63 protein-coding genes, 1 tRNA gene and 1 pseudogene (1 of these 65 only partly in view) are annotated in these 53,946 nt (G+C 62.5%); 26 read left to right on the top strand and 39 right to left on the bottom strand.

The features are described from left to right. On the top strand, positions 1 to 773 hold the 3' portion of the coding sequence (locus NKG99_RS21210; protein WP_352870575.1) for a cytochrome P450. The gene continues 478 nt to the left of window position 1, outside the view; only the last 773 of its 1,251 coding nucleotides appear in the window; the start codon falls outside the window, past its left edge; the stop codon is at positions 771 to 773. Positions 774 to 929: 156 nt separating this feature from the next. Here NKG99_RS21210 and NKG99_RS21205 read toward each other — a convergent pair whose 3' ends face one another. The 6 genes and pseudogenes from NKG99_RS21205 to NKG99_RS21180 all read right to left on the bottom strand — a co-directional run bounded on the left by NKG99_RS21205 (position 930) and on the right by NKG99_RS21180 (position 4,681). After that, positions 930 to 1,280, bottom strand: a complete 351-nt coding sequence (locus NKG99_RS21205) for a cupin domain-containing protein (RefSeq protein WP_352870574.1) — start codon at positions 1,278 to 1,280, stop codon at positions 930 to 932. Between the two features lie 2 nt (positions 1,281 to 1,282). Further along, a complete protein-coding gene (locus NKG99_RS21200) occupies positions 1,283 to 2,563 on the bottom strand; it encodes an O-acetylhomoserine aminocarboxypropyltransferase (RefSeq protein ID WP_024504598.1) in 1,281 nt (426 codons plus the stop codon). A gap of 146 nt (positions 2,564 to 2,709) precedes the next feature. Then, entirely contained in the window at positions 2,710 to 3,231 is a 522-nt protein-coding gene (locus NKG99_RS21195; protein WP_352870573.1) for a CoA-binding protein, read from the bottom strand. Between the two features lie 52 nt (positions 3,232 to 3,283). Continuing rightward, positions 3,284 to 3,445, bottom strand: a pseudogene (locus NKG99_RS21190) (AAA family ATPase); the annotation flags it as partial. Next, positions 3,445 to 3,867, bottom strand: coding sequence for a VOC family protein (locus NKG99_RS21185; RefSeq protein ID WP_352870572.1), 423 nt, complete (start codon positions 3,865 to 3,867; stop codon positions 3,445 to 3,447). The pseudogene NKG99_RS21190 and the gene NKG99_RS21185, both read right to left, overlap by 1 nt. 10 nt (positions 3,868 to 3,877) lie before the next feature. Beyond that, positions 3,878 to 4,681 carry an enoyl-CoA hydratase gene (locus NKG99_RS21180; protein WP_352870604.1) on the bottom strand — a complete coding sequence of 268 codons (804 nt, stop codon included), beginning with the start codon at positions 4,679 to 4,681 and terminating at the stop codon, positions 3,878 to 3,880. Positions 4,682 to 4,850: 169 nt separating this feature from the next. Here NKG99_RS21180 and NKG99_RS21175 point away from each other — a divergent pair, with 169 nt between their 5' ends. The 5 genes from NKG99_RS21175 to rpsI all read left to right on the top strand — a co-directional run bounded on the left by NKG99_RS21175 (position 4,851) and on the right by rpsI (position 7,161). Beyond that, the gene (locus NKG99_RS21175) at positions 4,851 to 5,300 is read left to right on the top strand and encodes a PaaI family thioesterase (protein WP_352870571.1); all 450 of its coding nucleotides are present in this window, start codon (positions 4,851 to 4,853) and stop codon (positions 5,298 to 5,300) included. 50 nt (positions 5,301 to 5,350) lie between these two features. Continuing rightward, positions 5,351 to 5,536 carry a type II toxin-antitoxin system HicA family toxin gene (locus NKG99_RS21170; RefSeq protein ID WP_352870603.1) on the top strand — a complete coding sequence of 62 codons (186 nt, stop codon included), beginning with the start codon at positions 5,351 to 5,353 and terminating at the stop codon, positions 5,534 to 5,536. A gap of 20 nt (positions 5,537 to 5,556) precedes the next feature. Then, on the top strand, positions 5,557 to 5,955 hold the full coding sequence (locus tag NKG99_RS21165; RefSeq protein ID WP_352870570.1) for a type II toxin-antitoxin system HicB family antitoxin: 399 nt from the start codon (positions 5,557 to 5,559) through the stop codon (positions 5,953 to 5,955). 257 nt (positions 5,956 to 6,212) lie between these two features. Then, a complete protein-coding gene (gene rplM, locus NKG99_RS21160; protein ID WP_023759853.1) occupies positions 6,213 to 6,677 on the top strand; it encodes a 50S ribosomal protein L13 in 465 nt (154 codons plus the stop codon). Position 6,678: 1 nt separating this feature from the next. After that, positions 6,679 to 7,161, top strand: a complete 483-nt coding sequence (gene rpsI, locus NKG99_RS21155) for a 30S ribosomal protein S9 (RefSeq protein WP_352870569.1) — start codon at positions 6,679 to 6,681, stop codon at positions 7,159 to 7,161. Positions 7,162 to 7,383: 222 nt separating this feature from the next. On the opposite strand, the gene NKG99_RS21150 is transcribed toward rpsI, so the two are convergent. Further along, positions 7,384 to 8,283, bottom strand: a complete 900-nt coding sequence (locus NKG99_RS21150) for a LysR family transcriptional regulator (RefSeq protein ID WP_352870568.1) — start codon at positions 8,281 to 8,283, stop codon at positions 7,384 to 7,386. A gap of 91 nt (positions 8,284 to 8,374) precedes the next feature. On the opposite strand from NKG99_RS21150, the gene NKG99_RS21145 reads away from it, so the two are divergent. Further along, positions 8,375 to 9,247, top strand: coding sequence for an aldo/keto reductase family oxidoreductase (locus tag NKG99_RS21145; protein WP_352870567.1), 873 nt, complete (start codon positions 8,375 to 8,377; stop codon positions 9,245 to 9,247). Between the two features lie 68 nt (positions 9,248 to 9,315). Here NKG99_RS21145 and NKG99_RS21140 read toward each other — a convergent pair whose 3' ends face one another. After that, entirely contained in the window at positions 9,316 to 10,374 is a 1,059-nt protein-coding gene (locus NKG99_RS21140; RefSeq protein WP_352870566.1) for a glycerophosphodiester phosphodiesterase family protein, read from the bottom strand. Positions 10,375 to 10,618: 244 nt separating this feature from the next. Between NKG99_RS21140 and speB the strand changes: the two genes are divergently transcribed. Genes speB through NKG99_RS21125 form a run of 3 tightly spaced genes read left to right on the top strand, consistent with a single transcriptional unit; the run spans position 10,619 to position 12,735 of the window. Further along, positions 10,619 to 11,629, top strand: a complete 1,011-nt coding sequence (gene speB, locus NKG99_RS21135; RefSeq protein ID WP_352870565.1) for an agmatinase — start codon at positions 10,619 to 10,621, stop codon at positions 11,627 to 11,629. Between the two features lie 30 nt (positions 11,630 to 11,659). Beyond that, positions 11,660 to 12,586 (top strand): N-acetyl-gamma-glutamyl-phosphate reductase, encoded by a 927-nt coding sequence (gene argC, locus NKG99_RS21130; protein WP_352870564.1) that lies wholly within the window; start codon positions 11,660 to 11,662, stop codon positions 12,584 to 12,586. Further along, entirely contained in the window at positions 12,586 to 12,735 is a 150-nt protein-coding gene (locus NKG99_RS21125; RefSeq protein ID WP_352870563.1) for a hypothetical protein, read from the top strand. Before argC ends, NKG99_RS21125 begins: the two co-directional genes overlap by 1 nt. A gap of 26 nt (positions 12,736 to 12,761) precedes the next feature. Here NKG99_RS21125 and NKG99_RS21120 read toward each other — a convergent pair whose 3' ends face one another. Further along, entirely contained in the window at positions 12,762 to 13,853 is a 1,092-nt protein-coding gene (locus tag NKG99_RS21120) for a COX15/CtaA family protein (RefSeq protein WP_352870562.1), read from the bottom strand. Between the two features lie 196 nt (positions 13,854 to 14,049). Here NKG99_RS21120 and NKG99_RS21115 point away from each other — a divergent pair, with 196 nt between their 5' ends. Further along, a complete protein-coding gene (locus tag NKG99_RS21115; RefSeq protein ID WP_023759866.1) occupies positions 14,050 to 14,265 on the top strand; it encodes a DUF2842 domain-containing protein in 216 nt (71 codons plus the stop codon). 16 nt (positions 14,266 to 14,281) lie between these two features. Here NKG99_RS21115 and NKG99_RS21110 read toward each other — a convergent pair whose 3' ends face one another. Beyond that, complete coding sequence (locus NKG99_RS21110) at positions 14,282 to 15,340, bottom strand: polysaccharide deacetylase family protein (RefSeq protein WP_352870561.1); 1,059 nt, start codon at positions 15,338 to 15,340, stop codon at positions 14,282 to 14,284. Positions 15,341 to 15,430: 90 nt separating this feature from the next. Here NKG99_RS21110 and NKG99_RS21105 point away from each other — a divergent pair, with 90 nt between their 5' ends. Then, positions 15,431 to 16,654, top strand: coding sequence for a GNAT family N-acetyltransferase (locus NKG99_RS21105; RefSeq protein ID WP_352870560.1), 1,224 nt, complete (start codon positions 15,431 to 15,433; stop codon positions 16,652 to 16,654). A 3-nt stretch (positions 16,655 to 16,657) separates the two neighbouring features. Here the strand turns inward: NKG99_RS21105 and NKG99_RS21100 are convergent, their stop codons facing one another. Next, the gene (locus tag NKG99_RS21100; RefSeq protein ID WP_352870559.1) at positions 16,658 to 17,371 is read right to left on the bottom strand and encodes a GntR family transcriptional regulator; all 714 of its coding nucleotides are present in this window, start codon (positions 17,369 to 17,371) and stop codon (positions 16,658 to 16,660) included. A gap of 262 nt (positions 17,372 to 17,633) precedes the next feature. On the opposite strand from NKG99_RS21100, the gene NKG99_RS21095 reads away from it, so the two are divergent. From NKG99_RS21095 to NKG99_RS21070, 6 genes are all read left to right on the top strand, one after another. Beyond that, complete coding sequence (locus NKG99_RS21095) at positions 17,634 to 18,722, top strand: ABC transporter ATP-binding protein (protein WP_352870558.1); 1,089 nt, start codon at positions 17,634 to 17,636, stop codon at positions 18,720 to 18,722. A gap of 33 nt (positions 18,723 to 18,755) precedes the next feature. After that, on the top strand, positions 18,756 to 20,045 hold the full coding sequence (locus tag NKG99_RS21090) for an ABC transporter substrate-binding protein (protein WP_352870557.1): 1,290 nt from the start codon (positions 18,756 to 18,758) through the stop codon (positions 20,043 to 20,045). A gap of 86 nt (positions 20,046 to 20,131) precedes the next feature. After that, a complete protein-coding gene (locus NKG99_RS21085) occupies positions 20,132 to 21,043 on the top strand; it encodes an ABC transporter permease (RefSeq protein ID WP_352870556.1) in 912 nt (303 codons plus the stop codon). A 1-nt stretch (position 21,044) separates the two neighbouring features. Beyond that, complete coding sequence (locus NKG99_RS21080) at positions 21,045 to 21,863, top strand: ABC transporter permease (RefSeq protein ID WP_352870555.1); 819 nt, start codon at positions 21,045 to 21,047, stop codon at positions 21,861 to 21,863. A gap of 1 nt (position 21,864) precedes the next feature. Beyond that, positions 21,865 to 22,611, top strand: a complete 747-nt coding sequence (locus tag NKG99_RS21075; protein WP_352870602.1) for an aspartate/glutamate racemase family protein — start codon at positions 21,865 to 21,867, stop codon at positions 22,609 to 22,611. A 4-nt stretch (positions 22,612 to 22,615) separates the two neighbouring features. Further along, a complete protein-coding gene (locus tag NKG99_RS21070) occupies positions 22,616 to 23,452 on the top strand; it encodes a GNAT family N-acetyltransferase (protein WP_352870554.1) in 837 nt (278 codons plus the stop codon). 50 nt (positions 23,453 to 23,502) lie between these two features. Here the strand turns inward: NKG99_RS21070 and NKG99_RS21065 are convergent, their stop codons facing one another. Continuing rightward, positions 23,503 to 25,779, bottom strand: coding sequence for a GumC family protein (locus NKG99_RS21065; RefSeq protein WP_352870553.1), 2,277 nt, complete (start codon positions 25,777 to 25,779; stop codon positions 23,503 to 23,505). A 257-nt stretch (positions 25,780 to 26,036) separates the two neighbouring features. On the opposite strand from NKG99_RS21065, the gene NKG99_RS21060 reads away from it, so the two are divergent. The 5 genes from NKG99_RS21060 (at position 26,037) to NKG99_RS21040 (ending at position 30,768) form a co-directional block, all read left to right on the top strand. Beyond that, positions 26,037 to 26,600, top strand: coding sequence for a polysaccharide biosynthesis/export family protein (locus tag NKG99_RS21060; protein WP_352870552.1), 564 nt, complete (start codon positions 26,037 to 26,039; stop codon positions 26,598 to 26,600). 8 nt (positions 26,601 to 26,608) lie between these two features. Continuing rightward, the gene (locus NKG99_RS21055; protein ID WP_352870551.1) at positions 26,609 to 27,739 is read left to right on the top strand and encodes a glycosyltransferase family 4 protein; all 1,131 of its coding nucleotides are present in this window, start codon (positions 26,609 to 26,611) and stop codon (positions 27,737 to 27,739) included. Positions 27,740 to 27,834: 95 nt separating this feature from the next. Further along, positions 27,835 to 29,370, top strand: a complete 1,536-nt coding sequence (locus NKG99_RS21050; protein WP_352870550.1) for an undecaprenyl-phosphate glucose phosphotransferase — start codon at positions 27,835 to 27,837, stop codon at positions 29,368 to 29,370. Then, entirely contained in the window at positions 29,367 to 30,635 is a 1,269-nt protein-coding gene (locus NKG99_RS21045; RefSeq protein WP_352870549.1) for an O-antigen ligase family protein, read from the top strand. Before NKG99_RS21050 ends, NKG99_RS21045 begins: the two co-directional genes overlap by 4 nt. A 56-nt stretch (positions 30,636 to 30,691) precedes the next feature. Continuing rightward, positions 30,692 to 30,768, top strand: a tRNA-Pro gene (locus tag NKG99_RS21040). 143 nt (positions 30,769 to 30,911) lie between these two features. Here NKG99_RS21040 and NKG99_RS21035 read toward each other — a convergent pair. The 12 genes from NKG99_RS21035 to NKG99_RS20980 all read right to left on the bottom strand — a co-directional run bounded on the left by NKG99_RS21035 (position 30,912) and on the right by NKG99_RS20980 (position 39,563). Next, the gene (locus NKG99_RS21035) at positions 30,912 to 32,081 is read right to left on the bottom strand and encodes a DGQHR domain-containing protein (RefSeq protein ID WP_352870548.1); all 1,170 of its coding nucleotides are present in this window, start codon (positions 32,079 to 32,081) and stop codon (positions 30,912 to 30,914) included. Next, positions 32,074 to 32,607, bottom strand: coding sequence for a hypothetical protein (locus NKG99_RS21030; protein ID WP_352870547.1), 534 nt, complete (start codon positions 32,605 to 32,607; stop codon positions 32,074 to 32,076). The genes NKG99_RS21035 and NKG99_RS21030 overlap by 8 nt, the downstream gene beginning before the upstream one ends. Continuing rightward, the gene (locus NKG99_RS21025; RefSeq protein ID WP_352870546.1) at positions 32,604 to 33,563 is read right to left on the bottom strand and encodes a DNA adenine methylase; all 960 of its coding nucleotides are present in this window, start codon (positions 33,561 to 33,563) and stop codon (positions 32,604 to 32,606) included. The genes NKG99_RS21030 and NKG99_RS21025 overlap by 4 nt, the downstream gene beginning before the upstream one ends. Before the next feature lie 112 nt (positions 33,564 to 33,675). Continuing rightward, complete coding sequence (locus NKG99_RS21020) at positions 33,676 to 34,137, bottom strand: YbaK/EbsC family protein (RefSeq protein WP_352870545.1); 462 nt, start codon at positions 34,135 to 34,137, stop codon at positions 33,676 to 33,678. Between the two features lie 164 nt (positions 34,138 to 34,301). Then, on the bottom strand, positions 34,302 to 34,583 hold the full coding sequence (locus NKG99_RS21015) for a helix-turn-helix domain-containing protein (protein ID WP_352870544.1): 282 nt from the start codon (positions 34,581 to 34,583) through the stop codon (positions 34,302 to 34,304). 237 nt (positions 34,584 to 34,820) lie between these two features. After that, entirely contained in the window at positions 34,821 to 35,120 is a 300-nt protein-coding gene (locus NKG99_RS21010) for a hypothetical protein (RefSeq protein WP_352870543.1), read from the bottom strand. Between the two features lie 92 nt (positions 35,121 to 35,212). Next, positions 35,213 to 35,752, bottom strand: a complete 540-nt coding sequence (locus NKG99_RS21005; protein ID WP_352870542.1) for a MerR family transcriptional regulator — start codon at positions 35,750 to 35,752, stop codon at positions 35,213 to 35,215. 124 nt (positions 35,753 to 35,876) lie between these two features. Further along, complete coding sequence (locus NKG99_RS21000) at positions 35,877 to 36,200, bottom strand: integration host factor subunit alpha (RefSeq protein ID WP_023759885.1); 324 nt, start codon at positions 36,198 to 36,200, stop codon at positions 35,877 to 35,879. A gap of 103 nt (positions 36,201 to 36,303) precedes the next feature. Then, on the bottom strand, positions 36,304 to 37,275 hold the full coding sequence (locus tag NKG99_RS20995) for a beta-ketoacyl-ACP synthase III (RefSeq protein WP_352870541.1): 972 nt from the start codon (positions 37,273 to 37,275) through the stop codon (positions 36,304 to 36,306). Positions 37,276 to 37,284: 9 nt separating this feature from the next. Continuing rightward, the gene (gene plsX, locus NKG99_RS20990) at positions 37,285 to 38,355 is read right to left on the bottom strand and encodes a phosphate acyltransferase PlsX (protein WP_352870540.1); all 1,071 of its coding nucleotides are present in this window, start codon (positions 38,353 to 38,355) and stop codon (positions 37,285 to 37,287) included. Between the two features lie 114 nt (positions 38,356 to 38,469). After that, the gene (locus NKG99_RS20985; protein ID WP_352870539.1) at positions 38,470 to 39,018 is read right to left on the bottom strand and encodes a YceD family protein; all 549 of its coding nucleotides are present in this window, start codon (positions 39,016 to 39,018) and stop codon (positions 38,470 to 38,472) included. After that, positions 39,015 to 39,563, bottom strand: a complete 549-nt coding sequence (locus NKG99_RS20980) for a ubiquinol-cytochrome C chaperone family protein (protein ID WP_352870538.1) — start codon at positions 39,561 to 39,563, stop codon at positions 39,015 to 39,017. Before NKG99_RS20980 ends, NKG99_RS20985 begins: the two co-directional genes overlap by 4 nt. 114 nt (positions 39,564 to 39,677) lie before the next feature. Here NKG99_RS20980 and NKG99_RS20975 point away from each other — a divergent pair, with 114 nt between their 5' ends. Next, the gene (locus NKG99_RS20975) at positions 39,678 to 40,193 is read left to right on the top strand and encodes an outer membrane protein assembly factor BamE (RefSeq protein ID WP_352870537.1); all 516 of its coding nucleotides are present in this window, start codon (positions 39,678 to 39,680) and stop codon (positions 40,191 to 40,193) included. Positions 40,194 to 40,292: 99 nt separating this feature from the next. Here NKG99_RS20975 and NKG99_RS20970 read toward each other — a convergent pair whose 3' ends face one another. Continuing rightward, positions 40,293 to 42,434, bottom strand: a complete 2,142-nt coding sequence (locus NKG99_RS20970) for a sodium-translocating pyrophosphatase (RefSeq protein ID WP_352870536.1) — start codon at positions 42,432 to 42,434, stop codon at positions 40,293 to 40,295. Between the two features lie 361 nt (positions 42,435 to 42,795). Here NKG99_RS20970 and NKG99_RS20965 point away from each other — a divergent pair, with 361 nt between their 5' ends. Beyond that, complete coding sequence (locus NKG99_RS20965) at positions 42,796 to 42,999, top strand: type II toxin-antitoxin system HicB family antitoxin (RefSeq protein ID WP_352870535.1); 204 nt, start codon at positions 42,796 to 42,798, stop codon at positions 42,997 to 42,999. Next, positions 42,996 to 43,202 (top strand): type II toxin-antitoxin system HicA family toxin, encoded by a 207-nt coding sequence (locus NKG99_RS20960; RefSeq protein WP_352870534.1) that lies wholly within the window; start codon positions 42,996 to 42,998, stop codon positions 43,200 to 43,202. The genes NKG99_RS20965 and NKG99_RS20960 overlap by 4 nt, the downstream gene beginning before the upstream one ends. 6 nt (positions 43,203 to 43,208) lie before the next feature. Here the strand turns inward: NKG99_RS20960 and NKG99_RS20955 are convergent, their stop codons facing one another. The 14 genes from NKG99_RS20955 to NKG99_RS20890 all read right to left on the bottom strand — a co-directional run bounded on the left by NKG99_RS20955 (position 43,209) and on the right by NKG99_RS20890 (position 53,811). Further along, a complete protein-coding gene (locus NKG99_RS20955; protein WP_352870533.1) occupies positions 43,209 to 43,958 on the bottom strand; it encodes an ABC transporter permease in 750 nt (249 codons plus the stop codon). Next, positions 43,955 to 44,893 carry an ABC transporter ATP-binding protein gene (locus NKG99_RS20950; protein WP_352870532.1) on the bottom strand — a complete coding sequence of 313 codons (939 nt, stop codon included), beginning with the start codon at positions 44,891 to 44,893 and terminating at the stop codon, positions 43,955 to 43,957. The genes NKG99_RS20955 and NKG99_RS20950 overlap by 4 nt, the downstream gene beginning before the upstream one ends. Continuing rightward, entirely contained in the window at positions 44,890 to 46,053 is a 1,164-nt protein-coding gene (locus NKG99_RS20945; protein WP_352870531.1) for an ABC transporter permease, read from the bottom strand. Before NKG99_RS20945 ends, NKG99_RS20950 begins: the two co-directional genes overlap by 4 nt. A gap of 316 nt (positions 46,054 to 46,369) precedes the next feature. Continuing rightward, positions 46,370 to 47,281 (bottom strand): glycine betaine ABC transporter substrate-binding protein OsmF, encoded by a 912-nt coding sequence (osmF, locus tag NKG99_RS20940; protein ID WP_352870530.1) that lies wholly within the window; start codon positions 47,279 to 47,281, stop codon positions 46,370 to 46,372. 161 nt (positions 47,282 to 47,442) lie between these two features. Continuing rightward, the gene (locus NKG99_RS20935; protein WP_352870529.1) at positions 47,443 to 48,669 is read right to left on the bottom strand and encodes an MFS transporter; all 1,227 of its coding nucleotides are present in this window, start codon (positions 48,667 to 48,669) and stop codon (positions 47,443 to 47,445) included. Further along, positions 48,666 to 49,166 carry a transcription antitermination factor NusB gene (gene nusB / locus NKG99_RS20930; RefSeq protein WP_023798402.1) on the bottom strand — a complete coding sequence of 167 codons (501 nt, stop codon included), beginning with the start codon at positions 49,164 to 49,166 and terminating at the stop codon, positions 48,666 to 48,668. The genes NKG99_RS20935 and nusB overlap by 4 nt, the downstream gene beginning before the upstream one ends. Beyond that, positions 49,163 to 49,657 (bottom strand): 6,7-dimethyl-8-ribityllumazine synthase, encoded by a 495-nt coding sequence (gene ribH / locus NKG99_RS20925; RefSeq protein WP_352870528.1) that lies wholly within the window; start codon positions 49,655 to 49,657, stop codon positions 49,163 to 49,165. Before ribH ends, nusB begins: the two co-directional genes overlap by 4 nt. Before the next feature lie 81 nt (positions 49,658 to 49,738). Further along, entirely contained in the window at positions 49,739 to 49,894 is a 156-nt protein-coding gene (locus NKG99_RS20920; RefSeq protein ID WP_502913705.1) for a hypothetical protein, read from the bottom strand. An 11-nt stretch (positions 49,895 to 49,905) separates the two neighbouring features. After that, positions 49,906 to 50,394 carry a GNAT family N-acetyltransferase gene (locus tag NKG99_RS20915; RefSeq protein ID WP_352870527.1) on the bottom strand — a complete coding sequence of 163 codons (489 nt, stop codon included), beginning with the start codon at positions 50,392 to 50,394 and terminating at the stop codon, positions 49,906 to 49,908. A gap of 24 nt (positions 50,395 to 50,418) precedes the next feature. Further along, complete coding sequence (locus NKG99_RS20910; protein WP_352870526.1) at positions 50,419 to 50,712, bottom strand: type II toxin-antitoxin system TacA family antitoxin; 294 nt, start codon at positions 50,710 to 50,712, stop codon at positions 50,419 to 50,421. A gap of 81 nt (positions 50,713 to 50,793) precedes the next feature. Next, a complete protein-coding gene (locus tag NKG99_RS20905; RefSeq protein WP_352870525.1) occupies positions 50,794 to 51,411 on the bottom strand; it encodes a riboflavin synthase in 618 nt (205 codons plus the stop codon). Next, positions 51,411 to 52,526 (bottom strand): bifunctional diaminohydroxyphosphoribosylaminopyrimidine deaminase/5-amino-6-(5-phosphoribosylamino)uracil reductase RibD, encoded by a 1,116-nt coding sequence (gene ribD, locus NKG99_RS20900; RefSeq protein ID WP_352870524.1) that lies wholly within the window; start codon positions 52,524 to 52,526, stop codon positions 51,411 to 51,413. The genes NKG99_RS20905 and ribD overlap by 1 nt, the downstream gene beginning before the upstream one ends. Before the next feature lie 2 nt (positions 52,527 to 52,528). After that, the gene (gene nrdR, locus NKG99_RS20895; protein ID WP_256750776.1) at positions 52,529 to 53,008 is read right to left on the bottom strand and encodes a transcriptional regulator NrdR; all 480 of its coding nucleotides are present in this window, start codon (positions 53,006 to 53,008) and stop codon (positions 52,529 to 52,531) included. Positions 53,009 to 53,172: 164 nt separating this feature from the next. Then, entirely contained in the window at positions 53,173 to 53,811 is a 639-nt protein-coding gene (locus NKG99_RS20890) for a hypothetical protein (RefSeq protein ID WP_352870523.1), read from the bottom strand. Positions 53,812 to 53,946: the final 135 nt, after the last annotated feature.

Here is a 53,946-nt window from a genome sequence, read left to right as displayed (position 1 = left end):
TGCCGATCACCATCATTGCCGAAATGCTCGGCGTGCCGGTCGAGATGGGGCCGCAACTGCTCGACTGGTCGCATAAGATGGTTGCCATGTACATGCATGGCCGCACGCGCGAAACCGAGGAGACGGCCAACCGCGCCGCGGGCGAATTTGCCGATTTCCTGCGCGGTTACGTCACCGAGCGGCGCAAGAACCCCGGCGACGACCTGCTGTCCCTGCTGATCTCGGCGCAGGAGGACGGCCAAAAGCTGTCGGAGGACGAGATGGTGTCCTCGGCGATCCTGCTGCTCAATGCCGGCCATGAAGCGACGGTGCATCAGACCGGCAACGCGGTTCGCTCGATCCTGGCGCAAGGCGGCGATCCGCGCCGCTTCTTCAGTTCACCCGAAGCGACCGCGGCAACGGTCGAGGAATGCCTGCGTTTCGATGCGCCGCTGCATATGTTCACGCGCTACGCCTATCAGGAGATCGAAGTCTCGCCCGGCATCGTCGTGCAGCCGAGCCAGACGATCGGGCTGCTGCTCGGCATGGCCAACCATGACCCGCGCATCTTTGCCGAACCGCAGACCTTCCGGCCCGATCGTGTGGACCAGAAGAACGTATCCTTCGGCGCCGGCATCCATTTTTGCATCGGTGCGCCGCTCGCCCGGCTCGAATTGCAGGTATCCTTGAAAACCCTGTTCGAACGGCACCCAAAGCTCCATCTTGCCGAAAGCCCAAGCTTCCGCGACACTTACCACTTCCATGGATTGGAAACGCTCGCGGTCGGTTTCTGACGGGTTCTGGGGCTGCCTCAGCTACCCTGCTCCGGCGCATCGATTCCTGCCTCGATGAATTGAATTGCTGGGTAGCGATTGGCACCGGCAGATGATGGCGGAATACGGGTTTTCGGGCAGCAACATCGATCGCGTCGGCTGATCCAGCTTCGATGACTACAGCTTGATCACATACTCCTTGCGAGTCGTTTCAAGCACTTCCCAGCTGCCCCTGAAGCCGGGCCTCAGGACAAAACAGTCGCCGGTCTTGACGGTGCGCGCCTGCCCACCATCCTCCGCGATCACCGAAACGCCGGACAGTATGTGGCAGAACTCCCACTCGTCATAGACGATGCGCCACTTGCCGGGGGTCGATTCCCAGATGCCGGCATAGAGGCCGCCCTCCCGCTCCTCGACGTTCCAGGTGCGGAATTTCGGATCGCCCGAGATCAGGCGATCCGGCGCCGGTGCGCCCTGTTCAGCGTCGACAGCGTCGACGCCGATGGCGAGAAACTTCAACTCGGTCATGATCAGACCTTGGCAAGCGCCTGTTCGAGGTCGGCGACGATGTCGTTGACGTCCTCGATGCCGATCGACAGCCGTACCGTGTCCGGTCCTGCGCCGGCCTTGACCTTCTGTTCGTCGGAAAGCTGGCGGTGCGTGGTCGATGCCGGGTGGATGACCAGCGACTTGGTGTCGCCGACATTGGCGAGGTGCGAGAACAGTTCGAGCGCCTCGACGAATTTGACGCCGGCGTCATAGCCTCCCTTGAGAGCGAAGGTGAACACGGCGCCCGCGCCAAGCGGCGAATATTTCTTCTGCAGCGCGTTGTTCTTGTCGCTGGGCAGGCCTGGGTAATTAACCGAGGCAACCTTGGGGTGGTTGGACAGCCACGCAGCGACCGTCACGGCGTTGTCGCAGTGGCGCTGCATGCGCAGCGGCAAGGTCTCCAGGCCGGTCAGGATGAGGAAGGCGTTGAACGGCGAGATCGCCGGGCCGAGATCGCGCAGGCCGAGCACGCGCGCGGCAATGGCGAAAGCGAAATTGCCGAAGGTTTCGTGCAGAACGAGGCCGCCATATTCGGGGCGCGGTTCCGACAGCATCGGGTACTTGCCCGACTTCGACCAGTCGAAGGTGCCGCCATCGACGATGGCACCGCCGATCGAATTGCCGTGGCCGCCGATGAATTTGGTCAGCGAGTGGACGACGATGTCGGCGCCATGCTCGATCGGCCGGATCAGGTAGGGCGAGGCCAGCGTGTTGTCGACGATGAGCGGCAGGCCGTGCTTGCGCGCGATGTCGCCGATCTTCTCGATATCGACAAAGGTGCCGCCCGGATTGGCCAGGCTCTCGATGAAGATCGCCTTGGTCCGGTCGTCGATCTGGCTTTCGAAGGTCGAGATGTCGTTGGTGTCGGCCCAGCGCACCTCCCAGCCATAATTCTTGAAGGCATGGCCGAACTGGTTGATCGAACCGCCATAGAGCTTGTTGGCGGCGACGAAATTGTCACCCGGCTGCATCAGATTGTGGAACACGATCACCTGCGCCGCATGGCCGGAGGCGACCGCAAGAGCCGCAGTGCCGCCTTCGAGTGCCGCCATACGCTCTTCCAGCACCGCCTGCGTCGGATTCATGATGCGGGTGTAGATGTTGCCGAAGGCTTTTAGTCCGAACAGCGAGGCGGCATGGTCGGCATCGTCGAAGACGAAGGAGGTCGTCTGGTAGATCGGCGTGGCACGCGCGCCGGTCGCCGGGTCGGGCTTGGCGCCGGCGTGGACGGCGAGCGTATTGAAACCTGGCGTGCGGGTCACTGAAAACCTCCCTTTTTGAAACTCTTGAAATCGCCGGGCATTCTTGGCGAAGCCCGGGCGCGAATGCAAAGAAGAAAATGCCCTTCGGCAAGCGATCTACGGCCGAACGACGAGAAAATGCACCGGCCCGCGGAATAATTTTGCTTCTATTTCTGCCGCACGCCAAAACTCTGGAATCCGGAGCGCATCAGCGGCTTCTTCGACGACAGCACGCCGGAGTTGACGCCGGTCCAGCCGATCTCGCCGGACAGTTTGCCGTATTCGATCTTGGGGCAGCGGTTCATCACAACCTTGATGCCCGCAGCCTCGGCGCGCACGGCCGCCTCGTCATGGCGGACGCCAAGCTGCATCCAGATCACTTTCGGCAAGGGGTCGAGCCGCAACACCTCGTCGACGATGCCGGGCACCGCCGCTGGCGCGCGAAAGATGTCGACCATGTCGATCGGCTCCGGAATGTCGGCCAACCTAGCATAGGTCATCCGGCCGAGGATTTCCTTGCCGGCCTGGCCGGGATTGATCGGGAACACCTGATATCCCTTGGCCAGCAGATATTTCAGCACGAAATAGCTTGGCCGCACATCATTGGCGGATGCGCCGACCATGGCGATGGTCTTCACCGAGTTGAGGATGCCGGCGATGTAGGTGTTGTCGTAGCTATCGTGGTTCATGGCTCGTCCTCATACAACGCCTCGGCGAGAAAGCCATCCGGGTCGCATCATCGATAATGGTGATCGGCGTGGTGAATTCGAGTTCGAAGTCGTGGCCGCGAAACAGCGGCAGGTTCCAGGGGTATTTTTCCCAATCCTCGACCCGTGCGGGGTCGAGCAGGATGCGCTTGAGATAAGGTGCCTTGAGCCGCGTCAGCTGCTTGCGATGGGCCATCAGCCAGGCAGCGAAATCGTGCCGTCTTCCGCGATCGGAAAGGCCGGATTGTGCGCCACTTCCCAGACATGCCCGTCGGCATCGGCGAAATAGCCGTACCAGCCACCCCAGAAGGCGCGCCCAGCCGGCTTGACGATGCGGCCGCCGGCTTTCTCGGCCTTGGCAAGCACCTCGTCGACTTCAGCGTCGGAGCGGGTGTTGTAGGCGAGGTAAACAGCGGACGGCCCCTTGGCGAAGGCGATGCCGGAATCCTCTTCGGCGCTTTCGCGCGGGAACAGGCCGAGAATGACGCCGCCCATCTGGAAAAAGGCGACACCTTCGGTAATGCCGGCGTGACGGGTCAGCCCCATCGCTTCGTAGAAGCGCACCGCGCGGTCGAGATCGTCGGTGGCGATGGTGATGATGGAGATTCGCGGTTCCATGGTGATGCTCCTATTCGTCCGCCCACTCCGGCTTGCGCTTGCCGATGAAGGCGCCGATTCCTTCCTCCGCGTCGCGCGCAAGCATGTTCTCGACCATGACGCGGCCGGTATAGGCATAGGCATCCGCCAGCCCCATTTCGGCCTGCGCGTAAAAAGCCTCCTTGCCGGTTTTGACCACCAAAGATGATTTGGAAGCAATGGTTTGCGCATATTTGGTGACAATCTGATTCAGATATTCGCGCGGCACGACGCGGTTGACCAGACCGAACTCCTTGGCGGTCGCCGCATCGATCGTCTCGCCGGTCAACAGCATCTCCATCGCATGCTTGCGCGAAACGTTGCGCGACAGCGCCACCATCGGCGTCGAGCAGAACAGGCCGATGTTGACGCCCGGCGTGCAGAAGGTCGCCTCATGCGATGCGATCGCCAGATCGCAGCTGGCGACCAGTTGCAGCCCGGCGGCGGTGGCTAGGCCATCGACTTCGGCAATCACCGGCAGGGGATGACGCACGATCGCCTGCATGAGCGCGGCACAAGCCGCGAACGTCTCTTCGAAGAAGGCCTTGCCGCGATCGGCATCGGCGCGTCGCGCGGTCATTTCCTTGAGGTCATGGCCGGCGCAGAAAACCTTGCCGGCCGCCGACAAAACGATGACGCGAACGGCCTTGTCGGCCCTGGCGCGCTCGAACTCCGCCGTCAGCGCCGCCATCACCGCCAGCGACAGCGCATTGGCGGGCGGATTGGCGAGGGTCAGGCGCAGCACGCCCTTGTCCAGTTTTGCGGCAACCGGACCGTCGACGGCAGCAGGCTTGATGGCAAGTGATTTCGGCCATGGATGAGGTCTCCGCGATTCCGCTCGGGGCAGGCACAGTATCTAATACCGGATCGGGTTTCGTCCAACACCGATCGCTTGCGCCAAGGGAGGAAGGTTGCCAGAAATGCCGTGCGCGCTGATACAGGCATGCACAAAACGAGAGGCCGACATGCCCGCCCATTCCAATCTTAAGCCGGTACTGACCGCACAAAAAGTCAACGCGCTGATGGAGACCGTCTATCCGCAGCTCAACGAGCAGTTCAGATATTACGAGACGATCGACGTGTTCCCGGGCGGCTGTATTGTCCGGCTCAATGCCGGCGAGCGGCATCTGCGTCCCGGCGGCACGGTGTCCGGCCCCTCGCTGTTCACGCTGGCCGACATCGGTGGGTATGTCTGCGTGCTGTCGCATGCCGGACCGGATGCGCTCTCGGTCACCACCAATCTCAACATCAATTTCGTCCGCAAGGCCGAGGCCGGGCCGATCGATGGCCACTGCCGCATCCTGAAGCTGGGAAAGAGCCTGATGGTGTTCGACATCGACATCGTCGCCGGCCCGGACGGACACACGATCGCGCACGCCATGGGCACCTATTCGATCCCGCCGAAGCGATCCTGAAGATTGAATTTTCCTTCGATGTGTATATATATGCGCATAGGTGACTTTTGCTGGAACGTGACAGCCGTAAGATCGTAAAGCGTCTCAGGGAGGAGGGGTTCGAGCTGATTTCCGTGCGCGGCTCGCACCACAAATTCCGGAAGGGCGGGATCGTGTTGATTGTTCCGCATCCCGAGAAAGATCTGCCAACCGGCACTGCTCGCGCGATCGCCAAGCAAGCTGGTTGGATCAAATAGGCTGACGCCCGGAGACCGCAATGAAGAACTATTTCGCCTTGGTCGACAAAGACCCCGATAGCGCTTTCGGCATCCGCTTTCCCGACATTCCCGGCTGCTTTTCGGCTGCGGACGCGGCGGAAGACATCTTGCCCAATGCCGTTGAAGCCTTGCAATTGTGGGCGGAGGATATGCCCGTTCCCGAACCGTCCAGCCACGAAGCGATTGTCGCCCGCCCCGATATACGCAACGCGCTTGCCGAAGGCGGTTACTTGGTCTCGGTGCCGCTCATCGACAATGACAGCGCGGTCGTCCGGGCGAACGTCACTTTCGAGCGCGGTGTTTTGCGGGCGATCGACGCCGCCGCCCGTGAGCGCGGCATTACACGATCAGCCTTCCTTTCCAGCGCCGCTCGGAGGGAAATCGAGGCAAAGCACTGAGACTGCCCCAGACAAGCGGTCGCAGATCGGTGTGGTAAAATAATACCTTTTTCCCAAGCCTTTGTTTTTGCTGCGCTTTGCCTGGTATTCTCCTTTTCACGTGCCTTGACGCCACAACCACCCTCGCCTATAAGCCCTCACGAAGCAGCGGCCCGCAAAGGCCGCCGTTTTGTTATTGGCGGCGGGCAAGCGCTTTTCGCCAATCCAAGCAACAAGAAACGCCTTCCCCGTGAAGGTCAGAACCGAGAGCAGAAAACATGACAACCTTTTCGCAGAAGCCTGCGGATGTGGTGAAGAAGTGGATCCTGATCGACGCCGAAGGTCTCGTCGTCGGTCGTCTCGCCACTGTCATCGCCAATCATCTTCGCGGCAAGCACAAGCCGACCTTCACCCCGCATGTCGACGACGGCGACAACGTCATCGTCATCAATGCCGACAAGGTGGTGTTCACCGGCAAGAAGTTCACCGACAAGGTCTATTACTGGCACACCGGCCACCCCGGCGGCATCAAGGAGCGCACCGCGCGCCAGCTGCTCGAGGGCCGTTTCCCCGAGCGTGTCGTCGAGAAGGCCGTTGAGCGCATGGTGCCGCGTGGCCCGCTCGGCCGTCGCCAGATGAAGAACCTGCGCGTCTATGCAGGTGCCGAGCATCCGCATGTCGCCCAGCAGCCCCAGGTTCTCGACGTGGCCAAGCTGAATTCCAAGAACAAGAAGGTCGCATAAGATGGCTGAGCTTTCCTCGCTCGCAGAATTGGGCACCGCCACCGGCAACACCAATACGCAGCCGGCCGCCCCCGTCCACGTCCAGAAGCTCGACAAGTCGGGCCGCGCCTATGCCACCGGCAAGCGCAAGAACGCCATCGCGCGTGTCTGGGTGAAGCCCGGCTCGGGCAAGATCATCGTCAACGACAAGGAATTCGCGACCTATTTCGCGCGCCCGGTCCTGCAGATGATCCTCAACCAGCCGATCATCGCCTCGAACCGTTCGGGCCAGTACGACATCGTCGCCACTGTCGTCGGCGGCGGCCTCTCCGGCCAGGCCGGCGCCGTGCGCCACGGCATCTCCAAGGCGCTGACCTACTACGAGCCGACGCTGCGCGCCGTGCTCAAGAAGGGTGGCTTCCTGACCCGCGACAGCCGCGTCGTCGAGCGCAAGAAGTACGGCAAGGCGAAAGCCCGTCGCAGCTTCCAGTTCTCGAAGCGCTAAGCCACCGCCGCTTCAGACAATCGAAAGGCCGCCTCCGGGCGGCCTTTTGCCGTTGGGGCTCGGCAGTCACCCCACCCGCGCCTTCGGCGCGACCTCGCCATCAAGGGGAGGTAGAAGAGCGCGGCGCTATAGCTCCCCTCGATGGGACCTCGATGGGGAGGTCGGCGCGTAGCGCCGGGGCGGGGTGATGGCGCGGGCGCAGGTCATGCCTGGCGCCAGCTCTCAGGTTCTGCCGCCCTTGATGAAATCGATGAACGCTCGTAGCGGGGCCGGCACCAGGCGCCGACCGGGATAATACAGAAACGGTCCGGGAAAACTCGGCCACCACGGTTCGAGAATGGGCTCAAGCGCGCCGCTGTCGAAGTAAGGGCGAAGCCAGCCCTCGAAGAGGCCGATGACGCCGGTGCCGGCGATGGCCGCATCGACGGCAAGATCGGTCGCCCCGCCGATCCGCACGATCAATGGCCCCGTCGGATCGACCCGGACCACCTCACCGTCGCGCTCGAATTCCCAAGGCAGCATCGCACCGCTGGCAAAGCGGCCGCGCACGCAAGAATGGCTGAGCAGATCGCTCGGGTGTTCGGGCCGCCCATGGCGATCGAGATAGGCAGGGCTGGCGGCGGTGGCGAAATGCTGCACGCGCGGCCCGATCGGCACCGCGATCATGTCCTGCTCCAGCCGCTCGTCGTAACGGATGCCGGCGTCGCACCCGGCCGCGAGTACGTCGACAAAGTTCTCGTCGGCGATCACCTCCAGCCGGATGCCGGGATAGGCGGCGAGGAAATCCGGCACGATGTCGGGCAATATCAGCCGCGCCGCGCTCACCGGCACGTTGAGCCGCAACGAGCCCGCCGGCCTGTCGCGAAACCCGTTCACCACGTCCAGCGCCGCCTCGACCTCCGACAGCGCCGGGCCGAGCCGTTCCAGCAGGCTGAGGCCCGCCTCGGTCGGGACAACGCTGCGCGTCGTGCGGTTGAACAGCCTGACACCGAGCTGTGTCTCGAGGCGACGCACCGCCTCGCTCAAACCTGAGGCGCTGCCGCCGCTGGCCCGCGGGCGCGCGCGTAAGCCGCCGGCGCGCGCCACCGCCACGAAGGCGTTCAGATCACTGAGGTCCATCATTGTTCGCAATTCCGCACAGCCCGTGTGGATAGTAGCCGATTATCATAGGATTGAGCAGGGCCTATCTCTGCCTCCTCAAAGGAGATCAATCATGTCCAACATTCAACAGGCCGGCACCTTCACCCTTGGCAGCCACACCGTAAAGCGGCTCGGCTATGGCGCCATGCAGCTCGCCGGACCCGGCGTGTTCGGGCCGCCGAAGGACCATGACGCGGCATTGGCCGTGCTACGCGACGCCGTGGCGCAAGGGGTCGATCATATCGATACCAGCGACTTCTACGGTCCGCACGTCACCAACCTTCTGATCCGTGAGGCGCTATCACCCTACCCTGACGATCTGGTCATCGTCACCAAGATCGGCGCCCGCCGCGGCACGGATGGATCGTGGTTGCCGGCCTTCTCTCCCCAAGCGTTGTCCCAGGCGGTGCATGACAATCTAAGCAATCTCGGGCTCGAAGTGCTGGATGTGGTCAATTTGCGCATCATGTTCGACCCCCACGGTCCCGCCGAAGGATCGATCGAAGCGCCGCTCACCGTGCTGGCCGAGCTTCAACAAAAGGGGCTTGTCAGGCATATCGGACTGAGCAACGTGACGGCTGCGCAAATCGAGGAAGGACGTAGGATCGCCGAGATCGTCTGCGTGCAGAACCAGTACAATCTGGCGCATCGCGACGACGATGCCTTGATCGATGATCTTGCCCGCGACGGTATCGCCTATGTGCCGTTCTTTCCGCTCGGCGGCTTCAACCCGCTGCAGTCTTCGACGCTGTCCGATGTGGCGAAGCGCCTCGGCGCCACCCCGATGCAGGTCGCGCTCGCCTGGCTGCTGCACCGCGCGCCCAATATCCTGCTGATCCCCGGTACATCGTCTGTCGGGCATCTCAGGGAGAACCTCGCTGCTGCCGAACTGATGCTTTCGGACGACGTGCTCAGGAAATTGGATGGCATAGCGATGGCTGCTTGAGGGCGGGCGACCCACTGGGGAGCAAGGCCTTCCTGTTAGGGCTCGGCAGTCACCCGGCGCCAGCGTTCCTAATTGATACTTGCCGTATTCGCCGGCTCAACCGGCCGCGCCTTGTCGGCATAGGGAACACGAAAACCGTTGACCGCCAGCCAGTCGATGGCTGCCTTCGGTTCGTCGGTCTGGATGATGGTGGCGCCGCGATCGGCCCAAAAACCCCAGCTTTCGCGCGGCAGGCTGGCCTGCACAGCCAGTTCGTCGCCGCGGCCGCCGGCCAGGAAGCCGCCCGGCTTGTTGACGATGGCGTAGGTATCGGCCCAGATGTGCCAATTGCCCCTCGCCGCGGCCGCGCGCATGCGCGTGCTGAACAGCGGTCCGCCGGCCTCGGTCAGCGTCTCGGCGCCCGCCCGCCAGTTGATCAACTCGATCGCGCGCGGTGAGAAGGCGTGGTCGACCGTCTCGGCGAAACCGGCATCGTGCACCGCGTCATCGGCGATGATCGGCATGAACTGGAAGCCGCCGCCGATGGCGCCCATGGCGGCCTTGACCGTTGAAATCCGGGTGGAGTTCCACAGGTTCTCCTTGACGATGACCTGCTCGGCCATGCCGAGATCGCGAGCGACCGCGATCATGCCCGAGAGATCGCCAACGTCGAGCTTGTTATCCAGGTTGATGAGGATCCTGTCTCGGGTCGCCATCAGCATCTCGCGCAACGTCGAAACCGTTTCATCGGTGACGACGCCGGTGCCCTCGACCACCAGCCGGCAGGTCTTCAGTTCGGCCAGCGTGCGCTTGACCACCTCGCCCTTGCAGGTCGTGGTGCGGTCAAGCCAGCTGTCATGCATGACGACGAACTCGCCATCCTTCGAGCGCCTGATGTCGACCTCGACGATCTCCGCGCCCATGGCGATCGAGCCTTCCACGGCGGCAATCGAATTTTCCGCATAGAGCGTCTTGCCGGCCTGCATGCTGCCGGCGCGATGCGCGGCCACCATCACGTGGTCGCGCCACTGGTTGGCATGCTCGAAGCGGTCGAGTATCTGTCTGGCGCGGGTCTCGCCGGCCAAGGCCTGGCCAGCGGCGGCCGCAAGTGCCGCGGAAAACAAAAGGCTCAGCCAGAGGGTCCGCATCGAGAATCGCTCCTTGCCGGATCGAAACCCGGATAGGCGATGCCCGTGACATCTCGGTGAACGAAGCCGGCTAGCGGAACGCGTCAGATGCGTTTCGAGAGCCGGCGGAACCAAGCCATGGCCGGCATATCAATGAGGCGCCACGTGCACTCGCGCAGCACCATTCCGTCTCGCCAAGCTGTGACTGGCATCTTCCGTGCCGCTTCTGTAGTTGTTGCACCCCGATGAAAAACGAGGATCCGTAATGGCGAACAACAACATCGACAACGCCTTCACCGCCCGTTCCAAGACGGGCGCCGCATTCGAGCCGACCTATTCCGGCGCGCTGTCGTTCATGCGGCGCAAATACACGAAGGACGTGAAGGGCGCGGACGCGGTGGTGTGGGGCATTCCTTTCGACGCCGCCGTCACCAACCGGCCCGGCGCCCGTTTCGGGCCGCAGGCGATTCGCCGCGCCTCTGCGATCCTCGACAACGACCCGCAATATCCGTTTTCACGCGATCTGTTCGAGCATCTGGCGGTCGTCGACTATGGCGATTGCCTGCTCGACTTCGGTAATCACCAGAAGACGCCCGGTACGATCGAACGCGAAGCGGCGAAGATCCTCAAATCAGGGTCCTTCCTGCTGACGCTCGGCGGCGACCATTTCGTCACCTGGCCGCTGCTCAAGGCGCATGCCGCCATCCATGGCCCGCTCGCCCTGGTGCAGTTCGACGCGCATCAGGACACCTGGCCGGACGACGGCAAGCGCATCGACCATGGTTCCTTCGTCGGCCGCGCCGTCAAGGAAGGCATCATCGATCCAGATCGCTCGATCCAGATCGGGATCCGCACTCATGCGCCCGACACGTTCGGCATCAAGATCCTCTATGGCCATGAAATCGAGGAGATGCGGGCGTCCGATATCGCCTACGCCATCGTCGACCGCACCGGCGGCAAGAAGACCTATCTCACCTTCGACATCGACTGCCTCGATCCGGCCTATGCGCCGGGAACCGGCACGCCGGTTGCCGGCGGGCCGTCGTCGGCGAAGATCCTGTCGACGCTGCGCCAGCTCACCCAGATCGATATTGTCGGCGCCGATGTCGTAGAGGTTGCGCCGGCCTATGATCACGCCGATATAACGGCGATCGCCGGCTCGATGGTGGCCATGCAATATCTCGGCCTGCTGGCGGAGCGGAAGGCCCGGCTTGAAGAGTTGAACAACAACGGCAGCCACAACGGTGCCGCGGTGAATCAAGGTCAGGGCATATAGTCTTGAAATATCAGGGAATTTGATCGATCCATGAAACCGAAAATCTTCATCGACGGCGAACACGGCACCACCGGTCTGCAGATCCGGGCGCTGCTTGCCGAGCGCGGCGACCTGGAGATCATCTCCATTCCGACCGAGCGCCGCAAGGAAACAGCCGCGCGCGCCGAGTTCCTCAATGCCGCCGATGTCGCGATCCTGTGCCTGCCCGACGATGCGGCGAAGGAGAGCGTCTCGCTGATTGCCAACGACACCACCAAGGTCATCGATGCGTCGACCGCGCATCGCGTGGCGGAAGGCTGGGCGTATGGTTTCGCCGAAATGGACAAGACGCAGGCGAAGACAATTGCCTCGGCAAAGCGCGTCGCCAACCCCGGCTGCTGGCCGCAGGGACCGATCGCCACGCTGCGGCCGCTGGTCACCGCCGGCCTGCTGCCGGCGGACTTCCCGATCACCGTCAACGGCATTTCGGGCTATTCGGGCGGCGGACGGCCGATGATCGAGGACTATGTCGCCAAGGGCGAGGACGCCTCGGAATTCCTGCCCTATGGCCTCACCTTGCAGCACAAGCACGTGCCGGAACTCAGGGCCTATGCCAGGCTGTCGCATGATCCGATCATGCAGCCGGCGGTCGGCAATTTCGCGCAAGGCATGATCACGGTCGTGCCATTGCAACTCGGCGGCCTCGACCATGTGCCGACGGGTGCGGAGCTGCAAGCGGCGATCGCCGACCATTTCGCCGCCATCAAGGGCGGCGTGGTCGAGGTGGCGCCCTATGTGCACCTGGAGCGCATGCCGGAGATCGATCCGGAAATCTATAACGGCACCAACCGGATGAAGGTCTACGTCTTCGCCAACGACAAACGGGCGCAGGCCCTGCTGCTGGCGGTCTATGACAATCTCGGCAAGGGTGCCTCGGGTGCCGCCGTCCAGAACATGGACCTGATGCTCGGCCTCTGATGGATGCGCCAGCCTTTCCGGCGCGCTGGAAGGTCAGCGCGCCCGAATTCATTGCCGAGACGGCCACGGCATGCTGCTCGTTTGAACATGTCGTCTTCTCGACGTCGAATTCCGCCTGCCGCAACGCCGCGGCGGACGGTGCGGATTGAATTCTGACTGGCCGATCGGCTCGGGATCAGCTCCTGAGCGCGATTTCGTGCCGCAAGGGATAGGCGCCCTTGGTGCCGCGCCAATGCGCTGATGCAAAGCCCAACACGATGAGCGCAAACCCCTGATGGGTCAGCGCCATATGCAGCGGCACATGCATCAGCAGCGTGCCGATGCCGATCGAGGCCTGCACCAGCACCAGCAGAAACAGCAACGTCGCACGGCGGGCATGGGTTGAGCCTGGCAGCCTCCGGCGCGTGGCGATCACGTGCCACAGGGCCACGATGAACACCGTGTAGGCACCGAGCCGATGCACGAACTGCACCGTCTTCGGGCTTTCGAAGAAGTTGCGCCATGCCGGCTCGAGCAGCAAGAGATCGCCCGGGATGATCTTGCCGTCCATCAGCGGCCAGGTGTTGTAGCTCAGGCCAGCATCGAGCCCGGCGACCAGGCCGCCGAGATAAATCTGGATCAGCGCCAGAAACACGATGAAACCGGCCAGCCTCTGCGTCGACCGATCGGCGGCGGGTTCGGAATGCGGCGCCAGTCCGCGCGCCACGACCATGGTCGCGGTGAAGATCAGCGCGGCGAGTGTCAGATGGGTGGCCAGACGGTACTGGCTGACCGAGACCCGGTCGATCAGTCCCGAGGCCACCATCCACCAGCCGATGGCGCCCTGCAGGCCGATAAGCAGGAGGATGCCGGCGAGTTTCGGCCCCAGGCCACGCTCTATGCGGCGCGTTGTCCAGAAAAACAGCAGCGGCAAGGCAAAGACCAGGCCGACGCCGCGCGCCAGGATGCGGTGCGCCCACTCCCACCAGAAGATCGACTTGAACGCCTCAATGCTCATGCCCTTGTTGAGCTCGGCATATTGCGGGATCTGCTGGTAGAGCTGGAATTCCTCTTGCCACTCGGCGTCGTTGAGCGGCGGTATGACGCCATGGATCGGCTTCCATTGCGTAATCGACAGGCCGGAATCGGTCAGCCTGGTGGCGCCGCCGACCAGCACAAGCGCAAACAGCATCACCACCACCACATAGAGCCAGCCGCGCAGCAGCGCCCGATTGTGGAGGTCGCGGTCGCGGGCCACAAATGGCGCGGCAGCTGGTATGGCAGCCATGGTCTTGTCCCGGCAGGTTGGTTTGGCGGATTGGTGGACCATCGCTCTCGTGCTGGCAAGGCCATGCGGCGCGGCACGCCGTCGCGCCGCGTCTCACCGGTTGCACAGCTTCGCGCCAGGGCCTATGCGAGGCCAACACTCAGAGGTTGCCCGGTCCCTTGTCCGAGTTGCCGGCATCCTCGACAGGAGACCAATCATGCCCCTGCGCCTGAAAAAGCTGATCGGAATGTTTCTGCTGATTGCGCTGGTCATCATCTATGCGCTGGTCGCATCGATCTTCGCGGTCGCCCAGCTGTCGGAGTCGGGCCCGTGGGTGCATTTTCTGTTCTTCCTGCTCAGCGGCCTGCTCTGGGTGCTGCCGGCGATGGGCATCATCAAATGGCTGATGCTGGAGCCGCGGGCCAAGCGCTAAGCGGAACCCGTCACCGTCAGATGGTAACGAGCATCTTCCCTGCATTGGCGAGCGGCGTCGTCACGCCCGACAGCATGGTACGGATGTGGGCAAGGCTCTGGTAGCGGCCATTGACTGAAATGCGCGGCAAGGCATGCAGGAACCCGGCATGTTCGGCGCGCAGCACGCCGTGGCGCGTCGTTACGGCGGAGGCGTAGCCGGCGTCGCGGGCAAAGCCGACTTCCCGGCAGCCCACAGCACTTGCATAGCCATAGGGGTAGGCGAAATGGCCGGGCTTTTCGCCCAGTTCGGCCTGCAACATGCCGCGCACGGCGCCGGTCTCGTGCCGGGCATCGGTTTCGGAGAGCCGCTTCAGATTGCTGTGACTGATCGTATGGGCGCCGATCGTCACCAGCGGATGCGCGGCGATGCTGCGGATTTCGTCCCAGTTCATCAATGTCCGCAAGCGCGGACCGTCGGCGTCAACACCATTTGAGCTAGCCAGGTCGCGCAGCACCGCTTGCAGATCCTCCTCGCGGACTTCGGAGGTGAGATAGGCGTGCAGGCGTGCATTGGCTTGCAGTTTCTTCGCGGGTGTCGAGCAATCGATCGTCAGGGGACCGTTCGGCCCTGTCAGCGACAAGGTATTCCGCGCGTTGACGATGTCCTCGACCACATCCCACCACAGGTCGGCGGTGCCGTTGATCAGCCCGGGCGCGACATAGATGGTGATCGGCGCGCCGTGCTTCTCCAGCACTGGCAGCGCCTCGGTCATGTTGTCGCGATAGGCGTCGTCGGCGGTGATGGTTGCGAACTGGCCACCCTTGCCGCCTGCCTTGATGCGCTCAACGGCTTCGTCCATGGAGACAAAGACATAGCCATGCGCCTTCATGTCGGCGATCATGGCATCGAGGAAACCGGGCGCGATATTGAGATGCCGGTTGACGCTGTGCGGCTTTTCCGGCGTCGCGGTGACGCGGTGCAGCATCAGGATGGCGCCAATGCCGCCGATGAACGGCTTGGCCAGCGGTGCAAGACCGGTATAGCGGGCGACGTTCAGCGCCAGTTTCCGGATTGCCTCCCCGCCGTCGATCATTCATTCACCTTTTGCGCCTAGGCTGATCCAAGCACGGAATGCGCCTGCGCGAACCCCAAATCGCGATCAATACGCCCTAAGGATTGAGGTATGGTTGACGCTTCAGCGTCATTTGACGGCAATCGGCTTGCGGCGACCGAGGCGTCGTCGCGCGCCTTGCCACGGGAACATGCCGGCCTGTCGATTTCAGTGGTGTCCACGGACGGGCTCGCAGCCTATGCCGAGTTCTGCCGCTCGGCCCTGTTCGCACCGGCGCAGAGTGCTGCCTGGGTCTTGAACTGGGCCGCCGAGGCCGGATCGGACCTGCTCGTCACCACGCTGAGCGCCGAAGGCAGGCCGGTCTTTTCGCTGGCGCTGGAAGTCACGGCCAGCGGTCCATTCCGCGTCGCCCGCTTCATGGGAGGGCGCCACGCCAATGGCAACTTCGTCGCCGGCGATGCGGACTGGCTGGCCAGGGCGGATATCCAGGCCGTCCGATCGATGCTGGCGGCCATCGCCAGGGCACGCCCGGACATTGATCTCGTCGCACTGGAACGATTGCTGCCCGATCTCGACGGCGTCGCCAATCCCCTCGCCTCGCTTGACCATTTTGCCAGCCCCAATCTGTCGCTGGCCGTCGACCTTGCCGGCGGCTTCGATGCGCTGCTTTCTCGCGCCAGCGGCAAACGCAAGCGCAAGAAGCACCGTTCTCAGATCCGGAAGTTCGAGGCCGTCGGCAGCCATCGGCGCATCGAGGCGCGTACGGCGGACGAGGTGACCAGGCTGCTCGACGCCTTTTTCGAGATGAAGGAATTCCGCTTCCGCAAGATGGGCATCACCAACGTCTTCGGCGGCGAGCAGGTGCGCGGCTTCTTCCGCGCGCTGTTCGTGCAAGCGCTTGCCGAGGACAAACCTTCCTTCGTGCTGCACGGGCTCGAGGTTGCCGGCAAGCTGCGCGCCATCACTGGATCGAGCCGCTCGGGCAAGCGCCTGATCTGCGAGTTCGGCGCGATCGCCGAGGACGATCTCGGTCACGCCAGCCCCGGCGATTTCCTGTTCTTCGACAACATCCAGGAAGCCTGCGAGAGCGGTTTCGAGGTCTATGATTTCTCCGTCGGCGACGAGCCATACAAGCGGCTGTGGTGCGATATCGAAACCCAGCATTTCGAGGTGCTGATCCCCTTGACTATGAAGGGCCGCGTGCTGTCGCTGACGCTCAGGCAGGGCGCAGGGCTCAAGGCCTTCATCAAGAACAGCCCGACGATCTGGAAGCTGACCAAGATGCTGCGCCGCAAGGCGGTGGGACAAGCAGTGCCTGCCGAGGACGAAAGCTAGCTCTCAGAAATTGAGGGCTTCCCTCAGCGCCGGGCCGGCCCTGACGCGCAAATCCAGATCGGCCTCGATATGATCGATGTGGTGCAGCATCAGCCGGCTCGCCCGCCCGCAATCGCCGCTCTCCAGCGCGCCGACAATTTCCGTGTGTTCGCTGTGCCCACAGGCCGATATGCCAGACCGCCCGTAAAGCGCGATGACCAATGACGAGCGCGCCACCAGTTCCTCCATGAAGCGCTGCAGGATGGCATTGCCGGCGACGGCGGCGAGCAGCAAGTGGAAATCGCCCGACGCCTTGATTTCGGAACGCCGCGCGGTCGGGCCGCGCTCAGCGATGAAGCGGCCCTCCTCGTCGAGCTGCGCCTTGAATGCGGCAATGTCGGTAGCGGTGACACGGCCGCAGGCGGCGATGGCAATGCCCGGTTCGATCAGTCGGCGCGAGGCGAACAGTTGGCGCGCCTCCTCCGGCGATGGGTTGGCGACGAAGGCGCCACGATTTCGCTCGGTGCGCACCAGCCCTTCGAAGGACAGCATCTGCAGCGCCGCGCGCGCCACGGTACGGGAGACGTCGAACAGTGTGCCGACCTCACCTTCCGACAGCTTGGTGCCCGGCGCCAGCCGGCGGTCGACGATGGCGTCGCGCAACTGGTCGCGGATCGCCCGGGCACGATCCTGCGTGGCGCTGTCGGTGGCGGAATAGATCTGGTCGGCAATGTTCATGGCGGGAATTCTTTCCGTCCCCTTCTAACGCGACTCTTGACGCCTGCACGAGAGGCAAAGTGGACACGAAGGCAAAAAAGATTGCATACGATTTGGGTAGAGATCGCCGACAATCGCCCATAATTTGTGCAATGCACAAACAGCCCGCCTGATAGGCGCCGTCCAAAAATCCTGATTTTCCCGACGATTCAAGTGCTTGGCCAGTCATCTCGCGATTGGCACGCATGATGCTTTGGTTAATGCGACCAAATGGGGAAGCCTGATGTCCAAAGCCGCCGAAATCGACATTGTGTCCGTTTCGAAAGTCTATGGAACGACGACCGCCGTCGAGGGCATCAGCCTCAAGATCCCGGCCGGCACCTACTGCTGCCTGCTTGGCCCTTCCGGCTGCGGCAAAACCTCGACGCTGCGCATGATCGCCGGCCATGAGAGCATTTCCAGCGGCGATGTCCGCCTCGGCAATGTGGTGGTGACGGACTTGCCGCCGGCCAAGCGCGGCACGGCGATGATGTTCCAGTCCTATGCGCTGTTCCCGCATCTCGACCTGATCGACAATGTCGCCTTCAGCCTGAAGATGAAGGGCGTCGACAAGGAAAAGCGTCGTGCCAAGGCGCTCGACATGCTGAAGCTGATGCAGATGGAGGCCTATGCGACGCGCCGGCCCGCGCAGCTTTCCGGCGGTCAGCAGCAGCGCGTAGCACTCGCTCGCGCATTGATCACCGATCCAGAGGCGCTGTTGCTCGACGAGCCGCTTTCCGCGCTCGACCCGTTCCTGAAGATCCGCATGCGGGCCGAGCTGAAGAAGCTGCAGGCGTCACTCGGCATCACCTTCGTCCACGTCACCCACAGCCAGGAGGAGGCGATGGCGCTCGCCGACCTGATCGTGGTGATGAATGACGGCCGCATCGAACAGGCAGCGGCGCCGCGCGACGTGTTCGCGCGGCCGGCCACCGCCTTCGTCGCGCGCTTCATGGGCGACCACAATGTCATCTCCGGCCGGGTCACCGGTGAACGCGACGCCATGGTCGCCTTCGACGTTAATGGCGGCGGCTCGCTTGCCGCCAGTGGCCGGCCACAGGACGTGGGAGCGCCGATCGACATCGCCATCCGCACCGACCATGTGCGCATCGGCGAGGCGCCCTCGCCCGGCCTCGGCTTCACCGGCATCGTCTCCAACATCGAATATCGCGGCGCCACGGTGAAGCTGTCGGTCACCGGCGCCGGCATCGACGATTTCACCGTCATCATCGACGATTCCGACTTCTTCGCCAAACCCGTCGCCATTGGCGACGCCGTACCGGTCGCCTGGGATTCCGAGGATGCCATCGTCCTCGGTCGCCTGCATTCATGACGTCAACCAAGCAAAACAAGATAGGGGAATAGGATGACAAACACTACGCAAACCAAGGCGGGTATTTCGCGCCGCTCGCTGCTGAAGACGGGTGCCGCTGCCGTCGGTCTTGCCGCCGGCTCTGGTGCCATATCAGGCTTTCCGACCATTTGGGCGCAATCCAACATCACGCTGCGCCAGTTCGGCACCGGCGTGTCGAACCTCAACGCCATCGCCGACAAGTGCAAGGCCGATCTCGGCATCACGCTCGAGATGACGGCGACAGATTCCGACGCCGCTGCCCAGCGCGCCGTGACCCAGCCCGACAGTTACGACATCGCCGACATCGAATACTGGATCTGCAAGAAGGTGTTCCCGAGCGGCGTCCTGCAGCCGATGGATGTCAGCAAACTGAAGTACTATGAGGAACTGGTGCCGCTGTTCAAAACCGGCAAACTGACGCCCGACAGCGTCATCGCGCAGGGCACGGCGCCGCACACAGTCGGTTATGTCGACGCGCAGGACTCAAAGACCTTCGCCAAGGCACCGACCAACTGGTTCACCATGGTGCCCACTATCTACAACGCCGACACGCTGGGCATCCGCCCCGACCTTGTCGGCCGCGACATCACCACCTGGGCCGACATCATGGACCCGGCCTTCAAGGGCAAGACCGCGATTCTCAACATCCCCTCCATCGGCATCATGGACGCGGCGATGATCATGGAAGCCACGGGCAACATCAAATATGCCGACAAGGGCAACATGACCAAGGAGGAGATCGACAAGACGATCGACTTCCTGATCAAGGCCAAGCAGGCCGGCCAGTTCCGCGCCTTCTGGAAGTCCTTCGACGAGAGCGTCAATTTGATGGCGTCGGGCGAAGTCGTCATCCAGTCGATGTGGTCACCGGCCGTCGCCGCCGTGCGCTCCAAGGGCATCGCCTGCCGCTTCCAGCCGCTCAAGGAAGGCTACCGCTCATGGGGTGGCGGCCTCGGCCTTGCCGCCCATCTCAAGGGCGCCGAGCTCGACGCTGCCTACGAATACATCAACTGGTACACGTCGGGCTGGGTCGGCGGCTATCTCAACCGCCAAGGCTATTACTCGGCCAACATGGTCTCGGCCAAGAAGTTCATGACCGAGGACGAGTGGGGCTACTGGATCGAAGGCAAGCCGGCCAAGGGCGACATCAAGGCACCGGACGGCACGGTCATGGAGAAGGCCGGCGCGGTGCGCGACGGCGGCTCGTTCGAGGAGCGCATGGGCAAGGTCGCCTGCTGGAACTCGGTCATGGACGAGGACCGCTACATGGTGAAGCGCTGGAACGAGTTCATCGCGGCGTAAGGAACAAGCGCCCCTTCTCTACCCCTTCTCCCCTTGCGGGAGAAGGGAACGCGGCTCAGCCGCATCGCGAAAAACCGAGAGCATTAATGACAGTCGCGATCGAACGTCCCGCAATCGCCGCCGCGAAACAAGTCCGACAACGACGCTTCTTCGTCAGCGCCGTCACGCCCTACCTCCAGTCGGCGCCTCTGGCGCTGATCCTTGGTGCGTTCCTGCTCCTGCCCATCATCATGATCGTCGTCGTGTCCTTCTGGGATTACGACTTCGCCGCCATGTATCCGGATTTCCTGACCACAAACTATTCCGATGTTCTGGGCTCGTGGGTTACTTGGAAGACCTATCTCAATACCATCAAATTCGCCGCCATCGTCTGGGCGCTGACCTTGTTCATCGGCTTCTGGGTCGCCTATTTCCTCGCCTTCCACATCCGCACCACGGCCATGCAGATGGTGCTGTTCCTGGTCTGCACCGTGCCTTTCCTGACCTCCAACATCATCCGCATGATCTCGTGGATTCCCGTGCTCGGCCGCAACGGGCTGATCAACTCGACGCTGGTGCATCTGGGGCTGGTGCCGAAACCGATCGAATGGCTGCTCTATTCGGAATTCGCGGTCGTGCTCGCCATGGTGCATCTCTATACGCTGTTCATGGTGACGCCGATCTTCAACACGCTGATGCGCATCGACCGCTCGCTGGTCGAGGCCGCGCGCGACGCGGGCGCCTCCGGCTGGCAGGTGCTGTGGAACGTCATCATTCCACTGGCCAAGCCGGGCATGGCGATCGGCACCATCTTCGTCGTCACGCTCGTCATGGCCGACTTCTCCACCGTGCAGGTGATGTCGGGCGGCCAGAGCGCTTCCGTCGCGCTGATGATGAAGAACCAGATGTCGCTGCTGCAATATCCGGCCGCCGCGGCCAATGCGGTGGTGCTGCTCGTGCTGGTGCTTTTGATGGTCGCCGGCATCCTGCGCGTCGTCGACATCCGCAAGGAGCTCTGACGTGAGCCACGAAAAACGCACTGTCGGTTTCTACGTGCTGGCGGTCTTCTTCACGCTGTTCGTGCTGTTCCTCTACGGCCCGCTGTCGGCGATCCTGATCCTCTCGTTCCAGGGCGAGACCGGTGGCCTCACTTTCCCGCTCAACGGCGTGTCGCTGCACTGGTTCGCCAATCTGTTCGAGCGCCAGGCCGTCGGCGACTTCGGCGGCAGCTTCAAGCGCTCGCTGGTGCTGGGCGTCATGGTGATGATCGTCACCGTAGTGGTGTCCCTGCTGGCGGGCCTCGCCTTCCGCCAGAAATTTCGCGGCGCCACAGCGCTGTTCTACCTGGCTGTCGCCAGCCTCGTCGTGCCCTCGATCATCATTTCACTGGGCATCGGCGTGGTCTTCCAGCAGATCGGCTTTCGTCCGGCCTGGTACACGTCCGCCTTCGGCGCGCATCTGACCTGGACCTTGCCGTTCGGCGTACTGATCATGTTCGCCGTCTTCAACCGCTTCTCGCCGGCCTATGAGGAGGCCGCACGCGACCTCGGCGCCACCTCCTGGCAGACCTTCGCCCATGTCGTGCTGCCGATGATCGCGCCGAGCCTGATCGGCGTTGGCCTGTTCGGCTTCACGCTGTCCTACGACGAGTTCGCGCGTACGCTGATGACCTCAGGCACCTTCAACACGCTGCCGCTCGAGATCTACGGCATGACCACCAATGTCACGACGCCTGTCCTCTACGCGCTGGGCACGGTGACCACGGTGTTTTCGTTCCTGGTGATCCTGGCAACGTTGGGCGCCATCCTCTATGTCGGCCGCCGCCGGGCGAGCGCGTGACGTGCAGATACTGGTGGTAAACCCAAACACGACGGCGAGCATGACCGAGACCATCGCGGCCGCCGCACGCGCCGTCGCCGGCGCCTGGACGGAAGTGGTTGCCGTCACCTCGTCCATGGGACCGGTATCGATCGAAGGCTATTATGACGAGGCACTGGCCGTGCCGGGCCTGCTGATGGAGATCGCCGCCGGCGAGCGTGCCGGCGCGCAGGCGGCCATCATCGCCTGTTTCGACGACACCGGCCTTGATGCGGCACGCGCCATGGCCGGTATCCCCGTTATCGGCATCTGCGAGGCGGCGCTTTCCATCGCTGCTTTCATTGCCCAGCGCTTCACCGTGGTGACAACCACCGAACGCTCGCTTGTACCTGTCGAGGGGCTGGTGCATCGCTACGGCATGGCGGGACGCGTCCGCGTGCGCGCCGCGGACATCCCCGTGCTTGCGCTGGAGGACCCGGCATCCGGCGCGGTCGGAAAACTGCGCGACGAAATCGCCCGAGCGATCGGAGAGGATCGCGCCGAGGCCATTGTGCTCGGCTGCGCCGGTATGGCCGACCTTGCACACCGGCTGCAAGCGGAGTTCCAACTGCCGGTTATCGACGGCGTCGGTGCAGCACTCAAGCAGGCCGAGGCGCTGATCTCGCTCGGCCTGTCGACATCGAAGCGCGGCGCCTATGCAAGCCCGCTGGCCAAGCCCTATCGTGGTGTGCTGAAATCCTTCTCACCCGGAATAGCCGCCGCGGAGTGAGTGCATGAAGCCGACCATCCGGACGCTTTCGCTGCAGGAGCTGGCTGTTCTCGTCGACTGGGCGGCCGCGGAAGGCTGGAATCCTGGCCTTGAAGACGCGGCGATGTTCCAGGCCGCGGACCCTGAAGGCTTCATCGGCGCCTTTGTAGGCAACGAAATGGTCGCGGCAATCTCGGCGGTGGCCTATGGAAGCGAGTTCGGCTTCATCGGCCTCTACATCTGCCGGCCGGACATGCGCGGCAAAGGCTACGCAAAGGCGGTGTGGAACGCCGGAATGACGAGACTTGCCGGCCGCACAATCGGCCTCGACGGCGTCGCCGAGCAGCAGGCGAATTACCGGCGCAAGGGCTTCAGCCCGGCCTACGAGACCATCCGCTATAGCGGCCGCAAGGCAGGCCCATCGGGCAGAGCCAACGGACTGAGGACGGTGAAGACTGAGCTCGTGCCCGACATCATCGCCTATGACGCGCATTGCTTTCCCGCGCCCCGACGTGCCTTTCTGCAGCGCTGGCTGCGGCCGCCACATCACGGGCTGGCGGCGATCAGTTCACGCGGCATCAACGGCTATGGCGTGGCGCGCCGGTGTCGATCCGGCTTCAAGATCGGCCCGCTGTTTGCCGACGACATGGAAATCGCTCTGCGATTGCTGGACGGACTGGCTGGTGCCTGCGAGGGCGGCGACCTGAGCGTCGACGTTCCAGCCACCAAACTGGACTTCATTGCAGCGCTTGATGCGGCCGGCTTTGCGCCGACCTTCACCACCACCCGCATGTACAAGGGCCCAGCCCCGAAGCTTGGGCCGCAGCGGTTGTTCGGCGTAACGACCCTGGAACTGGGATAGAAATCAGACGGGTCTCTGAACAGGTCTCCGCCAAACGATCCAAGGCTCGCTCAGGCGGCGGCGGTGCGCCGTCCCGGCACCGGATTGCCGGGCGGTTCGTGGCCGAGCGGCGTCACCAGCGTCACGTCGGGATAGCCGCTTTCGATCAGCCTGACCGCGGCCTTTGTTACTTCGTCGTCCGGCTCCAGCATGGAGAGAAAGACCTCGGTGGCATCGCCGGTCAGACGGCTGATGCCCTGCGCGTCGGCTGGTCCGCACTCGACCACGACCAGATCATAGGCGGTTGTCAGCGACTGCATGATGATCGGCAGCCGGTCGGCGGCTCGCATGGCGCGGACCGGATCGGCGGTGCCGACGGGAATGACGTGACAGTCCGAGTAGAGATCGGCGTGGATGACGTCGCTGAACTGCGCTTCCGAAGCGAGCAGGTTGGTGATGCCGGGGAAAAGCCCACTGTCCAGCATCGGCCGTGAGGCCGCCCCCGACGCGGTGAGGTCCAGCAATAGGACGCGCAGGCCGGCGTCGGCGACCTCGCGTGCCACCAGGACCGCGGATGCGGCGGCCTCGTCGCCCTCTGGCGACACGAATATGGCGCGCGCGGCACCGCTGGCGATCAGCTTTTCGGCAGCCTTCTCGACGTCGATCTCGCCCAGCGTCGAACGCACCGGTTCGGGCTCGACAGCCGTCTGCTCGGCTGCCGCTGCCTCGGCCATTGCGACCATATCGGGCGCTTCGGCCCCATAGGGCATCGCGGCCGTGTAGGGCTCGGCCTCCGCTGCAGCCGGACGTTCCGCCATCTCCTGGCGAGCGACGGGATCCTGGCGGACTGAAGGCTCATGGCGGACAACCGGCATTGCGACCCTATCAGGCGCCTGCGCCACATGGGGCATCGCGACCTCATCGATCCGCTCGAAGCGGGAACCGGTCGCCGGACGCATCGCACGGCCGGAAAACAGCTCCTGCAGAAGCGTCACAATGACCATGATCAGCAGCGATGCGGCGAAAGCGGCGCCAACGATCGGCCCGACCTTCGGGAAATAAGCCTCGGAGGGAACCGAAGCCTTCGAGGCGATCCGCGCGTCGACCGGCAGATAATTGCGATCCTGGCGCGAAGCCGCTTCGCGGTAGTTGGTCAGATACAACTCGAGTTGCTGCCGTTTGGCGGTGGCGTCGCGCTGCAGCGCATCGAGATCGACCTGCTGTTCCCCGGCCTGCGCCGACGCGGCCTTCAATGTGTTGACGTCGGCAACAAGCTGATTCTCGCGGGCCTTTGCCGTCTCGGCCTGCATCAACAGGCCCTTCATGACCTTTTGCGCCTCGCCGCGGATCTGCGCATCGAGATCGGCCAGTTGCGATTTCAGCGCGCGGATGCGTGGATGATTGCCAAGCAATGTCGTCGACAGATCGGCGATGTTGGTGCGCAGTTCGACCTGGCGCTCGCGCAGGCGCTGGATCAGGTCCGATGACAAAACCTCCGGCACGGCGTCCAGCGAACCGCCATTCTGCAGCGCCCTGCGCACACCGTCAGCGGTCGCTTCGGCCGCGGCGCGGTTGGCGCGCACTTTCGACAGTTCGCTCGACAGTTCCGAGAGCTGCTGGGTGGCCAGCACCGAATTGTTACCACCCATCAGAAGATCGGATTGTGAGCGGTAGGCAGCGACCTTGGCCTCGGCATCCTTGACCTGCTTCGACAGGTCGGCGATCTCCGGCGCCAGAAAATCGGCGGCGGCATTGTTCGATTCGAGCTTGGCGGCCCCTTGCCCCGCTATATAGGCGGCGGCAATGGCATCTGGTATGGCGGCCGCGAGCCTTGGATCTTCCGATGAGAACTCAATGGCGATGATGCGGGTCTTTTCGACGCCATAGACGTTGAGCTTCTCGTGCATTTTCTTGAGGACGCGCTCTTCCGCCGGAATCTCCATTGGATCGCTTTTCAAGCCGACGAGGACCAAAGCGCGGCTCAACGGCGACATATAGAGCGCGTCGTCGAACTCGGGCAATTTTGCCAGGCCAAGCTTTTGCGCGACCTGCTTGAGGATTTCGTTGGAGGAAATTATCTGGACCTGGGTGGCGACGCCCTGTTCGTCGAGAATAGGCTTGTCGGTATCATTGTTGTTGCTGGCCGGCCGCGTATACACGGATTCACGCGGAGCGATTTCCACCTGCGTCTCGGCCTTGTAGTGCCGGGTTGCCAGCGAGGCAAAGGCGAAAGCCGCGCCGGTCACCAACAGCGCGACGACGAGAATGCGCAGCCAACTCCTCGCCAGGCTGCCGAAGAGCTGGCTGAGATCGACGTCGACATCTGCGGCCGCGGACTGAACGGACATGCATCCCTACTCCGATACTGGGTCAGCACGCACCGTAAACAACTATGGTAACTCAGCCGTTAAGATCGCGGTAAGTTTCCATTAGGGTTTACTGGCGGGCGATAAACAAAACCGCCAGAAATCGTAAAACTCTTGCCGATGCGCCGTCCGTCGGCCGCCCCCTTTACCGGCCATTAACCCTAACAGGATGATAACGGACCTCGATCCCTAGAGTTGCTGCGACGTTGCGGCGACCAGTCGAAGGTACCTATCCGGTCATGAAAAGCACTGCTTCCCTCTTTCGTGCGCTGCTTGCCGTATCGATGCTCGCCGGCTGTTCCAGCTACCGGCCGACGCCGGCAGCTTTCCATGAGGTGCTCGATCAGCCCTATCGTCTTGGCGCCGGCGACCGCGTCCGCGTCACCGTGTTCGAGCAGGATGGCCTGACCAACACCTACAGCGTCGACCAATCCGGCTACCTCTCCTTCCCGCTTGTCGGCGCCATACCGGCGCGCGGCCACACCGCACAGCAGATGGAAAAGCAAATCGCCGACAAATTGCGGCAAGGCTATCTGCGCGATCCAGACGTTTCGGTCGAGATCGACCGCTATCGGCCGATCTTCGTCATGGGCGAAGTGGGTGCGGCCGGCCAATATTCCTATGTTCCCGGCCTGACGGTGCAGAAGGCCATCGCCATTGCCGGTGGTTTCTCGCCGCGTGCCAATCAGGAAAGCGTCGACATCACCCGCGACATCAACGGCAAGGTGATGACCGGCCGCGTGGTCACCTCGGACCCGCTGCTGCCCGGCGATACCGTCTACGTCCGCGAACGCCTGTTCTGACGAACCACGTGGCGGACACACTCAGGATCGTCCACTGCTTTCGCTCACCCGTCGGGGGAATATTCCGGCATGTGCGCGACCTGACCGAGGCGCAGGTCGCCGCCGGGCATTCCGTCGGCATCGTTTGCGATTCGACGACGGGCGGCGCGTTCGAGGAGCGTCTGTTCGAGCAGATGAAGGACATGCTGGCGCTCGGCATCCACCGCACGCCGATGCAGCGCCATGTCGGCCCGGGCGACCTTGCCTCGGCCTGGCGCACTTACAGGATCATCAAGGAATTGCGGCCGGACGTATTGCACGGGCACGGCGCCAAGGGTGGCGCCTATGCCCGTCTGTTCGGCTCATTGTTGCGGGTATCAAGGTCTCGCGTAGCCCGCCTTTATTCGCCGCATGGCGGCTCTCTCCACTATGACGAGAACACGACCACCGGAAAGCTGTTCTTCGCGCTCGAGCGCTTCATGGCTCGCTTCACCGACTGCCTGCTGTTTGTCTCCGACTATGAACGGCAAACCTACCGCAGGAAGGTCGGCGAACCGCCCATTCCCAACACCCTGGTCTATAACGGCCTGCGCGCCACCGAATTCGAGCCGGTGATCGCCGAGACGGACGCAGCCGATCTGCTCTATATCGGCATGATGCGCGACCTGAAGGGGCCGGACATCTTCATCGATGCACTGGCGCTGGCCGGCCCCCAGTTCGGCCGCGCGCTGACCGCGGTCATGGTCGGCGACGGCGACGACCTGCCGCGTTACCACGTGCGAGTGAAACGCCTCGGGCTCGAGCGCCATGTCCGCTTCCTGCCGCCGATGCCGGCCAGGGAGGCCTTTGCACTGGCGGCGCTCGTCATCGTTCCCTCGCGCGCCGAAGCCATGCCCTATATCGTCCTGGAAACGCTAGCCGCGGGAAAGCCGATGATCGCCACCGCGGTCGGTGGCATTCCGGAGATATTCGGCACCGGTTCCCCTGCCCTGATCCGGCCCGACCCGGTCGAGCTTGCCGACAAGATGAGCCAGGCGCTGACCGACCCAGTTGCCTATAGCGACCTGATGCCCGATGGCGCCGACCTCAAGGCGCGCTTCGGCGCCGATGTGATGGCCGCCAACATCGAGAAGGCCTACTTCGCCGCGCTAGACAGATAGCCGCAAGGTCAAGCCGTTTCAAAGCCACGGGTTGTTTCAAGGGTTTCTTAGCTCTCTTTTGCTATTCACCGAAGGGAAGCTTGCGGAAAGCCCCCATGAACGAGATCGACCCAGCGCGCCGCTTTTCAGCAGAGGCGGTGCGTAAATTCGACGGCCCGGCCGATGGCGACATGCCAAGCGGCATGAACGATGTCGCCCGCCAGGTCGCCACGCAGTACAGGCGCGATACCATGTCGCCGATCATGGTCAGCGGCGTCCTGCGCATGGTCGAATTCGGCTTGCTGCTGCTGTCCGGGCTCGCCGTCTATTTCCATTATGTCGGGTTCTTCAACTATCTCGCCTGGCAGTATCCGCTGACGATCGCCGCCGCGTCGTTCCTTGCCGTGGTGCTGCTCGACGTCACCGACTGTTACCAGATCGTCGCCCTGATGCGGCCCATCGCCAATTTCGGCCGCGTGCTGCTGGCCTGGGCTGGTGCCTTCGCGCTGATGGCGTTGACCGCGTTCGCCATGAAGATGTCGCAGGACTATTCGCGCCTTCTGTTCGGCACCTGGTTCGTCATCGGTTTCGTTCTCATCTTCGGCCTCAGGCTGGTGATGTCGAAGCTGATCCGGCGCTGGGCGCGCGATGGCCGCATGGAGCGGCGCGCCGTCATCGTCGGCGGCGGCAAGGCGGCGGAAATCCTCATCCGCTCCGTCGAAAAGCAGCCGTACAACGACATCCGCATCTGCGGCATCTTCGACGATCGCGGCGACAAGCGCTCGCCGCCCATCGTCGCCGGCTATCCCAAGCTCGGCACCATTTCGGAACTGATCGAGTTCGCACGCATCGCCCGCATCGACATGCTGATCGTGTCGCTGCCGCTGACGGCCGAATCGCGTGTGTTGCAGTTACTGAAAAAACTGTGGGTGCTGCCGGTCGACATCCGGCTGTCGGCGCATTCCAACGCACTGCAGTTTCGCCCGCGCGCCTATTCCTACATCGGCTCGGTGCCGATGCTCGATATCTTCGACAAGCCGATCAACGACTGGGATTCGGTCGCCAAGCGCGCCTTCGACATCGTCTTCAGCCTCATCGGCATCGTCGTGTTCTCGCCGGTGATGCTGGCGACCGCCATCGCCATCAAGCTCGACAGCAAGGGGCCGGTGCTGTTCCATCAGAAGCGGCACGGCTTCAACAACGAGACCATCGAGGTCTACAAGTTCCGTTCGATGTATACGGACAAGGCCGACCCGACCGCCAAGCAGACGGTGACCAAGAACGACCCGCGCGTCACCCGCGTCGGCCGCTTCATCCGCAAGACCTCGATCGACGAGCTGCCGCAGTTCTTCAACTCGCTGCTGGGTTCGCTGTCGCTGGTCGGCCCGCGCCCGCATGCCATCGCCGCGCAGTCACACAACCTGCTCTACAACGAGGTGGTCGACGGCTATTTCGCACGCCACAAGGTCAAGCCCGGCGTCACCGGCTGGGCGCAGATCAATGGCTGGCGCGGCGAGATGGACACCAACGAGAAGATCCGCATGCGGACGGAGTACGACCTCTACTACATCGAGAACTGGTCGCTGCTGTTCGACTTGCGCATCCTGTTCCTGACGCCGATCCGGCTGCTCAACACGGAAAACGCCTATTGAGCGCGATCAGCCATGATTTGCCGCGCGCGGCGGTCAACGCCAAGCTGATCGCGCTGATTTCCTCATGCGCGGTCTTCCTCGGCATTCTGCTGTCCGGCTTCGTCATCAGCGAGCCGGCGCCCTATGAACTCTACATGGCCGGGCTGATCGCCATCTGGGCGCTTTTCGGCTTGAGGATTTCCCGCGCGGCCACGCCACTTCTGGTGCTGCTGGTGACGATGAACATCGGCGGCATGATCTCCATGACGCAGATGGCGGACCTCGCCAATACGCCGCTCTATCTCGCCGTATCGCTGTTTCTCGCCTTCAGCGCGGTGTTCTTCGCATCGATCACCGCTGTGCGGCCGAGCCTCTACCGATTGATCTTCATTGCCTACGTGGCTTCTGCCGTGGCGACCTCGCTGCTTGGCATTGCAGGCTATTTCCACGCCTTTCCGGGCGCGGAGATGTTCACCAAATACGACCGTGCCGCTGGCGCCTTCCAGGACCCGAACGTGTTCGGCCCGTTCCTGGTGCTGCCCGGCATCTATCTGCTCTACCTGCTCCTGACCGGGCCTGTCTCGCGCATGCCGCTGCTGGCGGTGCCGCTGCTGATCATCACCGCCGGCATCTTCTTCTCCTTCTCGCGCGGCGCCTGGGGCATGTTCGCCGTCTCGGCTGTCCTGCTCACCGGCTGCCTGTTCCTGCAGAGCGCCAGCGGCATGTTCCGGCTACGCGTGGTGGTGATGACGATCGCCGCGCTGGCGCTGCTGGTCGTCGCCATGATCGTCATCCTGCAGCTGCCCGGCGTGTCGGAGATGTTCTCCAACCGTGCCCATCTCGAGCAGAGCTACGACACCGCCCGCCTGGGACGCTTCGCCCGCTACGCTATCGGCTTCCAGATGGCGATGGAGCATCCGTTCGGCATCGGCCCGCTGGTGTTCGGCACGATATTCGGCGAAGACACCCACGACATCTGGCTGAAGATGCTGATGGACTATGGCTGGCTCGGCTTCGTGTCGTTCCTCGCGCTCGTCGCCTGGACGATAGCAGCCGGCTTCCGCATCCTGCTCCGCGACCGGCCGTGGCAGCCCTATCTGTTGTGCGCCTATGTCGCCTTCATCGGCAATGTCGGGCTCGGCACCTTCATCGACATCGACCACTGGCGCCACGTCTACCTGCTGCTCGGACTGATCTGGGGCGCGATTGCACTGGAGTATAGGCACCAGCGGCTGTTGCGGCCTGCCTCGCAGCGCTCATCCGCACCCGCAATCGCAGTGGGATAAAAGTCGCCGAATTCGGTTGACCCGAGCGGGGTTATCACGATACATCGCGACCGGTCCGGAGTGTAGCGCAGCCCGGTAGCGCACTTGACTGGGGGTCAAGGGGTCGTCGGTTCGAATCCGGCCACTCCGACCATTTCAAAGCAAAGCCTTACCCCCGAGGGCTTTATACTTTCTGCCTGCTAATTTCGAATTGGGTAGCGCCAATGGCAACGGCTCTTGTTACCAGCGTGACCGGCCGAGCGTATGGATAAGACGCGCGGCTAGGAAGGCGGACCTTTAATACAGATTCATGTGCTCGAGGAAGAATGCGCGCAGCTGGCTTTCTCCGCTCGAGCCGGGTTTAAAATTGTCGGTATTGAAATAGTCCCAATCCACAGGAACCATGTTGAAATACCGCCCAAATGCGCTCGATGGCGCAAACTGGCCAGGCGCGGTGATTTGGCGATAAATCTTTCCGAATATGGAGGCCAAGGCTCTATATCCGTTCGTCCGAGGCAATATGTTTCCAACACCCAAGGCGCCCCACGCAAGCGGCCAGCGCTCCTGTACGGCGAGGAAATATTGCTCGTAGATTTTCCCGATTGAAATATCGTTGTCGTCCAAAAAAAGGTTGCGAAATACCAACCTATCCAATTCCTTAGCACTGGGACGCTGCAGTTTCTGATTCCGCAGAAGGGCATCCCGATCAACTTTCGGGTCGTCGCTGATATAGCGAAGGAGCCCATCAACGAACGTGGCTTGGGTTATCGTTTCTGTCCCAACACGGCCTTCCGTTGCGACCCCCAAGCGTTTAATTCGATCTTTGAAGGGACTGCCGTCAGTTCGATCTAGCGCCACGGCGACGTTGTGGCATGTTTTGTACGGGCTCCTAGCCTTTGCCAAGTCAAACAAATCAATTGCAAGACTGCGATTGACCTTTGTTTGTTCCAAGTTCACCGTGGCAAAAACATAGGCTTGGTCCGCGATGTCGCTTCCGATAAAAATCGAAGCGATCACGTCGAAATTCTTCTGCTTAGAAGTCTCAAGGCCAGCGATACGATGCTGACCGTCAATAACTCGACATAAATTTGAAAAGATCGTACTCGGCTTAGTATCACCCCTCCTCGTATTGGAAAAAACGATCTCCGACGTTTTTTCGTCGTACCAAGCAAAGTCGCTTGCTACAGATATTATGATTGACGAGGGGAAAGTCGCATCCAAGAAATTTACGTACTCGTTGAGTTCCTGAACCCGCCTCTCGTTCAGCGGCCTTTGAATACCCAAGTATTTTTCGACGTCGCGCTCGGACTGCAGACGGCGCCTGACATCAAAATAGGTCATCCTTTGGATGGAAGCTTGGTCGATGCTCGCAACGTATATGTCACCAATCGGCTGTCGGACGCACACTGCCTTGAACCGCTTTTCCAACACCTTGGTATCGACATGAGCGTCCAAGCCTTCAACCATGAGTTTTACCAAATTGTTTGACAAAATCCTCAGTGTCGAGCCGCATAACGCCGGCCGCACCTGATTCAAGAGAGTTGCGGATTAGCGTAACAGAGAGCCAGATGGCAATCGAACATAGCGTAACCACCAAGGACATATACCAAAGAATATCTTTGGATATTATTGCAAAACTGAAAGGAACCGCCTGTCTTCCGATGATGCAAGCTGATATTAAACATATGGCGAATGTTGTGATAGATAGTAGGTTTCTCCATGGGAACGATCGACTGAACCCGTCATCCCTTTTGTCATACTCTCTAGTTATCAAGTAGAATAGAGGACCAATTGTTACCGCCGATATAAGCAATGCCTCTCCGGAATAGAGATACGATCCGAGTTGGACAAAAATACTTTTTCCTTCGAGCATTTTTAACATTGTGGTTAGCCATACAGGCATTAGCGCGAATACGGCGAGGAAGCCAAGCTCTGAGAATGCATCCTTTGAGTGTAGCGCGGCAAACTTAACCCACGATGGAATGCCCATCATGCTACTCCCATGGCGTCAAAAGAGGTCATCAGCAACTCGCTTGTGCTTACGCGCCCTTTGTTCGAACCCGAAATGACGCTCGCTCGGTGAATTGGCAGCGATTCCATGACCCCTTCGTACAACGATCTAATAGAAGGATGATCGGCGTTCGTGAGGGCGACATAAACACCTCGATGTATCGCGCGTTGGATGGCACTTTTCAGCCTTAGCTGATCATCCCACGAAAAGATTTTTTCATTGTACTTCACGAACCCGTTGGTGTTGTGTGCAACGGTGTAGGGCGGATCCACAAAAAGAAAATCACCATTGTCAGCTCGATCGACAGTTTCCTCGAAATCACAGCATCGAATGCTCGCACCGCTTAAGAGCGAGCTTGCTAATTCGAAATTGTCATTTTCGAATATGATCTGTGATTTTGTCCCGATTGGGACATTGAACCGCCCGGCGAGATTTTCTCTATAGAGCCCATTCCAACAAGCGCGATTCAGATACAAGAATCGCGATGCATTTAAAATCGGATCGCTCTCATTGTGATCTCGTTGAAAGTAATAGTAGTCTTTCGAGTGTTTTTGCTGGTGGCGCTGAAGCGCGGCCCATACTCCACTCCAGTCTGACTGTATGGCGCGATAGACTTCAATTAGCCGAGAATTGAGGTCTGATAAGATCGCGTTGGCTGGGCAATGGCTAAAATAAATTGCCCCCCCACCGAGGAAGGGCTCAAGGTACCGACCAGGGTAGTTTGGAATGTTAAATAGCGGGTGGTCCGCAAGCCATCGCTTACCGCCCGCCCACTTCAAAAATGGTTTTGACTTCGCCAGATCCCCCATGGCGAGACCATTATCTTGTGATCTTCGACAGTCAAGCGTTTCTACAGTTACATTCAGATGATCTGGGCGCGAGTGCAGCTTTTTTATTTCAAGCGTGCCGATCGAGAGAGCGCCTGAATATTTGACCACCGGTCAAAGGGGTCGCCGACCCCAATCCAGCCACTCGGACAAGAACAGGGAATCTCGGATCGCGACGAGATTAAATCGCGCCGCCTACCGTCGAACCTATGCAGTCTCCCTGCTACCCCTGACAGACATCCACCCACTCAGCGCCGGTAATCTCTACCAAGCGCTGCGGTACAATCCGCACGGCGGCGTTGGTGGCGCCTGCCGCCGGCACCACCTCTTCGAACTCCCGCAGCGATACATCGCAATAGACCGGCAGCGGCGCCGGGAGGCCGAACGGGCAGACGCCGCCGACCGGGTGGCTCGTCGCCTCGACAACTTCCGCGGCGTCGAGCATGCGCGGCTTGCCGCCGAACTGGTCCTTGAATTTGCGGTTGTCCAGCCTGGCGATGCCGCTGGTCACCACCAGCATGGTGCGGTCGCCGACGCGCAGGCAGATCGTTTTGGCGATCTGTGCCGGCAGGACGCCATGCGCCTCAGCCGCCAGGGTCACCGTCGCCGAGCTCGCTTCGGTGACGATGACATCGATGCCAGGTGCGTGAGCGGCGAAGAAGGCACGAACGGATTCCAGGCTCATCGTCAAAACCCATGGTTCAAAACTTGATGGACGGCATCGCGTATAAACACGCGCGACACACAAATCGGCAAGCCCCAGGCCGAGGCAGGGAGACGGCGGCACCCGACAAAAACAAACCCGCCAAGGATGCCTTGGCGGGTTGTCGGGCATGCCTGAGGGCTGATCTATGTCAGGGGTCGACCTTGCGCCGGCGTCGGCACGGCCGGGGTGATCAGGGCCTCCTGCGGAAGTCGAAGCGCGGACACAATACGACGCAGCTTCGACGGATCGGTCACCCTGCCGTTCTCGATATCCTCAATCTCGTCGACCGCCAGACCGCATGTCAGGGAAAGCTTTTCCACGCTGTAGCCGCGGGTCTCCCGCATCGCTCTGAGGGTGCTGTGGTCAGGCCCGTTCCCGTTGGCTGCCGGTTCGGAGAGGGCTTCGCTTTTTGCATTATGGGGCATTGGCAACTCCATGACTGAAAGAGTTTGATCAAATGTGGAGTGCTGCCTGAGACGATCGGGAACATGCCCGCTCGCCGGCGATTTGCCAAGAGCCAAACCGACCGTCACGGGATCGTGAACCAGGCGCCTGTGAGGCCGTCTCACGCAGATCGGCTCCATCAAGTTCTTTTGAACACCCGAGCACCTTTTTGCTCAGTGGTTTCGTCAGGGATGCATCCGAATGACCGGGCCTACGCCTCAGCGCCGGCTGAACAGCAGGCTGGCAACGAGACCGATCACCACAAGGCCGACCGCGGCCGCCGCCGGATGGTCGCGGGCCGACTTCTCGATCACCCTGCCCTGTTTGCGGATCGCCGGCATGGCATCGCGCAGACGCCCCGCAAGATCGGAATAGGTATCGAGCGCGGCATCGCGACCATCTTCGTAGTAATCGCCGCCTCGCCTGGCCACGGCCTTCTTCAGGCTGGCCAATTCCCTGGTGAGAGCCGCGACCTGCCTGTCGAGATCGATGTCCGAGAGGGTCGAAAATGATGCCATGATGTGTTTCCTTCACGTGCAGAAGGAAAGGTAACGCCTTACCGGAAGACGGGTTCCGGTTTTTGAAATATCGATGTCGCTTCGGGCAGCGGTCAGCGCACCTGGTCGAGCAGACGCTTGCATTCCAGGAGGTCGAACAGCGCCTCCTGGAGCAGCGCACGATTGTCGCGCGAGAGTTTCGACGCGTCCGGCTGCACCGGACCGTCCTCGTCGCTCTTGCCCAAGCCGAAAAAGCGGCGACTGGGTTTGACGCGCGGCTGGCCAACCAGTTCGTCGTCCATGCCGCGCGGCTGGGCCGCGGGCGTCAACGGCACTTGATCGGCCTGCTTTCGCTGCGAGATCGCCTCGACGGCGGCCATGTCACCATTGCCGATGGCGACCAGGAAATGATTTCCGTTCTCGCGCAACAGCTTCTGCACGCCCTTGATGGTGTAGCCCTGGTCGTAGAGCATGTGGCGGATGCCCTTGATCAGCTCGACATCCTGCGGCCTGTAGTAACGACGGCCGCCGCCGCGCTTCATCGGCTTGATCTGGGTGAAACGCGTTTCCCAGAAGCGCAGCACATGCTGCGGCAAATCGAGATCTTCAGCGACCTCGCTGATGGTACGAAAGGCGTCCGGGCTCTTGTCCATGGGCGAATCCTCACGCTGGACGATGATCCGGCTTACCCTGCCGAATCGGGTCTTATTTCAGCGGTTTATGAAGCAATATTCAAGCCCGACGTCATGGCGGCGGCGGTTTTCAACCGCGCAATGGTCACTTGCCGCTTTTGGCCTTGCCGCTTTGGTGGGAGCGCAAGATACGGTTCTTCAGGACATTCGACGACTTGAAGGTCATCACCCGGCGCGGCAGGATCGGCACTTCTTCACCGGTCTTGGGGTTGCGGCCGATGCGCTCGTTCTTGGAGCGGACGTGGAATGTCGCGAAGGACGACAGCTTCACCGTTTCGCCACGGACGATCGCTTCGCAGATTTCGTCCAGCACCGCTTCGACGAGTTCGGCCGATTCAGTGCGCGACAGGCCGACCTTCCGGTAAACCGCCTCGGCAAGGTCGGCGCGCGTAAGTGTCTTTCCCCCCATCCGACCGTCCCATCAGCTCAAAACATAAAATTCGGCACAACAACGGCAGAGCCTAAGTAATTGATCCGGCAAGGTCAAGGACCGAAACCGGACCGTTTGGCACTTACCAGCGAATCAGGACCGCGCCCCAGGTGAAGCCGCCACCCATGGCCTCCAGAAGCACGAGATCGCCCTTCTTGATGCGGCCGTCGGCGACGGCCACCGAAAGTGCCAACGGCACGGAAGCCGCCGAGGTGTTACCGTGTAAATCGACCGTAACCACCACCTTTTGCTCAGCTATCCCGAGTTTCTTGGCGGAAGCGTCAATAATTCGTTTATTGGCCTGGTGCGGCACGAACCAGTCGAGATCATCGGCTGATATGCCGGCTTGCGAGAACGTCGCTTCGATGACATCGGTGATCATGCCCACCGCATGCTTGAAGACTTCGCGGCCCTCCATTCGGAGGTGGCCGACGGTGCCCGTGGTCGATGGCCCGCCGTCGACGAAAAGCTTGTCCTTGTGCGCTCCGTCGGAGCGCAGGCTGGCCGCCAGGACGCCACGGTCGGCGATCGTGCCAGTCCCCTCGCCGGCTTCCATGACCACGGCACCGGCGCCATCGCCAAACAGCACGCAGGTCGAGCGGTCGCTCCAGTCGAGGATGCGCGAGAATGTTTCCGAGCCGATGACCAGGACGCGCTTGGCCAGGCCGCCGCGGATGTAGAGGTCGGCCGTGGCCACGGCGTAGACGAAGCCCGAGCAGACCGCCTGCAGGTCGAAGGCAAACCCGTGATGCATGCCGAGCCGGTTCTGGATCTCGACGGCGGTGGCCGGGAATGTGTTGTTGGGCGTGGAGGTCGCCAGCACGATCAGATCGAGGTCGGCGGGCGTGAGACCCGCATCGGCAAGTGCTGCGCGCGCCGCCGCCTCACCGAGCGAAGCCGTCGTCTCGTCATCCCCGGCGATATGGCGCTGGCGAATACCGGTGCGCTGGGCGATCCACTCGTCGGAGGTCTCGACCATGCCTTCAAAATCGGCATTCTTCATGATTCGGCGGGGCAGCGCGGCGCCTGTGCCGCGCACGACTGATCTGATCAAAGTTCTTTCCTATTCCTTTGCGTCGGTAACGACGTCGGATTTCCTGTTTGCCTGGGCATGCGGGTTGCGCGCATGGAACAGGTCGAGGTCGGCCTCGATGCGGTCGAGCAGATTGTTGCGCACCATATCATAACCAAGCTCGATCGCCGCGGCGAAGCCGTCCGAATCGGCACCTCCATGGCTTTTCACCACGATGCCGTTCAGTCCCAGGAAGACGCCGCCATTGGAGCGGCCGACATCCATCTTTTCGCGCAGGCGATCGAAGGCGCCCTTGGCGAAGATGTAGCCGATCCTGGCCATCAGCGTCCGGCTCATCGCCGCGCGCAGATAGCCACCGATCTGGCGCACCGTGCCTTCCGCCGTCTTCAGCGCGATGTTGCCGGCAAAGCCCTCGGTGACGACAACGTCGACCACGCCCTTGCCGATGTCGTCGCCTTCGACGAAACCGTGATAGTTCATCGAGGCCATGTTGGCTTCGCGCAGCATGCGCCCGGCCTCCTTGACCTCTTCCTGGCCCTTGATCTCCTCGACTCCGACATTGAGCAGGCCGACGCTCGGCCTGGCGACGCCGAAGACCGAGCGCGCCATGCCGGTGCCCAGAATGGCAAAGTCGATCAGTTGGTGCGCATCGGCGCCGATCGTGGCGCCAACGTCCAGCACCACGCTTTCGCCGCGCAATGTCGGCCACAGCGCCGCGATCGCCGGGCGATCGATGGTGGCCATGGTGCGCAGGCAGAATTTCGACATCGCCATCAGCGCGCCGGTGTTGCCGGCGGAAATGCAGGCGTCCGCCGTGCCGGCCTTGACCGCTTCCACCGCCTTCCACATCGACGACTTCCAGCGGCCATGGCGCAGCGCCTGGCTCGGCTTGTCGTCCATCCTGACCGCTACCTCGCAATGGAAGAACTCGCTGATCTCGGCGAGCTTCGGAAATTTGGCGAGTTCCGGGCGCACGACCTCCTCACGGCCGTAGATGACGAAGCGGATGTCGGGACGGCGGGTCGCGACCGTCATGAGCGCCGGAATGACCACGGCTGGTCCGTGATCGCCGCCCATGGCATCGATGGAAATCCTGATCACGCGGTATTTATCTCACGGTTATGCGGGCAGGTCGCTTCAGCGACCGCGAAGGTTCGGCGAAAATAACGGTTTTGGGCTGCCGCACAACCGACTTTTCCGTCGCGGGCGAGCTTTTCAGGATTTTCCCAGCAAGGATCGCAGTTTCTGCTGAAATTCATTCTCCGCTGGTTCGGTCTCGGTGCCGGCATTCAGCGAGGCGCCCTGCTTGCGCGGATAGGGGTCGATGGCCAGTCCGAAGTACTGTTCGGCAAGTGCCCCGACATCGATCGTGTCACCGGAAAATGTTTCGGGACTGTCAGGGCCTTCCGCGTCGAGCAGTATCTCGCCGCCACCATCGAAACCCTGCCGTCCAAGCTTGGAGTCCTCGGGCAGCAACAGCGCTTCGACCGGTTCGTCGATATGCGCTTCGACAGGCTCGAGCGTGACGATACAGGCTTGGGTGATGTTTGCTTCGACGCGACCGCTGATCTTCACGCCATTGCGTTTCCATGACGCCACCAGAAGCTCGGCGCGATAGGATTCGACCGAAATCAGCCCGTGCTCCTCGGCCAGCGCCGCGCGCTGCGCGGCATCGGCCTCGATAACCACCGGCAGACCCTTCTGCGGCACGCGAGTGACGTTTGCGCGGAAGGATACCGGGCTTTGCGGGTCAACGTGCTTCATTGTTCAACCTCCCTTGGGACGGGAAACGCCAGCGCGCCGGCAACAATCGATTCGGATGGTTGCGCGGCCAGTTGATTGCAAGCGTCGGTGACATACGCGGCCAGCAGCGACGCTTCCGGCCAGGCGCCGGCGTCGGGCCGGACATTGCGGGCAAGGGCCGCGGTGAGCCCTTCGCGGTCATTTCTTTCCAGCGCATCATCATAGGCGGCGGTTCGTCCATAAAACATCCTTGCCAACTTTTTCATGCGTTTGGGTACGCCGACATCGCCAACGCCCAATTCCCGCAGCGAATGATCGACGTCGAGGAAGAACTCGTCGATCAGCACTTGAGCAACCTCTTGCGCCACGCCGTCCTCACCACGCAACCGGTGCTGGAACAGGAACATGTGCAGCGACAGCATCTCGAAACGGCCAAGCGGCGTGTCTGGCACATTCCAATGGGAATAAAACACGGTCTGCCGCGCCGCCGCCACGATTTGTGCGTAAAGCGCCTCGGTGATAGCGCGGTTGGCGTGGCGTTCGCGGCCAAAAAAGCGCTGGAACATTGGGGATGGTCTCCTGGGGACCGTTTGTTGAAGTGGCCTTGTTGCATCGGCAAGCAAGCTGGTTTACCGGTTTCGCGGCCCAGCGCAAGTTGCGGCCAGCTAATGGAGTTGTTGTTGCGCGCGCTGAATTTCAAGTCGACCTTCTCGTCCAGGCCCGCCGGCGCGATCTCGCTGCTGGTTATCATTTCGGCGCTATCCGCCTGCCACACCAACAAGATGATCGGTGACCTCAGCCCGAGCGAGACGCTGACGCAAGGGTACGTCATCGACCAGCAGGCAATCGATTCGGTGCCCGTCGGCTCCAGCCGCGAGCAGGTGCTGCTGGCGCTCGGCACGCCGTCGACGACGGCGACCTTCGACAATGAGGCGTTCTACTACATTTCGCAGACGCGCAAGCGCTACGTCGCCTTCGACAAGCCGAGGCTCATCGACCAGAAGGTGCTGGCGGTCTATTTCGGCGCGGACGGGCGCGTCACCCAGATCGCCAATTACGGGCTGAAGGACGGCAAGATGTTCGACTTCGTCTCGCGCACCACCCCGACCGGCGGCAAGGATCAGAACTTCCTCAGCCAGATCATCAACGGCGCCAGCAAGCTGGCCCCCGGCATTCCCGGCGGCGGCACTCCCTGATCTCAGACCGCCTTCCCTCGAGGAGGGCAGCATCATCTCAGTCGACCAAAAAACCCGCGGGAGCGATCCCGCGGGTTTTATTCGACCAATGCTCCTCGATCAGCCGTGCGCGAGCACGGCCAGCAGCAAGAGCGCGACAATGTTGGTGATCTTGATCGCCGGGTTGACGGCCGGGCCGGCGGTGTCCTTGTAGGGATCGCCGACCGTGTCGCCGGTCACCGAAGCCTTGTGCGCTTCGGAACCCTTGAGGTGCTTGACGCCGTCCTTGTCGACGAAGCCGTCCTCGAAGGACTTCTTGGCGTTGTCCCAGGCGCCACCACCCGAAGTCATCGAGATGGCGACGAACAGGCCGTTGACGATGACGCCGAGCAGCGAGGCGCCCAGCGCTGCAAAGGCGGATGCCTTCGAGCCCGAGATCAGCAGCACGCCGAAGTAGACGACGAGCGGCGCCAGCACCGGCAGCAGAGACGGGATGATCATTTCCCGGATCGCCGCCTTGGTCAGCAGATCGACCGCGCGGGCGTAGTTCGGCTTGGAGGTACCGGCCATGATGCCCGGATCCTCGCGGAACTGCTTGCGCACCTCCTCGACGATGGCGCCGGCCGCGCGGCCGACGGCCGTCATGGCGATGCCGCCGAACAGATACGGGATCAGGCCGCCGAAGATCAGGCCGGCGACGACGTAGGGGTTGGAGAGATCGAAGGAGATCTCGCCCATGCCTTGGAAGTAGGGATATTTGTCGCCATTGGCGGCAAAGAACTTCAGGTCGTTCGAGTAGGCGGCAAACAGCACCAGTGCGCCGAGGCCGGCCGAACCGATGGCGTAGCCCTTGGTCACCGCCTTGGTGGTGTTGCCGACCGCGTCGAGCGCGTCGGTGGAGTGGCGCACTTCCTTGGGCAGGCCGGCCATTTCGGCGATACCGCCGGCATTGTCGGTGACCGGGCCGAAGGCGTCGAGCGCAACGATCATGCCGGCAAGGCCGAGCATCGTCGTGACCGCGATCGCCGTGCCGAAGAGGCCGGCGAGCTGATAGGTCGAGATGATGCCGCCGACGATGACGATCGCCGGAAGTGCCGTCGATTCCAGTGAGACCGCAAGGCCCTGGATGACGTTGGTGCCGTGACCGGTGACCGACGCCTGGGCGATGGAGTTCACCGGGCGCTTGTTGGTGCCGGTGTAGTACTCGGTGATCACGACGATGAGACCGGTCACCACGAGGCCGATCAGGCCGCAGAAGAACAGGTTCTTGCCGGTGATGACCATGCCGGAAACGGTGCCGATCTCGCCCCAGCCAAGACATACGGAGGTAGCGACGCCGAGACCGACGACGGACAACAGGCCGGTGACGATCAGGCCCTTGTAGAGCGCGCCCATGATCGAGCCGTTCGAGCCGAGCTTGACGAAGAAGGTGCCGACGATCGAGGTCAGGATGCAGGCGCCGCAAATGGCGAGCGGATAGAGCATCGCCGCGCCGAGAACGGCGGTGCCGCCGAAGAAGATGGCAGCGAGAACCATGGTGGCGACGACCGTCACCGCATAGGTTTCGAACAGGTCGGCGGCCATGCCGGCGCAGTCGCCGACATTGTCGCCGACATTGTCGGCGATGGTGGCCGGGTTGCGCGGATCATCTTCCGGGATACCGGCTTCGACCTTGCCGACGAGATCGCCGCCGACGTCGGCGCCCTTGGTGAAGATACCGCCGCCGAGACGGGCGAAGATCGAGATCAGCGATGCGCCGAAGCCGAGCGAGACCAGCGAATCGATGACGATGCGGTCATTGGGCTGAAGGCCCAAGAAGTGGGTCAGGACAAGGTAGTAGATCGACACGCCGAGCAAGGCCAGGCCAGCAACCAGCATGCCGGTGATGGCGCCCGACTTGAAAGCGATGTCGAGGCCGGCAGCGAGGCTGTTTGATGCGGCCTGCGCCGTGCGAACGTTGGCGCGAACGGAGACATGCATGCCGATGAAGCCGGCGGAGCCCGAAAGCACCGCGCCGATCAGGAAGCCGACCGCGGCGGTGATGGACAGCAACCACCAGGCGAGCACGAGGACGACGACGCCAACGATGGCGATGGTGGTGTACTGACGCGCCAAATAGGCTTGTGCGCCTTCGCGGATGGCCGCGGAGATTTCCTGCATGCGTGCATTGCCCTGATCGGCCGCGAGGACCGAACGTGTCGCCCAGATGGCGTAAAGGATTGAAAGCAGGCCGCAGGCGATGACGGCGGAAATAATTGTCATTGCCGGATTTTCCTCGATTGATGGCCCAAAAGAACCCCTCCCTGGGCCGTTGAGACAAAGACCGGATTCCGAGCACGGAATCCGCCTCCTCGCAGCGGTGTATGCGAAACAGGGCTGCGAACGTCAAGATATTGTTCGGTTTTTGCCCGGCTTTCGCCTAAAAGTGGAAAGCGGCGGCATTCCCATCGGCGTCGTTGTTGAATTAGATCGATTGAATGAGGACGATTTCGTCTGGTTGCCGGCGACAAGGAAGGACGCTCGGGCTGATCCAAACCCACGCCGCGGAGTAAGGCCGCACGATCCCCTGCTTTGCAAATGCTCATCGCGAGCATATCTTCTGGACCAAGACAGGAGTTGATCGATGAAATTCAAAGCTATTGTCCACGAAGCCGAAGAGGGTGGATTCTGGGCCGAAGTCCCCGCCATTCCAGGGTGCGCGACGCAGGGAGAAACCCTGGACGAGCTGTTGGCAAATCTGCGCGAAGCCATCGAGGGCTGTCTTTCAGTCGACCTTCCGTCGTCGTCGACTTCGAAACCCGGCAGGATCGTGGAAGTCGCTGTTTGAAGTCCATCTCCGGCAAGGAACTCTCGCGGGTAGTCGAGCGACGCGGTTGGGAGCTCCTGCGCGTCGCCGGAAGCCATCATATCTACGGAAAGCAGGGAAGCGTTGTACGTCTCTCGATTCCGATACATGCAAATAAGCCGCTCAAGACTGGCCTCTTGCGCCATCTTCTAAAGGTGGCGGAAGTTGGCGAAGATGAAATCTGAACTCGATTACTCGGTCTCCCGGCCCATGCGGCGCGCCGTGTAGCGCTCGATCGTCGACAGGCCGTCATAGATCAGCACGGCAAGGGCCGCCACGATCAGTCCGCCCTGCAGGACGAAGGCGAGGTTGTTGGACAAGAGCCCGGCGATGATCACTTCGCCGAGCGTCCTGGCGGCCACCGTCGAGCCGATGGTGGCCGTGGCGAGGCTGATCACCACCGACAGCCTGATGCCGCCCAGGATAATCGGGGCGCTGAGCGGCAGCTCGACCTTGGTGAGCCTTTGCCAGCCGGTCATGCCGGCGCCGCGCGCCGCCTCGACCACATTGGCCGGCAGCGTCGTCAGGCCGGTCAGTGCATTTTCGAAGATCGGCAGCAGCCCGTAGAGAAACAGCGCGATCAGCGTCGGCTTCTCGCCAAAGCCGACAGCCGGCACGGCGAGTGCCAGGACCGCCACAGGCGGAAAGGTCTGGCCGATATTGACCAGGCTGCGCGACAGCGGCAGGAACTCGGCGCCGGCCGGCCTGGTGACCAGGATGGCAAGCGCCACAGCGACGATGGTCGCGGCCACGGTGGCGATCAGGACAGTGCGCAAATGCAGCAATGTCAGGGTCAGCAGGCTGCCCTGGTTGTAGATCACCGGCGAATTGTTCTCTGTCAGCGGCTTCAGCAGCGGCTCGAACCAGCCGGGATTGGTGACGAAGGCAACGAGCAGCATCACCAAGGCAAGCCTGAGCAGCGATGGAAGCCAGGCCTTCATGCCGGCCTCGCCGCGCGTTTCACCAGACCGTCGACCGTGACGCGGCCAAGCGGCTTGCCGTCGGCGCCTGTGACCGGCAGCGCCGGCCGGCCCGACCACAACAATTCAGCCAGTGCATCGCGCTGGCTGGCATCGCCGGGGATCGCTTCGCCTTCGGCGGTGCCCTTCTCCACGACGTCGCGCACGCGGCCGAGCGAAAGCAACCGGAATGGCCTCTCGCTGGCGCCGACCAGGGTTTCGACGAAGGCGCTTGCCGGCTTCGCCAGGATCTCGGCGGGCTTGGCGTATTGCACAAGCTTGCCGGCATCCATCACGGCGATCTTGTCGCCCATATGCACGGCCTCTTCCATGTCGTGGGTAACGAGGATGATGGTGGTGCCGAAGCGCTGCTGGATCGCCAGCAGATCTTCCTGCGCCTTGGTGCGGATGATCGGATCGAGCGCGCCGAACGGCTCGTCCATCAACAGCACGTTGGGCTCGGCGGCGAGCGCGCGGGCAACGCCGACGCGCTGCTGCTGACCGCCGGACAGTTCGTGCGGGTAGCGCGGTCCGAAGGCTTCGGGATCGAGCTGGTAAAGTGTCATCAGTTCGTCGACGCGGGCCTTGATGCGGTCCTTGTCCCAGCCGAGCAGCACCGGCACGGTGGCAATGTTCTGCGCCACCGTGCGATGCGGAAACAAGCCGTGGCCCTGGATGGCGTAGCCGATGCTGCGGCGCAGTTCGTAGCCGGGCAGCGAACGATTGTCGGCGCCGTCGAGCTTGATGATGCCCGAGGTCGGCTCGACCAGCCGGTTGATCATGCGCAGCAGCGTCGTCTTGCCGGAACCGGAGGTGCCGACGATAACGGCGATGGTGCGAGGCTCGATGACCATCGAGACATCATCGACCACCGTCGTCGCGTCATAGCGCTTGGTAATGCCTTCGATCTCGATCATGCCGTTTCAACCCTGCGCTTGGTGGCAGTCATTTCGATCACCGCGTCGAGGATGATGGCGGCGGCGAAGGCCAGTGCCACCGTCGGCACGGCGCCGAGCAACACAAGGTCCATCGCCGTCTGGCCGACGCCCTGGAAGACGAACACGCCAAAACCGCCGCCGCCGATGAGCGCGGCAATGGTGGCGAGGCCGATGTTCTGCACCAGAACGATACGGATGCCGGTGAGGATGACAGGAAAAGCCAGCGGAAACTCGACGCCGAACAGGCGCTGTCGGTCGGTCATGCCCATACCGCGCGCCGCGTCGTTGGCGGCCCGCGGCACGCCAGCGAGACCGACCACGGTGTTGGCCACAACCGGCAGCAGCGAGTAAAGGAACAGCGCGACGAAGGCGGGCGCCGTGCCGATGCCGCGAATGCCGAGCGCGGCAGCTCCCGGCACATGCGTGGCAACCCAGCCGAGCGGCGCGATCAGCAGGCCGAACAGCGCGATCGAGGGAATGGTCTGGATGATGTTGAGCACGTTGAGCACGCCGGCGCGCAGCCTTTCGACGCGATGGCAGAGGATGCCGAGCGGCAGACCGACGATCACCGCGGCAAGCAGTGAACCGAGCGCCAGCGTCACGTGCTTGGAGCCTTCGGCCCAGAAACTGTCGGCACGGTTGGTGTATTCCTTGAGGATCGACAGATTGTCCCAGCTTCCCGAAATCAACAGCAGCCCGATCGCCAAAGCCGCGACCACGAGCGCGCCTACCCTCGCCCAAGGCGACAGGGTCAGCCGTGTCAGCACGTCGGCGAGCAAAAGCGTGAAAGCAAAGATAAGAATCCAGAAACCGGAGGCCGGCGAAATTCTTGCAAAGGTGTTGCCCGCCGGCGTGAGAAATGTGCCGGCAACGCCGATCAGCAGCACGAGCGCGGCAAGCGTCACCGCGCTGGCGGCAAGGCGCAACACGAGCAGTGTCTTGAACAGCGCAACAAGTCCCGCGGCGACAATGATGGCGAGCAGCAGCGTCCCGGTCGTTGCCGGCAACGCCTCGAGAATTGAGCGCGCCTCGCCGGGGACGATGCGGTTGGCGCGGAACGTGGCAAAGGGCGCGGCAAAAGCCGCGTAGGCTGATATCGCGGCAATGACCACGCCGAGCTTGTCGAAGCGAACGGTCATGGTTGCCCCTCATGACGGGCGATTTGCCACGTCGCGCAGCTTTCTTTGGGGATTGGCGAAAACCGACGCGATATCCAATCTCCCCCCTTGCGGGGGAGATGGCCGGCAGGCCAGAGGGGGGTGTGAAGGATCGCCAACTTTCGAGCGTCGGCTTGTTCGGAAGCAACTCTGTCGAGGCACGCACTTGTGACGGGTTGAGAGGTCGGCGGGACAGCACCCCCCTCTGTCCTGCCGGACATCTCCCCCGCAAGGAGGGAGATCAGCAGCTTCCAGAGGGGGGTGCCTCGCACCAATGTCACGATGAGCTACGCGCTGACTACTTCAAAAACCCGTTCTTCTTCAGGAAGTCTTCGGCGACGCCCTTGACCGGCTCGCCGCCGACTTGCACGCGCCCGTTCAGCTCCTGCAGCGTGACGAGGTCGAGCTTGGCGAAGACAGGCTTCAGCAGCGTCTCGATCTGGGGATGTTCCTTCAGCACCGCTTCTCGGATGATCGGCGCCGGCTGGTAGACCGGTTGTACGCCCTTGTCATCGTCGAGCACGACAAGCCCGGACGGCGCGATGCCGCCATCGGTGCCGTAGACCATGGCTGCGTTGGCGCCGCTGGTCTGGTTGGCGGCGGCGGCGATGGTCGCCGCGGTGTCGCCGCCGGAGAGCGTGATCAACTGGTCCGGCTTCAATGTGAAGCCATAGGTGGTCTGGAACGCTGGAAGTGCGGCCGCCGAATTGACGAACTCGGCGGAAGCCGCCAGCACCACCTGGCCGCCGCCCGCGACATATTTGCCGAAGTCTGAAAGCGTGGCGAGCTTGTTGGTCTCGGCGACTTCCTTGCGCAGCGCGATCGCCCAAGTGTTGTTGGCGGGCGACGGCGACAGCCAGACGATCTTGTTGGCGTCGTAGTCGAGCTTCTTGGCCGTCTCATAGGCCTTGGCGGCATCTTTCCAAACCGGGTCGTCGGCCTTCTCGAAGAAGAAGGCAGCGTTGCCGGTGTATTCGGGATAGATATCGATCTCACCAGCGATGATCGCCTTGCGCACCACCGGCGTGCCGCCGAGCTGGATGCGGTCTGATGTCTTGATGTTGTTGGCGTTGAGCACCAGCTGGATGATGTTGCCGAGCACGCCGCCCTCGGTGTCGATCTTCGAGGAGACAACCACCTGGGCACTGGCGGAAGCCACTGTTACGCCGAGCGCCAATGCCGCGCCGGCCAGAAGCTTGACTGAGAACATTGTGAAATCCCTTGCTGTGAACCGGAATGCGGTGGCCGCATATGAGCATGGCTTCGACGGCCCGTCGGGGCATACGGTTTCATAAGAATGGGGATCAGCGCAATAATTTTGTTCGGCGGCCGGGGCTTCGACCGAAGTCATCCTGACAGCATCGTGTCAGGTCAAGCGCGATCAAGCACTGGCTTGCGCAAGCCCGTCAGCTTGAGCGCACCGAGCGCCACGAAGCACAGAACGGTGACCGGGAATATCACCCAGTTCAGCATTTCCCAACCCCAGGCGTTGTAAACCATCCCCGACATCAGCGAAGCGCAGGCGACGGAGCCGAACAGCACGAAGTCGTGGAAGCCTTGCACCTTGCCCTTTTCCGACGGCCGGTAGCTGGCCGACACCATCGCCGTGGCGCCGATGAAGCCAAAATTCCAGCCAAGGCCGAGCAGGATCAGCGACGTCCAGAATTGCCACAGCGCCAGGCCTGACAGAGCGACAATGGCGCAGCCGATGAGCAGGATCAGGCCGGTCGCCACGATGCGCTCCGCGCCGAAGCGATGGATCAGCGAGCCGGTGAAGAAACTCGGCGCGAACATCGCCATGACGTGCCAGGAGATCCCGAGTGTCGCGTCGGTCTCCGACAGGCCGCAGCCGACCATGGCCAGCGGTGCGCCGGTCATGACGAAGCTCATCAGCGCGTAGCTGCCGACCGCGCAGAAAAGCGCGGCGACGAAACGCGGCTGCGTGACGATTTCGGCCAATGGTCTGGCGTCGCTGTCGGTGATCGCCACCTTACCGGATGTCTTCGTCGGCAGCCGCAGGAACGACAGGATGATGGCACCGACCGCAGCCAGCGGCAGGATGGAAATGAATGCACCGGCAAACATCACCGGCGCCAACAATTCGCGGGTGAAGATGACGATCTGCGGCCCGAGGATGGCGGTGACGATGCCGCCGGCCAGCACGAAGGAGATGGCGCGCGCCTTGAACTCCGGCGGCGCGTTGTCTGCGGCGGCGAAGCGGAATTGCTGGACGAAAGCGCCACCGACCCCGATCGTGAGCAAGCCAAAGGCAAACAGCCAGAAGCTGCCTTGAAAAAGTGCCAGCGTGGCGATCAGGCCGCCAAGCGCCGTGACGATCGTGCCGATCGTAAAGCCGCCGCGCTGGCCCATGCCGCGGATGATGGCCGCTGCGGGCAGCGCGCCGAGCGCCACGCCGATGTTGAAGCCGGTGATCGGTGCCGTCGCCAGCGATTTGTCGGGACCAAGCAGATATTGCCCGGCCAGCGCGCCCATGGAGATGGCGATAGGGGCCGCCGAGCCGATGATCGCCTGCGAGGCGGCGAGGATCAGCGCGGTGCGACGCGCCTCCTTGCCTGCCTCGACGGCAATTGCCGTCATGATGCGTCCTTGCCGCGCCCCTCGCCACGCACACGGCGTGACACACGGTCGAGCACGGCATTAACCAGCTTCGGCTCGTCTTCCTCGTAGAAGGCCTTGGCGATGTCGACATATTCGGAGACGATGACGGCAACGGGAACATCCTCGCGCTTCATCAACTCGTAGACGCCGGCACGCAGGATGGCGCGCAGCGTCGAATCGAGCCGCGACAGCGGCCAGTCCTCGGTCAGCGCCTGGCGGATGATGGGATCGATGGTCTTCTGGTTTTCGACGACACCCGCCAGAATGGCGCGAAACCATTGCGCATCGGCCTCGCGGTAGAGCGCGCCGTCGACTTCCTTGCCAAGGCGAAAGGCCTCGTATTCGGCGGTGATCTCGAAGACGCCGCTGCCGGCCACATCCATCTGATAAAGCGCCTGCACGGCGGCCAGACGGGCAGCACCGCGCTTGTTGGCGTGGCGCACCGCGGGCTGGCCGGGCGAAGCGGGTTCGCTCACGATCGCGCTCCTAGTTGTTCTTTGAGGGCGATCATGGTCAGCGCCGCACGCGCGGCAAAGCCACCCTTGTCGCCCTCCGAGCGCTTGGCCCGCGTCCACGCCTGTGCGTCGTTCTCGGTGGTGAGGATGCCGTTGCCGATGCAGACCGAGTCCTGCACGCTCAGGTCCATGAGTGCGCGGCTGGATTCATTGGCGACAATGTCGAAATGATAGGTGTCGCCGCGGATGACGGTGCCAAGCGCAACGAAGCCGTCATAATTTGGACCGCCTTCAGTCGCGCCGTCCAGCGCGAAGGTAATCACCGCGGGAATCTCGAGCGAACCTGGAACGGTGACGACGTCGTAAGTCGCACCCGCTTCATCGAGCGCGCTCGTCGCGCCATCGAGCAACGCGTCGGCAAGGCCGTCGTGGAAGCGCGCTTCGATGATCAGAACGCGGGCTTTCTTCTTCGGACGGATAAACGCTTTGCCGTGTTGGGATGTGCCAGCCATAAAAGTCTCCGGGGGGTTGCCGGTGACTTAGGCCGAAGCCGGGTTGACCGCAAGCGGAAGATTGCGGGAGGCGTGTCGTGCCTACCTCTTTGGGCAAGGTGCGGGAACCTGGCAGTCAGCACCAAGGCTTTCAGCCCAGGCGAGAACGGCTTCATGATCCACAACACGGCCGGCATCTACATCGGCCAATGCATCCCGCGTCAGCCGCTCTTCGTCTTTGGAATTCCTCCTGTCCATCAAATCCTTCCTCATTTGAACAGCTCTGCGATATCGGCCATCGGCCGGAAGAGCTTCATTTGCTGTTCTGGGAACGGTAGAAAACTCTCGCGTTGGTAAAAGCGGCGTGCATCTTCGTCCTTGGCATCGACAATAACGGCAAACGAGGCAATCTCGCTCCTTACGCAACGGGAAAGGGCGTCGGCCAGGAGATAGCGGCCGTAGCCTAGTCCCCGATATCGCCGATCAACGGCAAGGCGCCCTAGCAACGTGGCCGGAATGAGCGGGTAACGGGGGAGCTTGCGAACGGTCTGGGCAGGCCAATCGCCAACATTCACGGCAGTCGAAGAGAGCGTGTAGTAGCCGGCGATGGTTCCATCCGGTAGAACCAGTACGAATGGCGCGGCAATGTTCTTGCGAGCGTCTTGTCCGGCCTGAATCCTGAGATATCGATCGAGTGGTTCCGCGCCGCTCTCGAATGAGGTTCTGTCCTGCTGCGGGCCAAGCACCTCAACACGCAAAGGCCCCTCAGTCGAGCCCACCCCTCAGGTGCCAGTGGCTTGACGATACCGACGCACTGTATCGTGCAGACGATCGTTCACAGGTCTCGGATTGACAAGAGCATCCACGAACGCGCGGCTGTCGCGCACGGACAGATCGAAGCGCTGATGCTCCTCAATGGCTCGGCGGGCAGCCTCCTGAACGCTGGTCAAGACAAAATCCGTCACCGTTCGGCCCTGAAGTGCCGCAGCGTGTTCGATAAGGTTCTTCTGGTCGGTCGTGACGCGTGTTTCCAGACGCTCGCCACGGACACGACTGCGTGGTGGATCTGCGGTCATCGTCGTTCTCCTGGCAACAATGTACGGCCCATGGCCGGTAATTTCAAGACTGCGAGGAAGTGACGTAACAATCGGTAGCCATCAAAGCCCCTCTTTCGCGGCCTCCACAAGCCGCGCCGCGTAGCGGGCCATGGTGTCGATCTCGAGATTGACGCGGTCGCCGACCTTGCGCTCGCCCCAGGTGGTCACGGTCAGCGAGTGGTGGATCAGAAGCACGTCGAAGCGCACGCCTTGCACCTTGTTGACGGTGAGCGAGGTGCCGTCGAGCGCGACGGAGCCCTTGGGCGCAATGAACTTCGCCAGGTCGCGCGGCGCCTCAAGCGTGAAGCGCACGGCGTCGCCTTCATCCTTACGCTCGATGATCTCGGCCATGCCGTCGACATGGCCCGAAACGATGTGACCGCCGAGTTCGTCGCCGATCTTCAGCGCCCGCTCCAGATTGATCCGCGTGCCCGATTTCCAGCCCATCGCCGTCGTCAGCCTTAGCGCCTCTTCCCAGGCCTCGACCTCGAACCAGCGTGCATTCGAGCCACTGTGGGGCAAGCCCGTGACCGTCAGGCAGACACCGCCGCAGGAGATCGAGGCGCCGATGGCGATGGTGTCGGGGTCATAGGCGGTGTCGATGCGCAACCCCACCCCTTCCCTGAGCGGCTTGACGGAAGCGACAGTGCCGACATCGCTGACAATCCCGGTAAACATCAGATATCCCTTATCCACTCGGCGTAGCTGTCCTCGCCGAAACGCATGTCGCGAAGCTTGCGAAAACCTGCCGGGATATGGTCAACGTCGATCGGCGATGCAATGCCGTCATCGCCGATCGCTTCCGGCCCCTGGAACAGCACGATGCGGTCGACCAGCCCATCGGCGAGGAAGGCGCTGGCCACCTTGGCGCCGCCCTCGACCAGCACGCTTGCCAAGCCGAGCGCGGCCAGATCCTCGAGCAGTTCCGGTAGCGCGACGCCGCCCTCATGTGTTTCAGTGCCGATGAAGCGCACGCCGGCGCGTTCGAGTGCTGCGCGCCGCAGCGGATCGGCCTCCAGGGAAGCGGCGACATAGAGCGGCACCCGGTCGACGCCCGAAACCAGCTTCGAGGTCTCCGGCAACCTGATCTGGCGGTCGAGCACGATGCGCGCCGGCGAGCGGTTCTCCAGCCCCGGCAAGCGTACCGTCAGGGCTGGATCGTCCTCAAGGGCTGTGCCGATGCCGACCAGTATGCCGTCCGCCTCGGCCCGCATCAGATACACCTCGCGGCGCGCGATATCGCCGGTGATCGACACCTGCCCCTCGCCTTCCCGGCCGATCTTGCCGTCGCTGGAAAGCGCAAGCTTGAGAATCACTTCTGGGCGTTTTCTCAATGATCGGATCAAATAGCCGGCCATCTGCTCGGCCGCTTCCGCCGCCAACACCTTCTCGACCACCTCGACACCGGCGGCACGCAGGATTGCGTAGCCATTGCCGGACACGCGCGGATCGGGATCGCTGGCCGCACCGACAACGCGCGCGACGCCGGCATTGACCAGCGCATTGGCGCAAGGCGGCGTGCGGCCATGATGGGCGCAAGGTTCCAGCGTGACATAGGCGGTAGCACCACGCGCGAGCGCGCCGGCCTCGGCCAGGGCCTCGGTCTCGGCATGCGGGCGGCCGCCGACAGCGGTGACGCCGGTGCCGACGATCATCGGGCCGTTGCCGTCATCGCGCACGATCAGCGTGCCGACTGACGGGTTGGTCGAGGTGCGCCCGGCATTCTTCCGTGAAAGGCGGAGCGCCGCCGCCATGAACCGGCGATCAAGGGCGGCCTGTTCGCTTGCAGTCATGCTTAGCTGGCGTCCTCTTCGCCTTTGACTTCGTCTCCCTTGAGCTCGCCCAGCAATTCGTGGAAATCCTTGGCCTCGCGAAAATTGCGGTAGACCGAGGCGAAGCGGACATAGGCGACATCGTCGAGCGACTTCAGCGCTTCCATGACCAGTCGGCCGACTTCCCCCGAAGCAACCTCCGTCTCGCCGGAACTTTCGAGCTGGCGCACGATGCCGGTCACCGCGCGGTCGATGCGCTCGGGATCGACATTGCGCTTGCGCACGGCGATCTCCACCGAGCGCAGCAGCTTGTCGCGGTCGAACGGCACTTTGCGGCCCGATTTCTTGACCACCACGAGGTCGCGCAACTGCACGCGCTCGAAGGTGGTGAAACGGCCGCCGCAATCGGGGCAGACGCGCCGCCTGCGGATCGCCGCGCCATCCTCGGCGGGGCGCGAATCCTTCACCTGCGTATCTTCTGACTGGCAATAGGGACAGCGCATTGAGAATGCCTTTGGTTGGCGAATCCGGTGAAGCGAAAGGCTTAGAGGTTTTTGCAGCGATGGCAAAGTATCGGCACCATGCCCTCGCCCTTCAGCCAGAGAGATAGCGAGGCGCGAGCAAGATTGCCAGCCTCGCCAAGCAGCCGGACTGCGTTCCGATGTCGTCAGGGAGCGACGTCGGCGGTCGGGAACCCGCACGAAACGCCGAGGCTGCGATAGGCCTTGGTGAAGCCATCCATGGATATGCTTCCAACCGGCGCGTCGCCAAAGGAAACGTCAAGCGCCGATGCCCGCCGCATGACGCGCAAGAGCGCCAGGCTGGTCTTGGCCTGGTTGTCCACGGTCCAGCTGAGCCGGCCGTTCACGGCACCATCGGAATGGAGCTTTGCGGCGACGCGGCCCTTGTCATCGCCGAAAGCGGCGGCGACCGACTTGCCGGTCGGCAAGGCCTTGTTGTCGACGGAGATGGTTATGGATGGGTAGGCATCCGGCGGCAGTGCATCGCCGTTCGTGATGATGAGTGTCAGAGTGCCGCTCTCGCCGCCAGCGCCGACAAAGGCGGTTGATGCCGCGCAGGTCTTGCGGAGATCCTCACCGGTGTCGACCTCGTCGACCAGGGTCGACCACCTGCCGAAGGTTTCGAGCTTGGGTGCCGCCTGGGCCGGCGAAGCGGGCGCGGCCTGAGGACGTGCGGGTTGCGCGGGTGCGGTTTGCGCCAAGGCGATGGCGGAGAGCGGCAAGGCCATCAAGGCGGTCAGAACGCCAGCGACGGCAAGGTCGGCGAGACGAACAATTCGTATCATCAAGGCTCCTGTCGGACGCACCTGCCTTGGCCCCCCCGCGCGCCGAGGGGGGGGCAGAAGCTGCGACAAACCTTACCGGAAACCCAGCAAGGGTTAGTGCGGGGAAACGGAGGTCCGCCCCCCCCCCAGTGGCGT

The organism is Mesorhizobium sp. M1409 (assembly GCF_040317535.1).
Classification (GTDB): Bacteria; Pseudomonadota; Alphaproteobacteria; order Rhizobiales; family Rhizobiaceae; genus Mesorhizobium.
This window is presented reverse-complemented; position numbering and strand designations above follow the sequence as displayed.

What these genes read in the sequence shown, in the direction of transcription:
- NKG99_RS20955 (WP_352870533.1), bottom strand. Translation starts at nt 43,958, where the DNA reads ATGAAGGCCTGGCTTCCATCGCTGCTCAGGCTTGCCTTGGTGATGCTG.
- NKG99_RS21060 (WP_352870552.1), top strand. Translation starts at nt 26,037, where the DNA reads ATGAAAAGCACTGCTTCCCTCTTTCGTGCGCTGCTTGCCGTATCGATG.
- NKG99_RS21085 (WP_352870556.1), top strand. Translation starts at nt 20,132, where the DNA reads ATGACAGTCGCGATCGAACGTCCCGCAATCGCCGCCGCGAAACAAGTC.
- NKG99_RS20910 (WP_352870526.1), bottom strand. Translation starts at nt 50,712, where the DNA reads ATGACCGCAGATCCACCACGCAGTCGTGTCCGTGGCGAGCGTCTGGAA.
- nrdR (WP_256750776.1), bottom strand. Translation starts at nt 53,008, where the DNA reads ATGCGCTGTCCCTATTGCCAGTCAGAAGATACGCAGGTGAAGGATTCG.
- NKG99_RS21185 (WP_352870572.1), bottom strand. Translation starts at nt 3,867, where the DNA reads ATGGAACCGCGAATCTCCATCATCACCATCGCCACCGACGATCTCGAC.
- NKG99_RS21125 (WP_352870563.1), top strand. Translation starts at nt 12,586, where the DNA reads ATGGATGCGCCAGCCTTTCCGGCGCGCTGGAAGGTCAGCGCGCCCGAA.
- NKG99_RS21105 (WP_352870560.1), top strand. Translation starts at nt 15,431, where the DNA reads ATGGTTGACGCTTCAGCGTCATTTGACGGCAATCGGCTTGCGGCGACC.
- NKG99_RS21165 (WP_352870570.1), top strand. Translation starts at nt 5,557, where the DNA reads ATGAAGAACTATTTCGCCTTGGTCGACAAAGACCCCGATAGCGCTTTC.
- rpsI (WP_352870569.1), top strand. Translation starts at nt 6,679, where the DNA reads ATGGCTGAGCTTTCCTCGCTCGCAGAATTGGGCACCGCCACCGGCAAC.
- NKG99_RS21100 (WP_352870559.1), bottom strand. Translation starts at nt 17,371, where the DNA reads ATGAACATTGCCGACCAGATCTATTCCGCCACCGACAGCGCCACGCAG.
- NKG99_RS21010 (WP_352870543.1), bottom strand. Translation starts at nt 35,120, where the DNA reads ATGGCATCATTTTCGACCCTCTCGGACATCGATCTCGACAGGCAGGTC.
- ribD (WP_352870524.1), bottom strand. Translation starts at nt 52,526, where the DNA reads ATGACTGCAAGCGAACAGGCCGCCCTTGATCGCCGGTTCATGGCGGCG.
- NKG99_RS20965 (WP_352870535.1), top strand. Translation starts at nt 42,796, where the DNA reads ATGAAATTCAAAGCTATTGTCCACGAAGCCGAAGAGGGTGGATTCTGG.
- NKG99_RS20905 (WP_352870525.1), bottom strand. Translation starts at nt 51,411, where the DNA reads ATGTTTACCGGGATTGTCAGCGATGTCGGCACTGTCGCTTCCGTCAAG.
- NKG99_RS21020 (WP_352870545.1), bottom strand. Translation starts at nt 34,137, where the DNA reads ATGAGCCTGGAATCCGTTCGTGCCTTCTTCGCCGCTCACGCACCTGGC.
- NKG99_RS21150 (WP_352870568.1), bottom strand. Translation starts at nt 8,283, where the DNA reads ATGATGGACCTCAGTGATCTGAACGCCTTCGTGGCGGTGGCGCGCGCC.
- NKG99_RS20935 (WP_352870529.1), bottom strand. Translation starts at nt 48,669, where the DNA reads ATGACGGCAATTGCCGTCGAGGCAGGCAAGGAGGCGCGTCGCACCGCG.
- NKG99_RS21195 (WP_352870573.1), bottom strand. Translation starts at nt 3,231, where the DNA reads ATGAACCACGATAGCTACGACAACACCTACATCGCCGGCATCCTCAAC.
- NKG99_RS20970 (WP_352870536.1), bottom strand. Translation starts at nt 42,434, where the DNA reads ATGACAATTATTTCCGCCGTCATCGCCTGCGGCCTGCTTTCAATCCTT.
- NKG99_RS21095 (WP_352870558.1), top strand. Translation starts at nt 17,634, where the DNA reads ATGTCCAAAGCCGCCGAAATCGACATTGTGTCCGTTTCGAAAGTCTAT.
- argC (WP_352870564.1), top strand. Translation starts at nt 11,660, where the DNA reads ATGAAACCGAAAATCTTCATCGACGGCGAACACGGCACCACCGGTCTG.
- NKG99_RS20945 (WP_352870531.1), bottom strand. Translation starts at nt 46,053, where the DNA reads ATGACCGTTCGCTTCGACAAGCTCGGCGTGGTCATTGCCGCGATATCA.
- NKG99_RS20920 (WP_502913705.1), bottom strand. Translation starts at nt 49,894, where the DNA reads ATGGACAGGAGGAATTCCAAAGACGAAGAGCGGCTGACGCGGGATGCA.
- NKG99_RS21175 (WP_352870571.1), top strand. Translation starts at nt 4,851, where the DNA reads ATGCCCGCCCATTCCAATCTTAAGCCGGTACTGACCGCACAAAAAGTC.
- NKG99_RS21050 (WP_352870550.1), top strand. Translation starts at nt 27,835, where the DNA reads ATGAACGAGATCGACCCAGCGCGCCGCTTTTCAGCAGAGGCGGTGCGT.
- NKG99_RS20980 (WP_352870538.1), bottom strand. Translation starts at nt 39,563, where the DNA reads ATGTTCCAGCGCTTTTTTGGCCGCGAACGCCACGCCAACCGCGCTATC.
- NKG99_RS21015 (WP_352870544.1), bottom strand. Translation starts at nt 34,583, where the DNA reads ATGCCCCATAATGCAAAAAGCGAAGCCCTCTCCGAACCGGCAGCCAAC.
- osmF (WP_352870530.1), bottom strand. Translation starts at nt 47,281, where the DNA reads ATGTTCTCAGTCAAGCTTCTGGCCGGCGCGGCATTGGCGCTCGGCGTA.
- NKG99_RS21000 (WP_023759885.1), bottom strand. Translation starts at nt 36,200, where the DNA reads ATGGGGGGAAAGACACTTACGCGCGCCGACCTTGCCGAGGCGGTTTAC.
- NKG99_RS21070 (WP_352870554.1), top strand. Translation starts at nt 22,616, where the DNA reads ATGAAGCCGACCATCCGGACGCTTTCGCTGCAGGAGCTGGCTGTTCTC.
- NKG99_RS21140 (WP_352870566.1), bottom strand. Translation starts at nt 10,374, where the DNA reads ATGCGGACCCTCTGGCTGAGCCTTTTGTTTTCCGCGGCACTTGCGGCC.
- NKG99_RS21145 (WP_352870567.1), top strand. Translation starts at nt 8,375, where the DNA reads ATGTCCAACATTCAACAGGCCGGCACCTTCACCCTTGGCAGCCACACC.
- NKG99_RS21120 (WP_352870562.1), bottom strand. Translation starts at nt 13,853, where the DNA reads ATGGCTGCCATACCAGCTGCCGCGCCATTTGTGGCCCGCGACCGCGAC.
- speB (WP_352870565.1), top strand. Translation starts at nt 10,619, where the DNA reads ATGGCGAACAACAACATCGACAACGCCTTCACCGCCCGTTCCAAGACG.
- ribH (WP_352870528.1), bottom strand. Translation starts at nt 49,657, where the DNA reads ATGGCTGGCACATCCCAACACGGCAAAGCGTTTATCCGTCCGAAGAAG.
- NKG99_RS21005 (WP_352870542.1), bottom strand. Translation starts at nt 35,752, where the DNA reads ATGGACAAGAGCCCGGACGCCTTTCGTACCATCAGCGAGGTCGCTGAA.
- NKG99_RS21035 (WP_352870548.1), bottom strand. Translation starts at nt 32,081, where the DNA reads ATGGTTGAAGGCTTGGACGCTCATGTCGATACCAAGGTGTTGGAAAAG.
- NKG99_RS21065 (WP_352870553.1), bottom strand. Translation starts at nt 25,779, where the DNA reads ATGTCCGTTCAGTCCGCGGCCGCAGATGTCGACGTCGATCTCAGCCAG.
- rplM (WP_023759853.1), top strand. Translation starts at nt 6,213, where the DNA reads ATGACAACCTTTTCGCAGAAGCCTGCGGATGTGGTGAAGAAGTGGATC.
- NKG99_RS21030 (WP_352870547.1), bottom strand. Translation starts at nt 32,607, where the DNA reads ATGATGGGCATTCCATCGTGGGTTAAGTTTGCCGCGCTACACTCAAAG.
- NKG99_RS21115 (WP_023759866.1), top strand. Translation starts at nt 14,050, where the DNA reads ATGCCCCTGCGCCTGAAAAAGCTGATCGGAATGTTTCTGCTGATTGCG.
- NKG99_RS21205 (WP_352870574.1), bottom strand. Translation starts at nt 1,280, where the DNA reads ATGACCGAGTTGAAGTTTCTCGCCATCGGCGTCGACGCTGTCGACGCT.
- NKG99_RS21110 (WP_352870561.1), bottom strand. Translation starts at nt 15,340, where the DNA reads ATGATCGACGGCGGGGAGGCAATCCGGAAACTGGCGCTGAACGTCGCC.
- NKG99_RS20985 (WP_352870539.1), bottom strand. Translation starts at nt 39,018, where the DNA reads ATGAAGCACGTTGACCCGCAAAGCCCGGTATCCTTCCGCGCAAACGTC.
- NKG99_RS21090 (WP_352870557.1), top strand. Translation starts at nt 18,756, where the DNA reads ATGACAAACACTACGCAAACCAAGGCGGGTATTTCGCGCCGCTCGCTG.
- NKG99_RS20950 (WP_352870532.1), bottom strand. Translation starts at nt 44,893, where the DNA reads ATGATCGAGATCGAAGGCATTACCAAGCGCTATGACGCGACGACGGTG.
- NKG99_RS20890 (WP_352870523.1), bottom strand. Translation starts at nt 53,811, where the DNA reads ATGATACGAATTGTTCGTCTCGCCGACCTTGCCGTCGCTGGCGTTCTG.